Raw genomic sequence first — 57671 nt, forward strand, 5'->3', positions numbered from 1 at the left:
TGCCGCTGGCTCCCGTGCACCCGCTGCGCCCCGGACGGGTGGTCGCGGCTCGCACCCCGGCCCCGGCCGGCTGGCAGCAGAGCGCCGTGGTCGGCCTGGACGACGAGGACATCGGCTTCGCCGACATCGACGTCTACGCCCCGAAGCGCGTCGTCAACGGCTGAGGGAGGACCTCCGGCGCTGCCCCCGTGCAGCGCCGGAGGGACCGGACGGTAAGCTCTCCGTCCGAGGGGCTGTGGCGCAGTCCGGTAGCGCACCTCGTTCGCATCGAGGGGGTCAGGGGTTCAATTCCCCTCAGCTCCACCCCGGTCAGGCCGGGCCCATCAGGGCCCGGCCTGACGCGTTTCCGGGCGCCCGGATCAGGACTGGGCCATCGCGGTCGCCGGTGCACCCCGGGTGGGCCGCAGCTGCGCGGCGGCGCTCGCCCGCTGCGAGGTGCTGATGTACCCCTCGGCGACCGCCAGGTCCCCGAGCCGCAGCCAGCCGGCCTCGCGGGTGGCCTGCAGGTCCAGCAGCTCACGCAGCTGCGCCGGGGTCAGGGCGCCCTGGGCGACCAGCGCATCGCCCAGCCGCCGGTTGCCCAGGACCGGCCGCAGCCGGGCGAGCTGCACGGGCAGGGCCTCCGCCACCCGGTTGACCGACACCAACAGCACCGGGGTGAAGCACACCACCGCGGTCAGCCCGGCCCACACGTACAGCGCCGGGTACTCGTGCTCCAGCAGCTGGCCGGTGAGCATCGCGGACACGGCGATCCCCAGCCACAACAGGTGCGGGCGGAAGGTGCGCCAGGTGTCCCCGGTCGCGGCGCTGCCCTTCGCGGTGACCACGTAGGCCAGTGGGCGACCGGCGAGTTGGGCGGCAGCAGCCGCCACGTACACCGGGGCGGTGAAGAGGTCCAGCAGCATGCCGGTGACGCCCCACGAGCGCCGCTCGTGCTCCACCAGGTTGAACCGGCGCAGGCAGGTCGCGAAGACCAGCCCGGCGATCAGGTTGGCGGCGAACAGCGCACCCCACTGGCCCAGCGGCAGGTCGGTCACGGCCACCCCGCCGACCAGGTACAGAACCGAGAGCGAGATCCCGCCGACCCAGGCGATGGCCGTCGTCGGGTAGTGCGTCTGCAGGGCGAAGAAGGACAGCCGCTGCTGCCGGGTGCGCATCTGCGGGAAGAGTCGCCCGGAGTGCTGCCGGGCGATCTGCCAGACGCCGTACGCCCAGCGCTTCTGCTGGCTGAAGAAGTCCGACCAGGTGGCCGGGCCCTCGCCCACGGCGATCACGTCCGGCGTGTAGACGCCCTTCCAGTCCCGGCCCGTCGCCTCGTTGACCGCGGTGTAGACCACCATCGAGGTCAGGTGGTCCTCGATGATGCAGTCCTGGTAGCCGCCGATCTGGGCGAACGCGGCCGGCCGGTACAGGTGGTTGGTGCCGATCAGCAGAGGCGCGTCGTGCCCGTTGCCGCCACGCTGGATGATCCCGTGGAAGAGGTAGGCGAGCTCGGCCGAGCCGCGGGCCACGAAGGACTCGGTCAGGTTGCCGTACACCTGGGGCGCCACCACGAAGGCGACGTCGGGGTCGGCGAAGTAGCCGAGGGTGCGCTCGAGGAAGTTCGGGAACGGGATGTGGTCGGGGTCCATCTGGGCCACGACGTCGTAGTCCTGCTCGTTGCCGGCTCGCCAGCTGTTGTGGTTGCCGTGCTTGGTGCGGGCCCGGAAGGGCCCGCTGGCCTGGTTCCACTCCGGCACGCCCTTGCGGCTGAAGTGCCGGACGCCCAGCTCCGCGCAGCGCCGCCGCACCTCCGGGTCGTCGCCCTCGTCCAGCAGCCAGACGTCCAGCTGTCCGTCGTGCCGGATCCGGGTCATCGCCCGCAGGGTCGCCATCACCAGTTCCAGCGGCTCCTTGCCGGGCACGATCGTGGTCAGCACGGCCACCCGCAGGCCGGGCTCCGGTCGCATGGCCACGGGGTCCTTCGCCCGGCCGGCGTGGTACATGACCGTCCAGGTGCGCAGCCCGGCGATCAGCTGCAGCAGGATCATCGTCAGCAGCCCGGCGACGGCCAGGGTGTTGACGACCGGATCCGCGCGCAGCACCGGGAGGTTCGCCGGCAGCAGCAGGTACCCGGCCATCCCCACGGACAGGACCACGTGTCCCCAGCCGAGTGCCAGCACCCCTCGTCGCTGGGCAGGGGTCAGGACGTCCCGGTACCGCACGCGGTCCGTCCGCGGCTGCAGCGGGCCCGTCACCTCGGTCGCGGTACGGCCGTACAGGCGCCCGGTCTCCCGGCGCTCGGGTCGGACGGCGGGAGCAGTCCCGTTCACCTCGGTCACCTGGGCAGCGTCTGTCCCGGCACGACCCGTGGCGATGGGTGGCCACCCTTCCGGGGTGCGCCTGCCCGCGAGCAGGTCGGTGACGTCCCCCCGACGAGGGAGCGTCGCTGACCGCACGGGCCCCTGACCTCCATCGTGGGTGTGTGGACGTCTCCCCAGCCCCCCGGGTCCTCCCCGTCCGGGCAGGCCGGCACGTCCTGGTGGTCGGCACGGCCGTTGCCGTCGCGGCGCTGGTGGCGTACCTAGTGGTCATGGCCCCCGCCGCGCGACCCGCCCAGCCCGCCACGGCACTCCCCGGGCCGACGTCGTCGCCGTCTTCGGTGTCCCCGGGTCCGACCCCACCGGCCGGCGTCCCGGAGGCGTCACGGACCCCCACGCTCGGCATCTCGGCCGCGTCGATCCAGGAGCTGGACGCCTTCATCGCGGCCACCGGCACACATCCGGAGCTGTTCGACGTCTTCGAGCACTGGTCGGCGGACCGCCCGTTGGACCCGCACCTGGCCGACGCCGTGGCCTCCCGGGGCGCTCGGCTGTCGGTGACCTGGGAGCCCTGGGACCCCACCGGCCCCCGCACCGCCCAGCCCCGCTACAGCCTCGCCGCGATCGCGGCGGGCGACCACGACGACTACATCGACCGCTACGCAGCCTCCGTGCGGGAACACGGGCGGGCGCTGACGATCCGGCTCATGCACGAGATGAACGGCAACTGGTACCCGTGGGGTAGCGGGGTCAACGGCAACCGGGACGGCGACTACGTCCGGGCCTGGCGGCACGTCCAGGGCCGTTTCGCCGCCCTCGGCGTGGACAACGTGGAGTGGCTCTGGGCGCCCAACGCCGTCTACACCGGTGGCGCTCCGCTGGGCCCGCTCTTCCCCGGGGACGACGCCGTCGACGCGGTGGGGCTCAGCAACTACAACTGGGGCGCCCGGACGCACGACGGGCACCGCACCGAGTGGACCGACTTCGGTTCGCTGTTCGACGAGAGCATCGCCGAGGTGCGCGCGCTCACCGGCCGGCCCGTGTGGGTCGCCGAGGTCGGCAGCTCCGGCTCCGGCGGCAGCAAGGCGGCCTGGATCACCGAGATGATGGCCGCCGTCCAGCAGCGGCCGGACGTCACCGGCCTGGTCTGGTTCGACCACGTCGACACCCGTGCCGACGTCGACTGGCGGATCGAGACCGAGCCGGACGCCGCAGCCGCCTGGGGAGCCGGGGCGCGGTCGCGGATGTCGGCCGCCGACCCGACCGGCTGACGTCCAGCGGTCAGAACCAGGAAGGGAGCCACATCCGCTGCAGCCACTCCGCGTGCGACAGCGGCTGGCCGGTGAGTACCGGGTGGAAGAAGGCGAACGTCACCACGACCACCGCGACGTACAGGCAGACGACGGCCAGCCCCACCTGGCGGCGCAGCGCGGAGGCGGCTGGTGGGCCCAGCACGTCCTGCAGCACGAGCACGACGGCCAGCACGAAGAACGGCAGGGCCGGGGCCATGTAGAAGATGAACATCGTCCGGTCCAGGTTGATGAACCAGGTGCCCCAGCCCGCGGCGATGCCGGTCGCGGCGACCACGGCCGCCGGGTCGTGGCGGGCGACGATCCGCCACCCGAGCCACAGCAGCGCCGGGGTGAAGAGCCACCACAGCGTCGGCGTGCCCAGCATGAGCATGTACCGGACGACCTGGTCACCCGCGGCGTCGGTGAGCCCCTGCGGGTTCCACAGCAAGATCGGCCGACCGTCGACCAGCCAGGACCACGGGCTGGACTCCCACGGGTGCGGGCTCGACAGCCCACTGTGGAAGCCCAGCCACTCGCCGTGCATGTGCCACAGCGAGCGCAGCGCGTCCGGCACGAAGCCGAACGAGGTGTCCGGGTTCTCCGCGGCCCAGTGCCGGCCCTGTGCGTTCTCCCCGCGGAACCAGCCGGCGAAGGAGGCCAGGTAGGTCAGCACCGGGACGACGGCGAGCGCCCAGGTCGCCCCGGGCAGACCTCGGCGCAGCGCCGTCCGGGTGGGCCGGGGGACCCCCGCCTCGCGCCAGGCGGCCCGGTCCCAGAACAGCGAGAGCACCGCGAAGAACGCCAGGAACCAGACCCCGCTCCACTTCACCGCACAGGCGCAGCCGAACAGCACCCCGGCGGCGATCCGCCAGCCCCGCGGGCCGAGCCGGAACCCGGCCGCGGTCACCCGGTCGGCGCCGTCCCGGACCCGTTGCCGCACCTGGTCCCGGTCGACCACCAGGCAGGCGACCGCGCTCACGACGAAGACCTGCAGGAAGACGTCCAGCAGCCCGATCCGGCCGAGGGTGAAGGAGAAGCCGTCGACGGCCAGGAGCAGGCCGGCGAGCAGGCCCAGCAGCGTCGAGCCGGTCAGCCGGCGCGCGAGCCGGGTGAGGACGACGACCGCCACCGTCCCGGCCACCGCGCTGGGCACCCGCCAGCCCAGCGGCCCGTACCCGAACAGTTGCTCGCCCGCCGCGATCAGCCACTTGCCCAGCGGCGGGTGGACGATGAACGTGTAGCCGCGGTTGTACTCGTAGCCGAGCTCCAGCATCTCGGCGCCCTCGGGCGGGTAGTACGCCTCGTCGAACACGAGCTCGGTCGGGTAGCCGATGTCCCAGAGCCGGGCCACCAGGGTCACCAGCCCGAGCACGGCGGTGAGCACCGCGGCCAGCACCCGGTCGGTCGGCAGCGGCGGGGTGCCCTGCCGGCGGGGCCGGGGGAGCGGCGGGAAACGGCGGGAAGCAGGTGCCCCGGGAGCTGACTCCGTGCGTTCCGGGACCAGCACCGCCATGCCGGCCAGGGTATGTGGCCGAGCTGGGCGAGCCGGCGTGACAGGCTCGGCCGCATGACCGGACGACTCGTGCTGGGCGGGGCACCGCTGGGACAGCCCGGCGACGTCGGCCCGCGGCTGCGGCAGGCGATGGCCGACGCCGACGTCCTGGCGGTCGAGGACACCCGGCGGCTGCACCGGCTGGCCAAGGACCTCGAGGTGACCCTCACCGGCAAGGTGGTCACCTTCCACGAGACCGTGGAACGGTCGCGGCTGCCCGGGCTGGTGGCGGCGATGACCGAGGGCCGCACCGTGCTGCTGATCACCGACGCGGGCATGCCGTCGGTCTCCGACCCCGGGTACACGCTGGTGCGGGCGGCGATCGAGGCGGGCATCGAGGTGACGTCGGTGCCCGGACCGTCGGCCGTCGTCACGGCGCTGGCCGTCTCCGGGCTGCCCTGCGACCGCTTCACCTTCGAGGGCTTCCTTCCGCGCAAGGGCGGGGAGCGGCGGTCGGCGCTGGCGGCGCTGGCCGCCGAGCCGCGCACGATGGTGTTCTACGAGTCGCCGCACCGGCTGGCCGACGCCCTCACCGACGCGGCCGGGGCGCTCGGCGCCGACCGGCCCGCCGCGGTCTGCCGGGAGCTGACCAAGACCCACGAGGAGGTCCGCCGCGGGTCGCTGGCCTCGCTGGCCGAGTGGGCCGCCGAGGGCGTGCGCGGCGAGATCACCCTGGTGGTCGCCGGCGCGGTCGCCGGCCCGGCCACCCTGACGCCGGCGGAACTGGCCGCCGAGGTCGCTGCGGAGGAGGCCGCCGGCGCCGACCGCAAGGAGGCGATCCGCACCGTGATGACCCGCACCGGCCTGCCGAGACGAGACGTCTACAACGCAGTCCTGTCCGCCAAACGCCCCTGACCTTCACACCGTTGGTCGCGGTTGTGCACCGGATGTCGGTCGTGGGTCCACCGACCGGCAGTCAGCGCACAACGCCGAGCGCGGCGCGATCCGTGCGACCAGTCGACCGGGCTGGTGCAGGTCGGCCGCCGTCACGAAGAGCACGCGCCAGCCGGCCGCCGTCAGCCGGTTGAGCCGTTGCCGGTCGCGGGCGAACTGGCCGGGCTCCGCGTGCCAGGGCCCGTCGTACTCCAGCGCCACCTGCTGCTCTGGCCAGCCGAAGTCCACCCGGGCGACGACGCGGCCGCCGTCCAGCACGCGGAACTGGGCGACCGGTGCCGGGAGACCGCTGTCACCGATCAGCAGGCGCAACCGGGACTCCTGCGGGGACTCGGCGAGTCCGTCGGCCAGTGCCACGGCACGGCGGGCGCGCCGACTGCCCGGTCCGAGGGCGGTGCCGGCCAGCCAGCGCACCTCCTCGAGGTCGGCGCCGGCGAGCACCACCAGCTGATCGACGGCGGCCACGGCCTCGACCAGGGGCAACGCCGAGGCCAGCCGCACCGCGGTCGCCTCGGGTGTCATCAGGTGCACGCCCCGGTGCCGGACAACGGTGCGTGCCTCCAGGTCCGCGCGCCGGACCCGTAGTCCGGGGACCCGCACGGGATGACCGCCCGGCCAGCGGGTGGCTTCCACGTCGTCGTCCGCCGAGGCGAGGGGGACCCCCCACAGCGCGGCCGCGCTCACCCCGGTGATCACGTCGTCCGGCAGCAGCAGACGCCCCGCGGCCATCGCCCGCAGCTCGTGCGTGACCGGGACCTCGCGGTGCACGTAGACGTCGGGGAACAGTCGTCTCCAGCAGTGCCTGCGCAGCTGGGCCGCCGTCAGCGCGCCGTCCCGGACGGCGTCGGACCCACGGAACGGCGTGTGGCGGAGGTCGTCGGGCACGGCGAGCACATCCGCACCCTCCCGTCCCGGCCCCACACGCCGCGGCCGTCGTCCACAGGCTCCGCCGTTGTGCACTCACCGTCGGCCGGGCGGGCCCGAACCGACGACGAGCGCACAACGGCGAGCCGGGCTAGAGCCAGCCGGTGCGCTTGAAGCCGCGGTGCAGGGAGACGCAGGCGGCCACCATCAGGAGCAGCGCGGCGGGGTACGCCCACGGCTCGTCCAGCTCGGGCATGTACTCGAAGTTCATCCCGTACACCCCGGCGATCGCGGTCGGGACGGCGATGATGCCGGCCCATGCCGAGATCTTCCGCATGTCCTCGTTGTCGGCCAGCGAGGTGCGGGCCAGCGACGCCTGCAGGATCGAGGTCAGCAGCTCGTCCAGGCCGGTCACCTGGTCACGCACCCGCAGCGCGTGGTCCTGGACGTCCCGGAAGTAGGAGCGCATCGCCTCGGGCACCAGCTCGTTCGGCCGGTCGACCAGCGTGGCCAGGGGCAGCTCCAGCGGCAGCACCGCCCGGCGCAGCTGCATCAGTTCCCGCTTGAGCTGGTAGATGCGGCCGCTGTCGTCGGTGCGGCTCGGGCTGAACACCGAGGTCTCCACCTCCTCGACGTCCTGCTCCACCTCGCCGGCGACCTCCAGGAAGTCGTCGACGACGTGGTCGGCGATCGCGTAGAGGACGGCGGAGGGCCCGTTGCACAGCAGGTCCGGCTGCCCCTCCAGCTGGGTGCGCAGCTGCCCCAGTTCCCCGTGCGTGCCGTGCCGGACGGTGATCACGTGGTCGCGGCCGATGAAGACCATGATCTCCCCGGTGATCAGCACCTCGCTGCTGGCGGTCAGCTGGTCGTGCTCGACGTAGCTGGCCGTCTTGAGCACCATGAACATCGCCTCGTCGTAGCGCTCCAGCTTGGGCCGCTGGTGGGCGTAGACGGCGTCCTCGACGGCGAGCGGGTGGAGTCCGTAGTGCTCCCCGATCGCGGTGAGCTCGGCCTCGGAGGGCTCGTAGAGCCCCAGCCAGACGAACCCGCCCCGGTCGCGGGCCACCTGCAGCGCCTCGGACGGCGCGACGTCCAGCCGCTCGCCCTGCACGTAGACGGCGCAGTCGACGACCGGGTCGTCGGTGTCCCGCTCGGGCTGCTTCTCCCGGGGCGCGCCCGCCGGGCGTGGGCGCAGCGTCTGCGGGAGCTCGGCCGGCGTCCCGGGGGCGCGCCTGCTGGTCGTGCTGTCGGTGTCGGTCACCGGTCCTCCCTCGGGTCTGTCGGGGTCCAGCATCCCCGGCGCACCACCCGCGGGTCTCACCCCGGCGGGTGAGACCCGCGCCGGTGGCGCTGCGGTCGGCCTCCGGAACGCCCGACCTGATCCGGGACACCCGTTCCGCGGTCAGGAGACCTCCGTGCCCAGCGCCGTCCTCGACGCCCCCCGCGCCACCCCCGCCGTCGCCCCGGCGACCGCGCGCCCGGTGCGGCTGCCGGCGACCGTCGCCGCCGCCGGTGGGCTCTCCGTGCTGGAGGCCCTGGCGCTGCTCGCCTTCGGGCTGACCAGCCTGGAGGGCGTCTTCGGTTCCGGGGTGCGCCCCTCCGGCTGGCTCGTCGCCGTCACCCTGCTGCTGCTCGCCGCGTGGGTCGTGCTGTGCGCCGGCGGTGGGGCCGGTCTCGTCGACGGAGCCGGCCGGCTGCTGCTGGTCGCCGTCGCCGTCGGGGAGATCGCCCTGCTGGTCGTGCTCTGCGCGGTGGGGCTGGTCGGTGCGAACGGGGTCCTGCTGGTGGCGATCGGGCCGATCGGCGGCCTGCCGGTGCCCGCGCTGGCGCTGCTGGGCCTCGCCGTCCCCACCGGGAAGCTGCTGCTGGCCAGCGCGCCGTCCGCGCTCGCCTGGGTCGCTGCCGGAGGGCGCCCCCGGCCGGCCCGCCGAGCACCCGTGGTCGAGCACCGCGTGCTGCGGGGCGTCACCGTGGCCGGCATCGGGCTGGCGCTGGCCGCTGTCGCGCTGGTGGGCGTCCCCGCCGGCGACGTCCCCACACCCAGCACGGTCGCGGTCACCGACGCCCCCTGAGGACGCGCCGGTCAACCCGGTCGACGCCGGTCACTACCCTCAGCCCGTGACAGATCGGCACATCCTCACCGCCGTCGCCTGGCCCTACGCCAACGGCCCGCGGCACATCGGGCACGTCTCCGGGTTCGGCGTCCCCTCCGACGTCTTCAGCCGGTTCCACCGGATGTCCGGCGACCAGGTGCTGATGGTGAGCGGCACCGACGAGCACGGGACGCCGATCACGGTCGCCGCGGACGCGGAGGGCATCACCCCGCGGCAGATCGCCGACCGGAACAACCGGGTCATCGTCGACGACCTGGCCAGCCTCGGGCTCAGCTACGACCTCTTCACCCGGACGACGACGGCCAACCACCGCGCGGTGAGCCAGGAGATCTTCCTCGGGCTGCTGAAGAACGGCTACGTCTTCCCGCAGACCACGCTGGGCGCGATCAGCCCGTCGACCGGCCGCACGCTGCCCGACCGCTACATCGAGGGCACCTGCCCGATCTGCGGCTACGACGGCGCCCGCGGCGACCAGTGCGACAACTGCGGCAACCAGCTGGACCCGATCGACCTGGTGAACCCGGTCAGCCGGATCAACGGCGAGACGCCGAAGTTCGTCGAGGAGGAGCACTACTTCCTGGACCTGCCGGCGTTCACCCGGGCGCTGGGCGACTGGCTGGGCACCCGGGGGAACTGGCGCCCCAACGTCCTGAACTTCAGCGTCAACCTGCTCGAGGACCTCAAGCCGCGCAGCTACACCCGGGACATCGACTGGGGCGTGCCGGTGCCGCTGGACGGCTGGCGGGACCGGCCGGACAAGCGCATCTACGTCTGGTTCGACGCCGTGGTGGGCTACCTGTCGGCGTCCATCGAGTGGGCCCGCCGGTCCGGTGACCCGGAGGCCTGGCGGCAGTGGTGGCAGGCGCCGGACTCCGACGCCTACTACTTCATGGGCAAGGACAACATCGTCTTCCACTCCGAAATCTGGCCGGCCCAGCTGCTCGGCTACAACGGGGCGGGCGACAAGGGCGGGACGCCGGGCTCCTACGGCCGGCTCAACCTGCCCACCGAGGTGGTCTCCAGCGAGTTCCTGACCATGGAGGGGCGGAAGTTCTCCTCCTCGCGCAACGTGGTCATCTACGTCCGCGACTTCCTCGCCCGCTACGACGCCGACGCGCTGCGCTACTTCATCGCCGTGGCCGGCCCGGAGAACCAGGACACCGACTTCACCTGGGCGGAGTTCCTGCGTCGCAACAACGACGAGCTGGTCGCCGGGTGGGGCAACCTGGTCAACCGCTCGGTGTCGATGGCCGCCAAGAACGTGGGCGCCGTCCCGACCCCGGGTGAGCTGACCGACGCCGACCGGGCGCTGCTGGCCACCACCTCCGGGGCCTTCGCCCCGATCGGTGAGCTGCTGTCGCGCAACCGGCAGAAGGCGGCGGCGACCGAGGCGATGCGGGTCGTCGGTGAGGCGAACAAGTACCTGTCGGACCAGGCGCCGTGGAAGCTCAAGGAGGACCCGGCCCGCCGGGACACCGTGCTGCACACCGCGCTGCAGGCGATCAAGGACTGCAACGCCCTGCTGACGCCGTTCCTGCCGCACTCCTCGCAGCAGGTGCACGAGCTGCTGGGCGGCACCGGCGTGTGGTCGGTCGCCCCGCAGGTGGTCGAGACCGAGGACCTGGACGACGGCTCGCCGTACCCGATCATCACCGGGCCCTACGACCAGGGGCAGGCCGTCTGGGCGTCCACGCCGCTGCCGCCGCCGGGCACCCCGCTCGCCCCGCCGAAGCCGGTGTTCACCAAGCTCGACTCCTCGATCGTGGAGGAGGAGCTGCGTCGCCTGGAGGAGGGCGGCCAGAGCGGGTCGGACGGCGAGGCGTGACCTCCCGGACCACCACAATGGCCATCCCGGTGGCGGCGTGAGCCGGTCGGCTGGGGCCAGAATCGCGATCTTGGCCCCAGAGGGAGGCCGGGGGTGAGCCGGTCGGCGTCCTCGCGGGCGAACCGGCGGGGTGAGCCGCCGCCGTCCCCGGAGCCGCTGCCGTCCCCGGCGGTCGACAGCCACACGCACTTCGACATCGCCGTGGGCGGCGAGGACCGGGAGCCCACCGACGCGGAGGTCGACGAGGCGATCGCGGCCGCCGTGGCCGTCGGCGTCCCGCGGCTGGTGCAGGTCGGGGTGGACGTCGGGTCGTCGCGCTGGTCGGCCGCGCTCGCGGCCCGGCACCCGAACGTGCTGGCGGCGGTGGCGCTGCACCCCAACGAGGCAGGGGCCGGGGCGGCGACCGAGACGGCGCTGGCCGAGATCGACCGGCTCGCCGCGCTGCCCCAGGTGCGGGCGGTGGGGGAGACCGGCCTGGACCGCTACCGCACCGGCCCCGAGGGCTGGGCCGCCCAGGAGGCCTCCTTCCGGGCGCACATCGACATCGCCAAGCGGCACGGGATCGCCCTGGTCATCCACGACCGCGACGCCCACGACGAGGTGCTCCGGGTGCTGGACGACGAGGGTGCGCCCGAGCACACCGTCTTCCACTGCTTCTCCGGGGACGCCGGGTTCGCCCGGGCCTGCCTCGAGCGCGGCCACGTGCTGTCCTTCGCCGGCACGGTCACCTTCTCCAGCGCCGGCGCCCTGCGCGAGGCGGCGGCGCTCACCCCGCTGGACCAGCTGCTGGTCGAGACCGACGCCCCGTTCCTGACCCCGGCCCCGCTGCGCGGGCGCCCGAACTCCGCCCGGCTGGTACCGCACACGGTCCGGGCGCTCGCGGAGGTCACCGGGGTGCCGCTGGACCAGCTGTGCGGCGCCCTCACCGCCACCGCGGAGCGCGTCTTCGGCCCTTGGGACGACTGAGGCGGGTGGGCCGCCCCCCGGCCAGCTGAACCGGGGCACACTGGGGGAGTGGGCCGCCTCATCGCCGTCGTGCTCTTCATCGCCTTGATGGTCCCGGCCGCCATGCTGGCCCGGGGCTGGTCACTCGCGTCCGGTCGCCGGGCCGTCGCCTCCGCCGGTGTCGAGTTCGTCCCGGTGACGCCGGAGGCGACCGCGCAGCTCGCCCGCCAGGCCACCCATGCCCACCGGGTGCGGCTCCTCGGGCTGCTGCTCGGCCTGGCGCTGGTGGTCAGCACGGTGGTGCTGTTCGCCGAGGCGTCGGTCTTCCTCTGGGTGCCCGCCCTCGCCGTGGGCCTGCTGGCCGGCGTGCTGCTGGCCGAGGCGACCCGGCCGCGGCCGCGCTGGGCGACGGCCAGCCCGGCGCGCCGGCCGCGGCGGTCGGAGCAGATCTCGCTCTGGCTGCTGTGGACCATGCGCGCCGCGGTCGCCGGGGTGGTGCTCACCGCCCTGCTCCAGGTCGACGACCTGGCGTCGCCGGTCGTGGCGACGGCGACGGCGGTGCCGCTGGCCGGATGGCTGCTGGCCGAGGCCGCCCTGCTGCGGGTGTGGCTGCGCCCGCTCCCCGCCGAGGGCGCCGACGTGCCGGTCGACGAGGCGCAGCGCACCTGGACCGCGCACCTGTCGGTCGCCGCGGCCAGCGTGCTCGCCCTGCTCCCGCTGGGGGCGCTGCTGCTCCGCGCCGCGATCGACCTCGGCGACCAGGTGACCTCCGACGGCGCCGGGCTGCTGCCGGTGGCCCTCGTCGCGGGCGGGTTCTCCGCGATCATCGCCGGACTGGTGGTGGCCGGCTTCCTGGTGACCTGGTTGCGCCCCGTGCGGCAGGCCTCGCCCGCGCTGGCCTGAGGCGTTCCGGGCGCACGGCCGGCTGTGGCCTTGCGCACGGCGTCGACCCGGGTGGCTTGGCGCGCTGATGGCGCGTTTCTCACTCACCGTGTCGGCGCGCCTGCGGAGGGCTGAGTCGACATGGTGGTTTCTTGATCCCGCACCGTTCTCTTCCGTCAGGCGTTCGTTATCGTGCCGTGACCGACAAGCCGGGGTGGGGAACACCTGGGCGCTCGTTCCTGCCCGGGTGACCGCTCCCGGACCCGGAGCTCGTCGGGCCGCACGGTGATGGGCGCCGCCCTCCGGGTGAGGTCCGTCGGCTGTCGCCCTCGTTCCCCTGCCCGGGCCCCGTGACCCGTGGATGTGTTGTGCACCGATCGCTGAAGTCGATTCTCTTCGTCCTGGTCCTGCTGGGCCTGGTGGGCGGTTCCGCTGCCTACTTCGCTGCCCAGAAGACGGTGACCCTGACCGTCGACGGCCAGTCGCGCGAGGTGCGCACCTATGCCGGCACGGCCGCTGAGGTGCTGGCGGACGAGGGCCTGGAGCCCGCCTCGCAGGACGTCGTCCTGCCCGACCCCGGCGACGCCATCGGCGACGGCGCCACGATCGTGCTCAACCGCGCCCGCCCGCTGACGCTGACCGTCGACGGGGTGCGCACCGACGTCTACACGACGGCCCTCTCGGTCGACGGCGCGCTGGCCGAGCTCGGGTACCGCACCGACGAGCTGGTGCTCTCCGCCAGCCGCAGCCAGCGCCTGCCGCTGGACGGCATGGACCTCGCCATCACCACCAACAAGGACGTCACGCTGATCGCGGACGGCCAGCAGCGCGTGGTCACCACCACCGCGGCGACCGCCGGTGACCTGCTGGCCGAGCAGGGCATCGCCCTGTCGGCCACCGACCGCACCTCGATCTACCCGCAGCAGCCCCTGCTGGACGCGATGGTCCTGCGGGTCACCCGGGTCGTCGTCACCGACGTGACCGAGGTCCAGCCGCTGGACTACGCGACCGTCGAGACGCCGGACCCGAACGCCTTCCAGGGGCAGCGCACGGTCACCCAGCAGGGGGTCGAGGGCGCGCAGACGGTCACCTGGCGGGTCACCGTCACCGATGGGGTCGAGACCGGCCGCGAGCAGCTGGGCGTCGAGGTCAGCACCCCGGCGGTCGACCAGCAGGTGGCCGTCGGCACCAAGGAGAAGCCGGCGGCACCGGCCGCCGTGGTCAGCGCCGACGGCCTGAACTGGGCCGCGCTGGCCGCCTGCGAGTCCGGTGGCCGGCCCACCGCGGTGAGCGGCACCGGCAAGTACCGCGGCATGTACCAGTTCTCCACGAGCACCTGGTCCGCCGTCGGGGGCAGCGGTGACCCGGCCGCCGCGTCGGCCGAGGAGCAGACCATGCGGGCGCAGATGCTGTACGCCCGTTCCGGCGCAGGGCAGTGGCCGCACTGCGGCCCTCGCCTGTTCGGCTGATGCAGGTCGAAGGACCCCGTCGCCCCCCGGCCCTCGCGAGCTCGGGTCGGGACCCTGCGACGGGGCCGGAGCCCCGCCGCGCGCAGGCTCGCGGCGGGCCCCTGCAGCGAGGCCGGTCGTGACGGCCTTGCTCGGTGCGGCCGCGATCCGCGAGCTGGCCCAGCAGCTGGACCTGCGACCGACCAAGACCCTCGGGCAGAACTTCCTGCACGACGCCAACACGATCCGCAAGATCGTCCGGACCGCCGGCCTGCACGAGGACGACGTCGTGTGCGAGGTCGGGCCGGGCCTCGGGTCGCTGACCCTGGGGCTGCTGCCCGCCTGCGCACACGTGACCGCCGTGGAGATCGACCCCCGGCTGGCCGACCAGCTGCCGGTGACCGTCGCCCAGCGGGCCCCGGACGTGGCGGGGCGGCTCACCGTGGTGACCGCGGACGCCCTCCGGGTGCAGGAGCTGCCCGGGCCCCCGCCCACGGCCCTGGTGGCCAACCTGCCCTACAACATCGCCGTCCCGGTGCTGCTGCACCTGCTGGAGCTGGTGCCCACCATCCGCACCTCGCTGGTGCTGGTGCAGGCCGAGGTCGCCGACCGGCTCGCCGCCGCACCCGGCACGCCCGCCTACGGGGTGCCCAGCGTCAAGGCCGCCTGGTACGCCGACGTCCGGCGGGCCGGCAACGTCCCGCGGCCGGTCTTCTGGCCGGTGCCCAACGTCGACTCCGGACTGGTCGCGCTGACCCGCCGACCGGCGCCGGACGGCGACCGGGCGGCCACCTTCGCCGTCATCGACGCGGCCTTCGCCACCCGGCGCAAGGGCCTGCGGGCGGCGCTGGCTCGCTGGGCCGGCAGCCCGGCCGCCGCCGAGGCCCGGCTGCGCGCCGCCGGCATCGACCCGACCACGCGGGGGGAGCAGCTGTCGGTCACCGACTTCGCCCGGCTCGCGGCCACCGACCCGGTCACCGCGGAGGGGCGGTAGCGCGTGCCGCGGCCGGGAGGCGAGGTGCACCGGTCGGCGACGGTGGACCGGCGGGCAGGATGACCCGATGAGCAACGCGACCGCAGGCGGCCCCGGCCGGCTCGCCGGCAACGGCGCCATCACGGCGCGGGCGCCGGCGAAGGTCAACGTGCACCTCGGCGTGGGGCCGCTGCGGGCCGACGGCTTCCACGAGCTGGAGACGGTCTTCCTCGCCGTGTCGCTGTTCGACACGGTCACCGTCCGCCGCGCCGAGGGGCTCTCGCTCAGCGTCCGCGGCGAGGGGACGGGGAGCAGTGGAGGCCCGGCGAGCGTGCCCACCGACCAGCGCAACCTGGTCTGGCAGGCCGCCGAGCTGCTCGCTCGGCACGCCGGGGTGGCCGCCGATGCCCACCTGACCGTCGACAAGTCGATCCCGGCCGCGGCCGGGCTGGCCGGCGGCAGCGCCGACGCCGCGGCGACGCTGGTGGCGCTCGACGCACTGTGGGGGACCCGGGCGACTCGCGGCGACCTGGCTGCGCTCGCCGCAGTGCTGGGCAGCGACGTCCCCTTCAGCCTGCTCGGCGGGGTGGCGCTGGGCACCGGGCGCGGCGAGCGGCTGACGCCGGTGCTGGCCCGCCGGCGCTGGGACTGGGTGCTCGGGATCGCCGGGGAGGGGCTGTCGACCCCCACCGTGTACGGCGAGCTGGACGCCCAGCGGGCAGCCGGGACCCTGCCGGACGGCGGGCTGATGGCCGCCACCGGGCCGGTGCTCGCCGCGCTGCACAGCGGTCCGGCGTCGGCGCTGGCGGCCGCGCTGCACAACGACCTCCAGGCGCCGGCGCTCCGGCTGCGCCCGGAGCTGGACCGGGCGATGCGGGTCGCGACCGAGGCCGGGGCCCGGGCGGCGCTGGTCAGCGGCTCCGGCCCGACGGTGGCCGCGTTGGCCGAGGACGAGGACGGCGCCGTCCGGCTGGCCGATGAGCTCGCCGGTGCCGGGGTGTTCCGGACCGTGCGGGCCGTGCACGGCCCGGTCCACGGCGCCCGCCTGGTGGGCTGATCCCCGCCCGACCGGGTCCGTCCGGCCACCGTCCGACGTCCCGGAGGGCGGGCCTGGGTGCCCGCTCCCGACGTCGGCCCTAGGCTCAGGGTGGGCCGCCGCGGTTCTGCCCCGGCGGGCCGGTTGATGGGGGATGGGGTAATCGGCAGCCCGCCGGCCTTTGGAGCCGTGCAGTCTCGGTTCGAGTCCGAGTCCCCCAGCCAGTCAGCGCCGACGCGCGCCGCCAACCGTCGCCATCGCGAGGAGTTCGTTCCGTGACCCTGCAGGACACCCCCACCACGGACGGCGCCGTCGGCGCCGTCGTCGTCCTCGCCGCCGGGCAGGGCACGCGGATGCGCTCGCGCATGCCCAAGGTGCTGCACCCGATCGGTGGCCGCTCGCTGCTGGGGCACGTGCTGGCGGCGGCCGCCCCGCTGCGGGCCGCCCAGACCGTCGTCGTCGTCGGATCCGGGCGGGAGGCGGTGGCCGAGCACCTCAGCGCCGTCGCGCCGGGGGCGCTGCCGGTCGTCCAGGAGGAGCAGCTGGGCTCCGGGCACGCCGCGGCGGTCGCGCTGGACGCGCTCACGGAGGTGACCGGGGCGGTGCTGATCCTCAACGGGGACGCGCCGCTGCTGCGCGAGGAGACGCTGACCGCCCTGGTCCGGGCGCACCAGCAGGCCGGCGACGTGCTCACCGTGCTCACCGCCGAGGTGGCCGACCCGACCGGCCTGGGGCGGATCGTCCGGGACGCCGGCGGCGCGGTGCGGGCGATCGTCGAGGAGCGGGACGCCGACGACACCCAGCGCGCGATCCGGGAGGTCAACGCCGGGGTGTACGTCGGCGACGCCGCCGCCGTCCGGGAGGCGCTGACCAGGGTCGGGGCCGCCAACGACCAGGGCGAGCAGTACCTGACCGACGTCCTCGGCCTGCTGGTGGCCGACGGCGCCCCGGTCGGCGGGCACCGGGCGGCCGACCCCGACGACACCCTGGGCTGCAACGACCAGCGCGAGCTGGCCGCCCGGCGCCGCACGATGAACGACCGGGTCATCGACGACCTCATGCGGGCCGGGGTGGTCGTGGTGGACCCGCAGACCACCTGGGTCGACGTGACCGTGGAGGTGGCGGCGGAGGTCGTCCTGCACCCCGGCACGCAACTGCTCGGCGCGACCACCGTCGGTGCCGGCGCGGTCGTCGGCCCGGACAGCACGTTGGTCGACACCGAGGTGGGGGACGGGGCGTCGGTCGTCCGGTCGCACGTCCAGCTGGCCGAGATCGGCCCGGCGGCGACCGTCGGCCCGTTCAGCTACCTCCGCCCGGGCACCCGGCTGGGCCGCGGGGCAAAGGTGGGCGCCTACGTCGAGACGAAGAACGTCGAGGTCGGCGAGGGGTCCAAGGTGCCCCACCTGTCCTACGTCGGCGACGCGACCATCGGCGAGCACAGCAACATCGGCGCGGCGACGGTGTTCGTCAACTACGACGGCGTCGCCAAGCACCGCACCACGGTGGGTGACCACGTGCGGATCGGCTCGGACACCATGCTCGTGGCGCCGGTCACCGTGGGGGACGGGGCCTACACCGCCGCCGGGTCCGTGATCACCACCGACGTCCCGCCTGGGGCGATGGCCGTCGCCCGGGCACGCCAGCGCAATGTGGGAGGCTGGGTGGCGCGGCGCCGTCCGGGCACGCCCGGCGCAGAGGCCGCAGCAGCGGCTGACGACGCAGCGGCCGCAGCCACCGACACCCGAACCACCGAGTCCGCGGACCGGCCCCCGGCCGCGACGGACGACGACCAGCAGGGGCGATCATGAGCGCGATCAGGCAGACCACCAACAAGAGCCTGATGCTCTTCTCCGGCCGGGCCTACCCCGAGCTGACGATGGAGATCGCCGGGCACCTCGGCGTCACCCCCACCCCCACCTCCTCCTACGAGTTCGCCAACGGTGAGCTCTTCGTGCGGTTCGAGGAGTCGGTGCGCGGCTGCGACGCCTTCGTGGTGCAGAGCCACACCGCACCCATCAACACCTGGCTGATGGAACAGCTGATCATGGTCGACGCGCTGAAGCGCGCCTCGGCCAAGCGGATCACCGTGGTCGCCCCGTTCTTCCCCTACGCCCGGCAGGACAAGAAGCACCGCGGCCGCGAACCGATCTCCGCCCGGCTGGTCGCCGACATGTTCAAGACCGCCGGCGCCGACCGGCTGATGACCGTCGACCTGCACACCGCGCAGATCCAGGGCTTCTTCGACGGCCCGGTCGACCACCTGTTCGCCATGGACCTGCTCATCGACGAGGTCAAGTGCAAGTGGGGCGACCGCGACCTCACCGTCGTCTCGCCCGACTCCGGCCGCGTCCGGGTGTCCGAGCGGTGGAGCGACAAGCTCGGCGGCACCCCGCTGGCCTTCATCCACAAGACCCGCGACGTCACCCGGCCCAACGAGGTCGTCGCCAACCGGGTCGTCGGTGACGTCGAGGGTCGCGTCTGCATCCTGGTCGACGACATGATCGACACCGGCGGCACGATCGCCAAGGCCGCCGAGACGCTGTTCGAGGCCGGCGCCGCCGACGTCATCATCGCCGCCACCCACGGGGTGCTCTCCGGCCCCGCGGTCGACCGCCTGAAGAACAGCCGGGTCAGCGAGGTGATCATCACCAACACGCTCCCCATCGAGGCCGAACGTCGCTTCGACAAGCTGACCGTGCTCTCCATCGCCCCCCTGCTCGGCCGGGCGATCAAGGAGGTCTTCGAGGACGGTTCGGTGACGAGCTTGTTCGGTGGGGCCAGCTAAACCGCGACCCTTCGGGCCGCATCGCGGCCAGGAGCCGTTCCCGACGTGAGTTGAGCCGCTTCCCGCGTCGTCGGCAGGGACCCTCCGGGCCCCGTGCCGGCGTCGCGGACGGACCCACCTGCCGATCCCGGCGGGAGCCTTCGGCCCCGCGCCGGGATCGGCAGACGCCCTTCGGGCGATGGGTCCGGGGTCCCTCCGCTGGTGGCGTTGGCGCGCATGGCCGCGTCCCTGTCTCGTGGCCTCGGGCGCTCAGGTACGCTCGACTGGTTGCCCGGCGAGGGAGCGGTTCTCCGACTCCGTGATCGACGTGCGTCTGCCCTCCAGGGGTGTGCCGCGCTCGTGCGCTGAGCACACAGACCCGATCCACCTGTTGAGGAGCACACCACCGTGGCTGAATTCCGCCTCGCCGCCGAGCCCCGCACCGAGTTCGGCAAGGGCAGTGCCCGCCGGACCCGTCGCGAGGGCCGCGTCCCCGCCGTCCTGTACGGGCACGGCCAGGACGTCGTCCACCTGTCGCTGCCGGCCCGCGAGTTCGCCGCGGCCCTGCGCAACGGCGGCACCAACGTGCTGCTGACCATCGAGATGGACGGCAAGGACCAGCTGGCGCTGACCAAGGCGATCCAGCGGGACCCGATCACCCGCATCCACGAGCACGTCGACCTGCTGCTGGTCCGCCGCGGTGAGAAGACCACCGTCGAGGTCCGCGTCCTGATCGTCGGCGAGCCGGCCCCGGACACGATCAGCAACCACCAGCTGAACAGCGTCCTCGTCGAGGCCGACGCCACCGACCTGCCGGAGACGATCGAGGTCGACATCACCGGCCGCACCGCGGGCAACGGCATCACCGCCAGTGACCTGCCGCTGCCGGCCGGCGCAACGCTGATCACCGACCCGGAGGCGCTGGTCATCGGCTTCCTGGGTGCGCCGTCCGCCGCCGAGCTGGAGGCCGAGCTGGAAGAGGCCGAGGCCGAGGCCGGCATCGAGCGCGACGAGTCCGAGGCCGACGGCGACGTCGTCCCGGAGCCGCAGGACCAGGGCAGCGGCGAGTCGATGGACTCCGCCGAGAAGTCCAGCGACGCCTGACCGGTCCGCTGACCGAGAGCACGACCCGCAGGGGCGCCGGCACCGCCGGCGCCCCTGCGGCGTCTCCCGCGCCCGCCCCCGCACCCCCGGTGTCGGAGGGACCGTTCCTGGTCGTCGGGCTGGGCAACCCCGGCCCCGGCTACGCCGGCAACCGGCACAACGTCGGGGCGATGGTGCTGGCCGAGCTGGCCGCCCGGGCCGGCGTCCGGTTGTCACCCGGCAAGGGGCCCCGCGCCCGGTCGCTGTCCGGTGAGGGCCGGCTCGCCGGCCGGCGAGTCGTGCTGGCGGTGCCCTCGACCTACATGAACGAGTCCGGCGGCCCGGTCCGCGGGCTGCTCGACTACCACCACCTGCCCGCCACCGACCTGGTCGTCGTGCACGACGAGCTCGACCTCGACTTCGAGGTGGTGCGGCTCAAGCGCGGTGGCGGCGAGGGCGGGCACAACGGCCTGCGCTCCATCTCCCGCTCCACCGGCACCCGCGACTACCTGCGGGTCCGGGCGGGGATCGGCCGCCCACCCGGACGGCAGGACCCCGCCGACTACGTCCTCAAGGACTTCTCGGCGACCGAGCGCAAGACGCTCGAGCTGTTCGTCGGTGAGGCCGCCGACGCCATCGAGCTGCTGCTCGAGCGCGGCCTGGAGGCCGCGCAGAACGTCGTCCACCCCCGCAGCTGACCACCGTCGGTACGCACCGTCGCCCGGACGGGTGGTCGCGGCCGTGGTCCCGGTCCCAACGGGTGAAGCACCCCCGTCCGCGTTGCCCCTGCTCGTCACCGCCTGTGATGGTTGCTGAGCGTCACCAGTGTGGCGGCTGGTCCGGGTCCACCCCGGCCACCAGCCACTCCTGCGTGTCGCCAGCGGACTGTGCGTGATCACTGCGGAGAACTGGGGGCCCCATGCTGCTCGAACGTGCGGAACCGACCGACACCGTCGGTCACCCGTCGTCGGCGGCGGTCCCGTCGCTCGTGGCCGTCGAGCGCGTCCCGGACACCACCGCGCGCGCCCGGGGCACCGCCCGCTGGGCCCGGCGGCACCGCGCCGGACTGGTCCTCGGTGAGGCGCTGATCGCGGCGTCCGCGGCGGCCGTGGTCCTCCTCGCCCACGACGGGCCGGTCGTGGGCAGCGTCCTGTTCTGGGCCGGGCTGAGCCTGGTCGTCGCCTGGCCGGCGCTGCTCGCGGTCACCGGCGCGTACGAGGAACGCTGGTTCGGGGTGGGCAGCGACGAGTTCCGTCGCGTCGGCCGCGCCGGCCTGCTGCTGCTGGCCGGGATGGGCTTCGTCAGCTACGCCGCCCAGCTCGACCTCAGCCGCGCGCTGGTGGTCCTCGCCGTCCCGGCGCTCACCGGCGCGACACTGGTCGAGCGGTACGCCGCCCGGCGCGTGCTGCACCGCCAGCGGATGGCCGGGCGCTGCGTCAAGCGCGTCGTGGTCGTCGGCCGCGGCGGCGCGGTCCTGGACCTGGTCGACCGGCTGCACCGCACCCGGCACGCCGGACTGGACGTCGTCGGCGTCTGCGTGACGCCGGACGACCGCAGCCGGGTCGCGCGGGTGACCGACCTGCCGGTGGCGGGCCTGGACGACGTCGTCGAGCTCGCCGGCCGGGTCGGGGCCGACACGATCGCCGTCACCTCCGCCAGCGAGACGGCGTCCCAGTACCTGCGCGCCCTGTCCTGGCAGCTCGAGGGCACCGGGCTGGAGCTCCTCGTGGCCCCCGGGCTCGTCGAGGTGGCCGGGCCGCGCCTGCACATCCGGCCCTTCGACGGGCTGCCCCTCCTCTCGGTGGAGCAGCCCCGGTTCGAGGGCTGGCGCCGGGTGCTGAAGGCGGCCCTCGACCGGTCGGTCGCCGCTGTCGCGCTGCTGCTGCTCGCTCCGGTCCTGGCCGCGCTCGCCCTCGCGGTCCGGCTGTCCGGTCCCGGGCCGGTCCTCTACCGGCAGCAGCGGGTCGGGCTCGGTGGCCAGCACTTCACGATGCTCAAGTTCCGCAGCATGGTCGTCGGCGCCGACCAGCAGGTCGCCGGCCTGTCGGACGGCAACGAGGCCGACGGGCTGCTGTTCAAGATCCGGCAGGACCCGCGGGTGACGCCGGTCGGCCGCTGGATGCGCCGGCTCTCCCTCGACGAGCTGCCCCAGCTGGTCAACGTGCTCACCGGCGGCATGTCGCTCGTCGGTCCGCGTCCGCCGCTGCCCGACGAGGTCGCCCGCTACGACACCTCGGTCAGCCGCCGGTTGCTGGTGAAGCCGGGCCTGACCGGGCTGTGGCAGATCTCCGGCCGCAGCGACCTGCCGTGGGAGGAGGCCGTCCGGCTGGACCTCCGCTACGTGGAGAACTGGTCGCTCGCCCTCGACGTGCAGATCCTCTGGAAGACCGCACGCGCCGTCGTCTCGGCATCCGGCGCCTACTGAGCCGCGGCCGCGCAACGGGCGGCCACGGACGAGCACCGGCGTCCTCCCTCCGGGTGACCGCACTGCTGCGAAGCGCGACGCCACTCCGCGATCGGGGGAGGGTCGAGGGTGGACGGCCGGCACGGCTCGTCCAGCACGCGCAGGTCGGTCGGTCGCCGCTCCCTCGTCCCGAGGCCGGCGCCGACTCCGAGGAACGGAGCCAGAGGCCATGCCACCCAGGAGGTCGGGCGCCCTTCGCATCGCCCTGGTCGGGACGCGTGGCGTGCCGGCGCGGTACGGCGGCTTCGAGACCGCGGTCGAGGAGGTCGGCCGGCGCCTGGTGGAGGCCGGCCACGACGTCGTCGTCTACTGCCGCACCACCACCGGCGGACCCCGGCCGGCGACGCACCTGGGCATGCGGCTGGTGCACCTGCCGGCGCTGCGCCGCCGGTCGCTGGAGACGCTGAGCCACACCGGTCTCTCGGTCGCGCACCTGCTCACCCACCGGGTCGACGCCGCGATCGTGTTCAACGCGGCGAACGCGCCCTGGCTGCCGCTGCTGCGGGCGGCCTGCATCCCGGTGGCCACCCACGTCGACGGCCTGGAGTGGAAGCGCGCCAAGTGGGGTGGGATCGGCAAGCGGTACTACCGCGTCGTCGAGGCGCTGTCGGTCCGCTGGTCCGACGCCCTGATCGCCGACGCGCAGGGCATCGCCGACTACTACCGTGACGAGTTCGCGGCCCCGACCGAGCAGATCGCCTACGGCGCACCGAAGACCGACGGCGCCGCGTTCGACCGGCTGTCGGCCGTGGACCTGACGCCGGGCGGCTACCACCTCGTCGTCGCCCGCTTCGAGCCGGAGAACCACGTCGACGTGATCGTCGACGGCTACCGGCGCAGCGACGCCGAGCTGCCGCTCGTGGTGGTGGGGTCGGCGCCCTACGCCGACGACTACACCCGCCGCGTGCACGCGCTCGCCGACGACCGGGTGCGGTTCCTCGGCGGCGTCTGGGACCAGGAGCTCCTCGACCAGCTGTACGTGCACTGCGCGACGTACCTGCACGGGCACTCCGTGGGCGGGACCAACCCCTCCCTGCTGCGGGCGCTCGGCGCGGGCGCGGCGACGATCGCCTACGACGTCTCCTTCAACCGGGAGGTGCTGGAGTCCAGTGGCCGCTACTTCCGGACGCCGGACGACGTCACCTCCGCACTGCACGAGGCCGAGCGCGAGCCCGAGAAGCTCCGCCGCCGGGGCAAGCGGGCACGGCTGCTCGCCGCCCGCTACGACTGGGACCACGTGGCGTCCCGCTACGAGGAGCTGTGCCGCGCGCTGGCCGCCCGGGAGTTCCCCCGGTCCCGCCCCAGCGGCCGGCGGCTGCGGCTCGGCCCGGCTGCCGGCACCCGGAGCAGCGAGTGGCCACTGGTCCAGCCCGCCTCCGCCCCTGGGGGTGGCAGCGCCCCTGCGCCTCGCCGGGCACCCGGCCGACCGGCCGCGCGGCCCGCGGCGGCCGGGTCGAGCGACGTCCCGTCGGCGCGGACGGCGCAGTCGTGACGACGGTGCCGACCGCGGTGGCCCGTCCGGAGGGCACGGTCGCCGACACGGTCCGCCGGCTGGCCGGCGCGCAGAAGGGCGCGCAGGGCGCCCCCGCCTACTCCCGGTTCGTGAACCGGAGGCTGGGGCGGGTGCTCGCGGCCCTGGCCTTCCACGCCCGGCTCACCCCGAACGCGGTCACCGGGATCAGCGCCGTGTGCACGTTCACCGGCATCGCCGTGCTCGCCCTGCTGCCGCCGTCCTGGCCGATGGGCCTGGCGGTCGCGCTGCTGCTGGCCCTCGGGTACGCCCTCGACTCCGCCGACGGCCAGCTGGCCCGGCTGCGGGGCGGTGGCTCCCCGGCCGGCGAGTGGCTGGACCACATGGTGGACGCGCTCAAGATCGCCAGCCTGCACCTCGCGCTGCTGATCGGCCTCTACCGCTCCGAGACGGTGGACGCCGTGTGGCTGCTGCTGCCCCTGGCGTTCTCCGTGGTCGACGTCGTCCACTTCTTCGTCACCCTGCTGAACGACGCACTGCGTGCCGCCCACGGCGGGACCAGCCGGGCTGCGCGGACGTCCGGGCAGCGACCGAGCGTGCTGCGCTCCCTCCTGGTGCTGCCGACCGACTACGGCCTGCTGTGCCTGGTGTTCGTCCTGCTCGGTGCGCCGCAGGTGTTCCTGGCGGCCTACGGACTGATGTTCCTCGGCACGGCCGGCTACCTCGCCGTCGCGTCGGTCAAGTGGTATCGAGAGATGGGCAGGTTGAGCGCGTGAACACCGACGTCCCCTCCGGCGCCGCACGCTGGTCGCGGCGGCGGACCTGGTCCCTCCTGGGGGCCCTGGTCGTGGTCGTGGCGGTCGCATCGGCGTTCCTGGCGGTCGGTGACCGCAGGGCACCGGGCGACGTGACGTCGCCGGTGGCCGGCAGCACCGCCGCGACGACCGCAGGCCCGGCTCCCGGCGCCACCGATCCGGCGTCCGGCGCCACCGCCCCGGACGCCCGGTCCAGCGACACGGCCGCTCCGGCGCCTCCGGCCGGTGGGCCCCCGACCTCGGCTGCGGACCCGGTGACGATCGCGCAGGAGCTCCCCCCGGACCTGCCGGCGGTCGCACTGGAGGAGCCGGTCCCCGTGGACGGTCTGACCATCGAGGTCGCCTCGATCGAGGGCATCGACGGTCAGGCCACCGGGCCGGGCAACATCGCCGGTCCGGCGGTCCGGGTGACCGTCCGGGTCACCAACGACTCGGCGACGGACATGTCGCTCGGCGCCGCGGTGGTCAACCTGTTCCACGGCCCGGAGGCGACCCCGGCCTCGCCGCTCGAGGACCCCTCGCAGGAGCCCTTCTCCGGGACCCTCCGGCCGGGGGCCAGTGCCGACGGCGTGTACGTCTTCACCCTGGCGACCGGCGACCGGGACTCGGTCACGGTGCAGGTCGGGCACGCTCCCGGTGCCTCCTACGCGGTGTTCACCGGCGCGGCCAGCTGACGTCCCGCCACGTCCTCCGTCCAGCCAGGCCCCTCGACCGCTCCTGCGGTCGAGGGGGCCTGGTGCGTGGTGGAGCCGCACTGGCGCGCACATGCGTGATCCGGCGCTGACACAGCGTGATGGAGAGGCTCTCGTTCACCCGTTGAGCACGCTGCGTCACCGGTACGGGGGATGTCATCCCGCACTTCGTCACGCTTAGTGTCCGAACGTCGGCCGGATGACTGGCCGGGCAAGCGATCGGACGAGCGGGGAAACGATGTCTGCACGGATGGTGGCGTCCAGGGCGATCCTCGCCTCGCTGCTCAGTCTGCTCCTGCTCGCGGGGGCCCTCGGCGGACTGCTCGCCGGCACGGCGCACGCGGACTCGGCGCCGCTGGACCCGACGGACCCGGCCACGCCGGCGACGGTCACCGCTGACCCCCTGCCCACCGTGCAGATCGACGGGGTGGTCTGGTCGCAGGTGGTGGTCGGGAACACCGTCTACGCCGCCGGCAAGTTCACGTCCGTCCGGCCCGCGGGCGCGCCCCGCGGCACCCAGGAGACCGTCCGCAACAACCTGCTCGCCTACGACGTCCGCACCGGTGAGCTGATCACCAGCTTCGCGCCCGACCTGAACGCGCAGGCCCGCGTCGTGGTGGCGTCCCCCGACGGCTCGCGCATCTTCGTGGGCGGTGACTTCACCGCCGCCGACGGCCAGCCGCGGTACCGCTTCGCGGCCTACGACACCGCGACCGGTGCGCTGGACACCACGTTCCGGCCCGGCTTCCCCTCGCAGGTCCGGGCCATCACCGCGACGGACACCACCGTCTACGTGGGCGGCACCTTCGAGTCCGTGGGCTCCGCGGCCCGCACCCGCCTGGCCGCCTTCTCCTACCCCACGGGTGCGCTGCTGCCCTGGGCGCCCGTGGCCAACGGCCAGGTGAACGCCCTCGCCATGGCCCCGAGCGGTCCCGGCGTCGTCGTCGGCGGGTCGTTCGACACGCTGGCCGGCTCCCGGGCCCGAGGGCTCGGCGCGGTGCACGGCACGACCGGTGCCGCGCTCCCCTTCGCCGCCGGCACCGTGGTCGACAACACCGGCAGCACCGCGGCGATCATGAGCCTGTCGGTCGACAGTGACACCGTCTACGCCGCCGGCTACACCTTCGGCCGGGGGAACCTGGAGGGGGTCATCGCCGCCGACGCGGACACCGGCGCAGTGCGGTGGATCAACGACTGCCGCGGCGACACGTACTCCGTGTGGGCCTCGGGCACCGCTTCCTACATCGCCGGTCACCCGCACGCCTGCAGCAACATCGGCGGGTTCCCGGAGTCCGACCCGCAGAGCTTCTACCGGGCCATCGCGTTCAGCAAGGCGGCGACCGGGACCGTCGGCACCGAGACCGGCAACTTCGCCGGGCAGCCGGCCCCGAGCCTGCTCACCTGGTTCCCGGACCTGGCCATGGGCACCTACACCGGGCAGAACCAGGGCCCGTGGAGCGTCGCGGGGAACAGTCAGTACGTCGTCTACGCGGGTGAGTTCCCGACGGTCAACGGGATCGCCCAGCAGGGGCTCGTGCGCTTCGCCGCCCCGGAGATCGCACCGAACCAGGTCGGCCCCCGTGGCAACGAGCAGCTCATCCCCACGGTGACCTCGCTCGGCCCGGGCACCGCCCGCGTCGGCTGGCAGACCACGTGGGACATGGACAACGAGAACCTCACCTACCGGGTGTACCGGGACGGCGACACCAGCACCCCGGTGCGCGAGGTGGTGCAGGCCAGCAAGTTCTGGCTGCGGCCGACCCTGGCCTACACCGACACCGGGCTCAGCGCCGGGACGCACCGGTACCGGATCACCGTCACCGACCCGGCCAGCAACCAGGTGACGACCGCCTGGACGAGCGTCGAGGTCGCCGCAGGCACGACGGTGCGCCGTCCCTACGCCGACACCGTGCTCGCCGACGGCGCCCAGCACCACTGGCCGGTCGGCGAGCCCTCGGGCGCCACCGCCTACGACCACGCCAGTGCTATGGACGCGACACTGGGCAGCGGGGTGACGCTCGCGCAGGTGGGTGCGATCAAGAACGATGCCGACACCGCTGCGCGCTTCAACGGCACGAGCACCGGACTGCTCGCCACGCAGACCCGGGTCCCCGGCCCGCAGACCTTCAGCATCGAGACCTGGTTCCAGACCACGTCCAGGAGCGGCGGCAAGCTCGTCGGCTTCGGCAACAGGAACACCGGGAGCAGCACCAGCTACGACCGGCACGTCTTCCTGGACGGCTCCGGACGGGTGTACTTCGGGGTGTACCCGGGTGCCCAGCGGACCGTCAACAGCAGGGCGGGGTACAACGACGGTCAGTGGCACCACGTGGTCGCGACGCTGAGCAAGGCCGGGATGGCCGTGTACGTCGACGGCGAGCTGGCCGCCTCCCGTGGCGACGTCACCTCCGCGCAGAGCTACAGCGGCTACTGGCGGGCCGGTGGGGACAGCACCTGGAACAACACGGCGCAGTACCTGAACGGCCGGCTCGACGAGGTCGCCGTCTACCCGACGGCGCTGACCGCGGACCGGGTCCGGAACCACTTCACGCTGGGGTCCACCGGGGAGACCACGAACGTCGCCCCGACGGCGTCCTTCACCAACACCACGGCGGACCTGACCGCGACCTTCGACGCGTCGGGCTCGACGGACCCCGACGGCACCATCGCGTCCTACACGTGGGACCTCGGCGAGGGCGTCAGCGTGACCGGGGCGACGGTGACCCACACGTACGCGGCGGCCGGCACCTACCCCGTCACCCTCACGGTGACCGACGACGACGGGGCGACCGCCCAGCGCGCCGGCTCGGTGACGGTCACCGCTCCGGTGCCCAACACGCCGCCGTCGGGGGCCTTCACCTCGCAGGTGTCCGGGCTCGAGGTGTCGCTGGACGCGTCGTCGTCCCGGGACGACGACGGCACGGTCGTCGGCTGGGACTGGGACTTCGGGGACGGCTCCATCGGCGCCGGTGCCACGGCCTCGCACACCTACGCCGAGGCCGGCAGCTACCCGGTGACGCTCACGGTGACCGACGACGACGGCGCCACGGCGAGCGCCGAGGAGACGGTCACGGTGGCTGCACCGGTGCCCCCGACGGTCCACGCGCGTGATGCCTTCGAGCGTTCGGCGGCGACCGGGCTGGGGACGGCCGACCTCGGTGGGGCCTGGTCGGTCCCGGCGGCGTCCTCGTCGGTGTCGGCGGGAACGGGTCACCTGACGGTCAAGTCCGCCGGGTCCTCGACCTGGGCGACGCTGGACGCGGTGTCCCAGACCGACGTGGCGATGCAGATGTCGCTGGCGCTGGACTCGATGCCCACCGGTGGCGGGACCTACGTCTACCTGCTGTCCCGGCACGTGGGGAACAGCGACTACCGGGCGATGGTGCGGTTCGTCAACGACGGCCGGGTGCAGCTGTCGGTGGCCCGGGCGGTGAACGGTGCGGACACCTCGCTGCGCACCGTGACGCTGCCGGGGATCACCTACACGCCGGGCACCGTGCTGCAGGTGCGCTTCGGCACCAGCGGGACCGGCAGCACCACGCTGCAGGCCAAGGGCTGGGTCGACGGGACCCCGGAGCCGGCGGACTGGCAGGTCACCGCGACCGACGGCACCGAGGCCCTGCAGCGGCCGGGGTCGGTCGGGGTGGCGGCCTACGTCTCCGGTTCGGCCACGGCCACCCCGGTCGTGCTCGACCTCGACGACGTGTGGGTGGGCAACGCGGGCACGGTGCCGTCGCCGGACGGTGCGCAGCCGGTGAACGCCGAGCCGACGGCCGTCTTCGACGCCGCGCCCACCGACCTCACGGTCGCCGTGGACGGTTCGCGCTCGACCGACGCCGACGGCACGGTCGTCCGCTGGGACTGGGCGTTCGGGGACGGAGCGACCGGCTCGGGATCGACCGCCGGGCACACCTACGTCGCAGCCGGCACCTACCAGGTCACCCTGACGATCACCGATGACGCGGGTGCCACCCACTCGGTGACGCAGCCGGTGACGGTCACGGCACCGGTGACCCAGGAGCCGGCCCCGCAGCCCGAGCCCGAGCCGCAGCCGGAGCCCGAGCCGCAGCCCGAGCCCGAGCCGCAGCCCGAGCCCGAGCCGGAGCCGGAGCTCGGCGCGCCGTTCGCTCTCGACACCTTCCAGCGGGCCTCGACCGCCGGGCTGGGCGAGGCCGACGCGGGTGGTTCATGGTCGGTCCCGGCGGCGTCGTCGTCGGTCTCCGAGGGCGTCGGCCGGTTGGTGGTGACGACCCCCGGGTCGTCGACCTGGGCGACGATGAACGCGGTGTCGGAGACCGACACGGCCGTGGAGGTGTCCCTCTCGCTGGACACGACGGCGACCGGCGGCGGTACCTACGCCTACGTGCTCTCCCGGCACGTCGGCAACAGCAACTACCGGGCGATGGTCCGCTACGCCCCCGACGGCCGGGTCCAGTTGTCGCTGCAGCGAGCGGTGTCCGGGGCCGAGACCACGCTGCGCGCGATGACGCTGCCGGGCGTGACGTACAGCCCGGGGACGGTGCTGCACGTCCGCTTCGACACGAGCGGGGTGGGCACCACCACGCTGAAGGCGATGGCGTGGACCGAGGGCTCGCCCGAGCCGACGGACTGGCAGGTCACCGCGACCGACACCACCGAGGCCCTGCAGCGCGCCGGCGGCATCGGGGTGGCGGCCTACGTGTCCGGCTCGGCCACGAAGGTCCCGGTCACCCTGGACGTCGACGACGTCTGGGCCGGTGCAGCCGGCACCCGGCCCCAGGGCTGACTCGGCCCCGCTGCACCGCCCACGGCCGGCGGTCACCCCTTGGGGTGGCCGCCGGCCGTGGCCGTCCGCCGGGCGGTCTCCCGGTGGCACGCTGGTCCGGTGCGCCGCCGCCATGCCTCCCCGCCGTCCGGAGACGCGTCGTGGCCGGCAGGCACGGCGGGCCACCGAGGGCGAGGACCGGCGTGAGCGCGGTCGCCGCACCGACGCCACGAACAGCGGAACGGGCGCCCTCGGCGGAGCAGAACACCCGGGCGGTCTGGCGCGGGGTCTTCCGCAGCGGCGGCGTGCGGATGCTGGTGCTGCCGGTCTCGGCGGTGCTCGGCATCCTGGTGACCCGGCTGGTCATCGACAACTACGGCTTGGCGGCCTTCGCCCAGTACGGCCTGCTGGTAGGCATCGGCACCCTGCTGCCCTTCGCCGACCTCGGCATGGCCGCCGCTGTGGTCAACGCCGTCGCCGCGTCCCCCGACGTCCGCGCCGACGACCACCTCCGGCGGGTCGTGGTCACCGCCGTCCGCATCCTGCTCTGCTCGGCCGCGGTGCTCACCGCCGTGGCGGTCGGCATCACCGCGGCGGGCCTCTGGCCGGTCCTGCTCGGCTCGGGGCTGCTGCCGGGCTCGGGTCCGCTGGTGGCCATGGCCTGCGTCGTGCTGATCGCCGTGGGACTGCCCGTGGGCATCGGCCAGCGGGTGCTGGCCGGGCTCGGCCGCAACCACGTGGCGATCGCCGTCCTCGGCCTGCAGACCCCCCTGGTGCTCGGGACGCTGGTCCTCTTCCTCGCCACCGGGGTGCCGGGCGGCTCGCTGATCGCCGCGGTGCCGTTCGCCGTCACCCTCGCCCTGTCCGTGGTCTGCACGGTCATCGCGGCGAGGCAGCTGCGGCCGACGTTGGGCCGCGCCCTGCGCGACGTGTTCCGGCTGCGCTCTGTCCGTGGTGCCCGGGTCTTCGACTTCGCCTGGCCGATGCTGGTCCAGATGATCGCCCTGCCGCTGGCGATGCAGACCGACCGGCTCGTGCTGAGCCACCTCGTCGGTCCGGGTGAGCTGGGGGAGTACAACCTCGCATCGCAGATGTTCACGCCGATCTGGGCGGTCGTGAACGCGGCCGGCTTCACGCTCTGGCCGGTCTTCGCGCGGGCGCGCGCTCGCGGGGCGGAGAGCTCCCCGTTGCCGATGGCCGCCGCCTTCGGCGCCCTGGCGGCAGTCATGACCCTGGTCGTGGCGGTGGCCTCGCCGTGGCTCGCCGACCTGGCCTCCGGCGGGGTGATCACCCTGGGGCCGGCGCTGGTGATCGCCTTCGGCGTGCTGATGGTGCTGCAGGCCGTCAAGTACCCGATGGGCATGTTCCTGACCGACGCGCCGGGTCTGCGCTACCAGGCCTACATGATCGTCGCGATGCTCCCGGTGAACCTCGGGCTGTCCTGGGTCTTCGCCTCCTGGTGGGGGGCGGTCGGGCCGGTGGTCGGGTCGGTCGTCGGCGTGCTGCTGTTCCAGGTGCTGGGCACGCTGGTGTACGTCCGCCGTCGGCTGGCCGCTGCCCAGGCGGAGCCCGCGCCGTACGTGGCGGGCGCCCGATGACCGGCTCCCCGGGTGCGGCCGGCGTGCTGGGCGTCGTCGTCGTGAACTACGCCTCGGCCGCCCTCATCGACGCCAACCTGGGTGCCCTGGACCTGACCGGTCGGCCGGTCCGCGTCGTCATCGTGGACAACCACTCCTCGGCCGCTGAGGCCGAGGCCGTGCTGGCGCTCACCACCCGGCACGGGTGGGAGCTGGTCGCGCTGCCGGACAACCGCGGCTTCGGTCCGGCGTGCAACGCCGGCGCCGCAGCGGCACGCCGACTGGGCTGCAGCACCTTCCTCTTCCTCAACCCCGATGCCGTGGTCACACTGCCGGTGCTGGAGGAACTCCGGGTGCACAGTCTCCGTGAGCCGATGGCCCTGATCAGCCCGCGGCTCCAGGACTCGACCGGCGCGGTGGTGTTCCGCGGTTCGTGGTGGCACGAGGCCGATGGCCGCATCCGGGGCGCCGCCCGCGGGGTGGACTGGCAGCCCGATGCCCCGCCGGTGCCCGGTGCGCGTCCCTGGCTCACGGCCGCCTGCCTGATCGTGCACGCAGACCTGTTCGAGCGGGTGGGGGGCTTCGCCGAGGGCTACTTCCTGTACTGGGAGGACGTCGACCTCAGCCACCGCTGCCTGGAGGCGGGCGCTTCGCTGGTGCTCCGGGAGGACCTGGTGGCCGTGCACGATGAGGGCGGCACGCAGGACGGACAGCGAGGGCGGGGGAAGTCGCCGGCCTACTACCGCTGGAACTGCCGGAACCGGTTGCTGTTCGCGGTGCGCAACCTCGGTCGCGCCGCCGTGCTCCGCTGGCTGCTGGCGACACCGCGGGTCAGCTGGGAGATTCTGCTGCGCGGCGGCCGGCGCCAGCTGGTCGAGTCCCCGCGGCCGGCGACGGCAGCGCTGCGCGGGGCGCTGGCCGGGGTGGGCCTGGCTGCCGTGGCCCTCCTCGGGCCGGCCCCGGCCGCGCGTCGCGCCCGCCGGCTGCCGGTCCTGGTGGTGACCCCGGGAGCGGAGCTCTACGGGGCAGACCGCGTCCTCCTGGAGTCGGTGATCGGCCTGCTGGCGGTCGGCCGGGCGGTGACCGTGGTCGTGCCCGGCGACGGTCCGCTGGTCCGGCAGCTCACCGACCGGGGCGCCCAGGTGGTGACCTGTCGGATACCGGTGCTGCGCAAGGACGCCCTGCGACCGGCAGGCGCCTGGCGGCTCGGTCGGGACGCCGTGGCCGGGCTGTGGCCGGCGGTGCGGCTGATCCGGGCTGCGGACCGGGTCTACGTCAACACGCTGACCCTGCCCTCCTGGATCGTCCTTGCCCGGCTGCTGCGCCGTCGGGTGACCTGTCACGTGCACGAGGCCGAGCGTTCGGTGCCGTCGCCGCTGCGGCGGTTGCTGAGCCTGCCGGTGACGTTCGCCGATCAGGTCGTGGTCAACAGCGACGTGACCCGGCGGGTGCTGGAGGAGGTCGTGCCGTGGGTGCGGGGCCGCGCGGTCGTCGTGCACAACGGCGTCCCCGGGCCGGCTGAGCCATCGCCGCCGCGGACCACCCTGGTCGGCCCGGTGCGCCTGCTGTTCATCGGCCGGCTGTCACCGCGCAAGGGACCTCAAGTGGCGGTCGCGGCCGTGGAACTGCTGCGGGCCAGAGGCGTGGACGCCTGCCTGGACCTGGTCGGCTCCGTGTTCCCCGGCTACGAGTGGTTCGAGGAGGAGCTCCGCGCCACGGTCGAGCGGACCGGGCTCGGCGACCGGGTGCACCTCCGGGGCTTCGCCGCCGACGTCTGGCCCCAGCTCGCCGCTGCCGACGTCGTGCTCGTGCCCTCGGTGCTCGACGAGTCCTTCGGCAACACGGCCGCGGAGGCCGTGCTCGCCGCGCGTCCGCTGGTCGTCAGCGCGCAGGACGGCCTCCGGGAAGCCGTCGCCGGCTTCACCTCGGTGCAGGTCGTGACGCCCGACGACCCGGCCGCACTGGCCGACGCGGTGCAGGGCGTGGTCGCGGAGTGGGACGGGTGGGCCGGCCGCGCGGTCGCCGACTCCGCCGCTGCCCGACTGCGCTTCGCCCCCGAGCGCTACCGCCGCCAGATCGCAGCCCAGCTCGGGCAGGCCGGGCGCCGGCGATGAGCACGGCGGCTCCGCGCACCGTCACCATCGGGGTGCTGACGTTCCGTCGGCCGGCCGACCTGGCCGCGCTGCTCCCGATGCTCGCCGAGCAGGCCGCCCGGGCCGCGGCGACGGGCCACCGGGCCGAGGTCCTCGTCGTCGACAACGACCCCGCGGGCAGTGGGCGTGCGGTGGTCGCCGCGGCCGGCTGCCCCGTGGTGCGCTACGTGCTCGAGCCCGAGCCCGGCATCGCCGCCGCCCGGAACCGGGTGCTGGCCGAGGCGCACGACCAGGACGTGCTGGTCTTCATCGACGACGACGAACGCCCGCGGGACGACTGGCTGGACCAGCTGCTGCGCACGCACCGGCGCACCGGGGCTGCCGCGGTCGCCGGCGCAGTGGTGTCGGACTTCAGCGGGCCGGTGGACCCCTGGCTCGTCGAGGGCGGCTTCTTCGTCCGCCGGCGCCTCCCGACCGGGACCCCGATCGACGTGGCGGCCACCAACAACCTGCTGCTCGACCTCCGGCAGCTCCGACCCACGGGTCTGCGGTTCGGCGTGGCCTTCGGCGCCAGCGGCGGAGAGGACACGCTCTTCACCCGCGGCATCGCCCAGCGTGGCCTGGCCATGGTCTGGTGCGACGAGGCCGTGGTGACCGACGTCGTCCCGGGGGACCGGGCCACCCGCAGCTGGGTGCTGCGCCGGGCGTTCAGCTCCGGCAACTCGGTCAGCCGGGTGCACCTGGCGCTGGCCGGGTCCGCGGCCGCTCGGCTGCGGGTCCGACTGAGCTGCACCGTCCGGGGCCTGCCGCGGCTGACGGCCGGCCTGGGCCGGTGGGCGCTGGGTGCGGTGACCGGATCGGTCCGGCACCGCGCCCGCGGCCTGCGCACCGCGGCCCGCGGCGCCGGGATGGTGGCCGGGGCGGCCGGGCACGTCTACCAGGAGTACGGCCGGCCGCGGCCGGTCTGACCGCTGTTCAGCGGCGGGACCGGGCGGCCCGGGCGGTGCGGTAGGCGTCCAGGTGGGCACGGCCGGCGGCCGACCACTCCCGCGCGCCGAGGTCGGGGCGCGCTGCTGCACCACCTGCCCGCCGGGCGGTGACGGCGGCGACCAGGTCCTCCCCGGTCAGCGGACCGTCGTAGCGGAACACCCAGCCGGGGCCGACCTCATCGGCGAGCAGGCGGTTGACCTCGTTGTCCGGGACCAGGACCGGGCGGTCGAGGGAGAGGGCGGCCAGCGCACCACCGGAGTTGTGCATCTCCCGATAGGGCAGCACGACGAGCTCGGCCCGGCCGATCTCCCGGACCAGCTCCGCGTCGTCGAGGAACTCCAGGTGGAGCGAGACCCGGGGATCGGCGGCCGCAGCCTCGTGCAGCTCGTCGGCCAGCTCGTCGGACGAGGGCCGGCCGGCCACCCGCAGCGTCCACCCCGGTTGCCCGGTGGCGGTCTCCACGAACGCGTCGAGCAGGCCGGTGACGCCCTTGTAGCGGCGCACCAGGCCGACGAAGGCGAGGTGGCCGGGCTCCGGCGCCGGCTCCGGGTGGCGGAGGAACCAGTCCCGGTAGTGGCCGTGGACGATGGTGACCGAACTGGCCCCCGGGGGGGCCGGCGTGGTCGCGTTGAGCTTGATCCACAGCGTCGTCCAGCACTCGGCCAGCCGCAGCAGCACCACCTCCCGACGCGAGATCCCCTCCGGCAGGTGGAGGTTGTGCAGGGTGCGGACCAGCGGGGTGCGGAGCAGTCGCAGCCGCAGGAGCAGGAGCACGAACAGCAGTTGGCGCACGGCCTTCTTCAGTGGTGAGTGGCCCGACACCAGGATCTCGGGCCAGTGCACGTGGAAGACGTCGTACCGGGACAGGAGCGCACGTCGCCAGCTGAAGGTGCGCAGCCGGGCGCCGGGCTGGGCGGTGATGCTGGCGGCGAGGAGGACCAGGTACGGGTTGGTCGTCGGCCGTGGGGTCGGGAAGGACTGCAGCACGACCAGGGGACGGGTCACGCGTGGGGCTCCTCTTGTCTGCTGGGCTGCCCGAGCGGGTGCAGCCCAGGGCGATAGTGTCCCGGATCGTGAGACGGGCCCGGTACGACTGCGTCCGGCTGTACGACAGCATCCGGACGGCGCACCTGGAACGGGCGCACGAACAGGTGCCGGCGACCATCGTGTTCCGCACCCGTCGCTACGACTTCGACGCCGCGCTTGCGCAGGGCCTCGACCTGGTGCCCGGTGGCGCGCTGTCCATGGCGGTCACGCTGGCGCGCTCGCGGGTGTCGGTCCTCGAGGTCAACGAGCCGCTCATGCAGTCGGGGCTGGCTCGCTCGGCGCTGGCGGTCCTCACGGTGCGTGCGGCGGCGGCGGTGCGACGTCGACCGGTGCGGGTGGTCAGCTACGCGATCGAGAACCGGGATCCCTTCACCGGCCCGCCCCCTGGCGGACGGCTGCGCAGCCGGGTGCGGCGCTCGGCGGAGGTGCGCGCGTCCCGGTTCGTGGCCGGTCGACTGGACCGGCTGGCCTTCGGCACCGCCGACGCGCAGACGCTGTACGAGTCCGTCCTGGGGCACCGGCTGGCCGGCACGACGACGCGGCTCGTGCCGGCGCTCCCGGCGCCGTGCGGCTGCACCGCGGCGGACCGGGAGCCCGACGGGGTGCTGTTCCTCGGTGCCCTCGACGAGCGCAAGGGCGTACCGCTGCTGCTGGCGGCCTGGCCGCACGTCCTCCGCGCGCACCCATCGGCGCGGCTCACCGTCGTCGGCAAGGGCCCGCTGGAGCCGGCGGTCCGGGAGCTGGCGGGAGCCGACGACCGGGTCCGGCTGGTCGTGGACCCACCGCGTCCCGAGGTGCACGCCGTCCTGCGCCGGGCGGCGGTGCTGGTGCTGCTCTCCCAGCCGCGGCCGACCTGGCGTGAGCAGGTGGGCCTGCCGCTGGTGGAGGCCCTGGCCCACGGGGTCGCCGTGGTCGCCACCGAGGAGACCGGTCTGCGCAACTGGCTGTCCGAACACGGGCACACCGTGCTGCCCCCCGGGGCCTCGCCCGCCGAGGTCGCTGCGGCGGTCGCCGGGGCGCTGGTGACCAGGCGCTCCACGGCCTCCGTGCTGGCCGACCTGCCGGCCGTGGACGGCCGGCTCGCCGCCGACCGCTGGCTCACCGGCGACTGAGCGACCGGCCCGACCGTGCGGGTGTCCGGTGGGTCGGGGCACGGATCAGCCCACCAGGTCGGTGAGGTGGCGGCACATCGTCGTGGTGGTGAACCCGGCCAGCACGTGCCGGCGCGCCGCCCGACCCATCTCGGCGGCCCGCTCCCGGTCTTCCAGCAGTTCGAGCACGGCAGCGGCCATCTGCTCGGGGCGCTGCGGCGGCACCAGGAGGCCGGTCACGCCGTCACGTACGTAGTCCGCCATCCCCGGCGTGGCGCAGGCGACGACCGGGCGGCCGACCGACATCCCCTCCAGGGCGACGGTCATGCCCGACGCGTGCAGGTTGGGTCGCGTGGCCACGGCGACCAGGCTGGCCGAGGCGTACAGGTCGCGGGCCTGGGCGTGCGGGATGAAGTCGACCTTCCGGACGCCGGCCGGCGGGGTCAGCGTGCTGCGGGACTGCACGATGCACTCCACGTCCGGCCGGCTGCGACGGACGAGCTCCAGCGCGGCGAACAGGGTGGCCGGGTCCCGGTCCCGGTCACCGCCCACGCTGACCACGCGGGGCACGGCGGGAGGCGGGGCGTCCGAGCGGTAGAACTGCTCGTCGATCCCGAACGGGAGGAAGTGCACCGGTGGGCCGTCGGCTCCGATCCAGTCGCGCACCGCGTCGACCTGCGGGCGGCTGAGGCACCAGAGCCCGTTCAGCGCGCGCAGCACCCGGCGCTGCCGGGCCAGGACGGCGGAGGCCGGGTCGCACGCGAGCTGGTCGGTGGCCCAGATGACCCCGCTGAACAGCCGGCGGCCGGGGCGCCCGGCCAGCAGGTGCGCGGCGGTCACCTCGTCCCAGCTCAGGGCCACGTCGGCGGCCCCCCGGCGACGGGTCGCCGGCAGGCCCAGCCGGAGCAGCCCGCGCTGCCAGCGGGAGGGTCCGGGCAGGTCGAGCGCCTCGGCGTCCCGGTCGCCGCTGCGCAGGTGCTCCAGCCCGTAGGGCCAGTCGCCGGGGACGGGGCTCTCCCGGTCCCGCTCCGCCCAGCGGGCGACACCGCGGCCCTCGGGGAAGGCGACCACGAGTCGCCCGGTGCTGGTCACGCGCGTGCCGCCGCGAGGACGGGCCGCGGCGTGGCGGCGGCACCGGCCGGTCCACGGGACGGCGGCCGGGCGCGGTCGACGGCGGGCAGGAGGAGGAGTCCCACGGTCAGTGCCACCTCGGGGATGTTGGAGGGGAGCGGGCCGAAGGCCAGGTCCCACAGGCTGAGCAGGGCCAGGAAGCACAGCAGCGCCGGTGCCCGGCGGCGGCTGAGGGCGACGGTGAGGCCGGCGACGACCGCGACCCCCAGGGCGAGCCCGAGGAGGAGGCCGGGGACGCCGAGGTTGGTCCACAGGTCGGCGAGGATGGAGTGCAGCTCGAATCGGCCGGCCAGGAGGTAGTTCTCGATGTAGTTGTCGGCGCTGGGGACGTGCGCCACGGCGAACCCCTCCTTGACGGTGAGCACGTCCCCGCCGGTCGGGACGACGCCCAGCCCGAAGCCGAGCGGCTCGTCGCGCATCAGCGCCCAGGTGCCGGTCCACTCCGGTCGCCCACCGATCAGCAGCGAGCCGCTCTCCTGCACCTGGGTGACCGAGCGGGCCTGCACCTCGGCGCCGAGCGCGCCCGAGGTGAGCAGCCGCGTGGCCACCTGGTAGCCGCCCACGCCCAGGACGGTCAGCGCGACTGCGGTGAGCACCGGACGGCCCGCGCGTCCGGGTGCGCCCGGCGGCCGGTCGGTGTGCAGCTGCCAGGCCACCAGCGCCATCGCGGCCGCGCAGAAGGCGAAGGCGCTGCGGGCGTCGTGGGTGATGTCGACAGCGGCCAGCACGATGAGCCCGGCCAGGCCGAGTGCGTGCCGCCCGGAGGCGAGGGCCAGGGAGAGCACCAGGATGGTCAGCGGGAGGGCGAGCTCGAACTTCCAGGCGTTGGGGGACTCGGCCGCGCGGGCGAGCCCGGAGGCGAGCATGCCGCTGCCGAACGCGACGCCCAGCCAGGGCAGTGGGAGGACCGTCCGGGCCCAGGCGACGAGGCCGATCGTGCCGGCGGCGCCGAGGACCATCGTCGAGCTGATCAGCGCCTCGCGGCCGTCGATCGCGTGGTCGAGGGACGACCGGGCGGCCAGCAGGGCACCGGAGGCAACGGCGACCAGCGTGAGCCCGCCCAGCGCGGTGGCTCCCCGGTACTGCCGCAGCGCCGGGAGCCAGACCGGCAGCAGCAGCAGGGTGACCAGGAAGCTCATCGTGATCCCGGTGGGCAGCGCGGGATCGAGTCCGCACAGCGCCAGCGCGCCCACGGCGGTCGCCCGGGCGAACGCCGTCCCGGTCGACGGCCCGCCGCCACCGGCGCGCCAGACCGGCCCGGGGCGCAGCACGTCCCAGAGCCGGCCGAGGTGCCCGGGTGTGCGGCCGGGCAGCTCGTCGAGGACGACGCCGAGCAGCCGGGCCGGGGAGCGGTCGACCCGGTCGGCGACCTCGTCGAACCGGTCGCGGGAGGTCCGGCGGACGTCGAGCAGGACGACGACGGCGTCCGCCGCGGTTGCCCCGGCCAGATCGTCCGGACCGTCGGCGGCAACGGCCGGCACCCCTGCCGCCACGAGTTCAGCGACCAGCCCTCGAGCAGCGGAGTGCACCGGACCGGGTCGTGCGGTGCCGGCGACCAGCAACCGGGCGCCGGGGGGCAGCGGGGCGGACACCAGCCAGCCGAGGCGCTCGACCTCGCGCTGCCGCCGCGCCGCCGACGCGGCGGAGGGACGGCGCCTGCGGTGACCGAGCCGGCCCAGCACGGGCACCGGGCCCAGGTCGCCCGGTCCGCGGACCGGGCGACGGGCGAGCGAGCCGAGGCCGATGGCCAGGGTGGCGGCCGTGCTGCCGGCCAGCAGGCCGAGGGCGGCGCGGTACCTGGTGTCCGGGGAGGAGGCGAACCGCGGCTCGACGGCCGGCGTGACGGTGGTGAGGGAGAGCGTGCCCGCGGGACCGCTCCCGCCGGTCAGCTCGCTCGCCGCCGCCTGGAGTGAGGCCCCGACGGCCGCGGTGACCCGGCGAGCGGTCCCGGGGTCGCCGGCGGAGACCGTGACCGTGAGGGTCGCCGCCTCCTCGGGGACGGTCACCGAGACGTCCCGGGCGAGCGCTCCCGGCGTCGTCGGCAGGTCGAGCTCTGCGATCACCGGCTGCAGGACGACGGCGGAGCCGGCGAGCTGGACCAGGGAGGGCAGCACCTCCTGGCGGACCAGGGAGCCCGTCGCGAGGTCACCGCTGTCGACGGCCCGGGTCACTCCCACGAAGAGCACCGTCCGGGCCTCGAACCGCGGGGCAGCGGTCATCGCCACGGCGACGGACAGCAGGGCGCCGACCAGTCCTGCGGCAGCCACCCAGTGCCAGCGCCGCAGCACGGCAGCGAGGTGGTCGCTGGGGTCCACGGGGCGGTCTCCTCGATCGGGTTGCGCCCATCGTGCCTGCTCAGCGGCCAGAGACCGCCCCTGCGCGGGCAGATCGGGGGCAGCCGTGACCCGTTCGGGTGGGGGCACCCGCCGGCCGGCCACCGGAGGCCGACAGGTCGGTGAGACTGGCTGCACGGGGCGCCGCTGCCTCGGGGCGGGACCGATCGCCGTCCGGGTGCGGACGTCGGGTCGGCCCGGACACCACCGAGAGAGGACGGCGATGGGGCTCCGCGCGAACATCGACACCGCACGCAGGCGCTGGCGCTGGGTGGTCGGACTGTCGCTCGCCGGGGTCCTGGTCGCGGCAGCTCTGGTGTCCACCTCGGCGCCCACCTACCGGGCCAGCGCCAGCGTCTTCTTCTCCCTGGACTTCGGCGGCTCGGCCAGCGATCTGGTGCAGGGCTCCACCTATGCGCAGAACCAGGTCACCTCCTTCGCCGCCCTCGCGACGACACCGGCCGTGCTGCAGTCGGTCGTCGACGAGCTGGACCCGGGCAGCACCGCCACGGCCCTGGCGACCCGCGTCTCGGCGCAGGCCCCGACCGACACGGTGCTGGTCGAGGTCACGGCGACCGACGGGTCCGCGGCCGGCGCTGCGCGGATCGCCAACGCCGTCGCCGAGTCCCTCGGCCGCCAGGTGGAGGCGCTGGCCCCCACCGGCGCGGACGGCGAACCGAACATCGAGGCGACGACCGTGACGCCCGCCGAGGCCCCGGCCTCCGCAGCCACCCCGCGGGTGGTCCTCACCCTCGTGGCCGGGCTGCTGGTCGGACTGCTGCTCGGCATCGGCTGTGCCTTCGCCCGTGAGACGCTCGACAACCGGGTGCGGGACGTCGCCGCGCTGGCCCGGGTGACCCCGCTGCCGGTGCTCGGGCTGATCGGCCGGCGTCGCGCCGGGGACGGTCGGCCGGTCGTCGTCGAGGCCGCTCCGCTGGACCCGCAGGCGGAGTTCTACCGGCAGCTGCGCACCAACCTGGGCTTCCTCGAGGTGTCCGCCGAGCGGGAGCCCGGTGACCGGCGGCTCTCGGTGATCGCGGTGACCTCCTCGGTGCCCGGCGAGGGCAAGTCCACCGTGACCGCCAACCTCGCAGCGGCGCTCGCCGAAGGCGGGGCCCGGGTGCTCCTCGTCGACGCCGACCTCCGCCGTCCGACCCAGGCGGCCATGCTGGGCCTGGAAGGCGCAGCCGGCCTGACCACCGTGCTGCGGGGCGGGGCCGAGCTGGCGGACGTCGTCCAGGACTGGGGCAGCTCGGGGCTGCAGGTGCTGGCCTCCGGGGCCTGCCCGCCGAACCCCGGTGAGCTGCTCAGCTCCCCGGCGATGGGCCGGTTCCTGACCCAGCAGCGGGCGGCCTGGGACTTCGTCGTCATCGACACACCGCCGCTGCTGCCCGTGGCAGACGCGGCGATCCTGTCGCGGCTGGTCGACGGCACCCTCGTGGTCGCCAATGCCCGGCTGGTGCGCCGACACCAGCTGGCAGAGGCACTGACCGGACTGGCCCAGGTCGGTGCGCACCAGCTCGGGATCGTGCTGAACATGGTGGACCGCGAGGACTCCGCCTACGACTACCGGACCGATCGGCTGCCGGGCCAGGCCCGCCGGCGGCCCTGGCGGCGCCGTCCCCGGGCCGTCCCGCCGACCGCCGCGGCCCGGCACGCGCCGCCCACCCGAGTCCTGGCGCGCGACGAGGTGCCGGCGCCGCGCGGGGCGCCGAGCCGCAGCGCCCGATGACCGCCCCGCCCCGGCCGTGGGCCGTGCTGGTGGTCTGCACCGGCAACATCTGCCGTTCCCCGGCGGCGGAGGCGCTGCTCACCGCTGCCTGGCGGGACACCCCGGGGGTGGCCGCCTCCAGCGCGGGACTGCACGCCCGGGTGGGGGAGCCGATGGCGGCGCCGATGGCCGAGCTGCTCGACGTCCCGTTGCCCGGCTCCCGCGCCCGCCAGCTCACCCCCTCGATGGTCCGGCAGTCGGACCTGGTGCTCACCATGACCCGCGATCAGCGGGCCCGGGTGGTCACGGCGGAGCCCTCGGCGGTACGCCGCACCTTCACGCTGCGTGAGTTCGTCGAGCTCGCGGAGCTGGCGGTGGTCGACCTGGACCCCGCGCTGGACGGTGCGGACGTGCAGCGGCGGACGGCGCTCGTCCGGGCGGCGCCGCGGTTCCGGGGTCGGCGCACCGCCGACCCGGAGGACGACATCGCCGACCCCTACGGGCGCGACAGGAAGGCTTACGAGACGGCGATGTCCGAGGTCGACGAGGCGATCGGCCGGTTGGTGAGGGCCTTCGGCGGCTGAGTCGGAGCCGTGCCCGGCGACGGGTCGACGGCCGTGGGCCGGGCGTCCTGCAGACCGTCAGGACGCCGCTGCGCGATCGGGGGAAGCTCGCTCCCCGACCGGGTGAACCACCCTGGCGATCGTCACTCTCCGCGCTCGCCGCGCCGTAGCGTCGTCCTCGCCATCACCTAGGGGGAACACAGTGACTGTCATCGGCTACGCACCGGGTGCCTACGACCTCTTCCACATCGGGCACCTCAACATCCTCAAGCACGCTGCGGCGCACTGCGACCGGCTCATCGCCGGCGTCGTCTCCGACGAGATGCTGGTGCTGACCAAGGGCCGCGCCCCGGTGGTCCCGCTCACCGAGCGCATGGAGATCGTGCGCAACCTGAGCATGGTCGACGGGGTGCACGCCGAGGTGCTCCCCGAGAAGCTGGACACCTGGCGCGAGGTCGGCTTCGACGTGATCTTCAAGGGCGACGACTGGCGTGGCACCGAGAAGGGACGCCGGCTGGAGTCGGACTTCGCCGCGGTCGGTGTGGAGGTGCGCTACTTCCCTTACACGGCGCACACCTCCAGCACGATCCTCCGCCGCGCCCTGTCTGTGATCGAGGGTCAGAGCCGGCAGGCGGAACGCGACACGTCGCCGGTCCGCCGGGTCGGCGTCGGCCGATGACCGCGGCCGACCGCCTGCGCGCCGGCGCACCGCCTGCCTCGGCGCGCCTCCCGCTGCCCCCCGTGCTGATGTACCACTCGATCAGCCCGTCGACCGAGCCCGACCCGTTCCGGCTGCGGGTGCACCCCGACCACCTGGACCAGCACCTGCGGCTGCTGCGCCGGCTCGGGTTGCGTGGGGTGCCGCTCGCGACCCTGGTCGAGGCGCACGCGGGGGGAGAGTCCGCCGGGCTGGTGGGCCTCACCTTCGACGACGGCTACCGGGACTTCGTCGAGCACGCCGCGCCGGTCCTCGTGCGCCACGACGTGGCCGGGACCGTCTACGTCGTCGCCGGTCGGCTGGGCGGCACCAACGACTGGGACACCGGCCCGCAGTTCCCGCTGCTGGATGCCGCCGACGTCCGCACGGTCGCCGCAGCCGGGCACGAGATCGGCAGCCACACGCTCGGCCACGTCCGGCTCGGCACTGCTGACGCCCGCACGCTCCACGAGGAGACCGTGGGCAGCAAGCGGGTGCTCGAAGACCTGGTCCAGGCCGAGGTCACCGGGTTCTGCTACCCCTACGGCAGCGCGGGTCCGGCCGCTGCGGAGGCCGTTCGCGCGGCGGGCTACGACCACGCCTGCGTCATCGGTGACTACTCCTCCCTGGACAGGTTCACGATCCCGCGCTGCTACATCGGGCCCGGGCACCGCGGCGGGCACCTGCTGGCCAAGCTGGTCCGGCACCACGTGCGCACGTGGAACGGCATGCGCAGCTCCTGAGCCCGGGAGAGGCGTCGGTGTCCGGTCGCCCGTCCCGGGACGCGCGGCGCCCCGAGCACGCGGACTAACCTGGGAGCAGGGCCCCCGTGCGCACCCGGCGCGCTGGGTGCGGCCCCCCGGAACCAGGAGTGACCCCCGTGAGCTTGCGCGGCGTGCTCGACGTCGTCCTGTCCGACGCCGGCGTTGCCTCGGTGGTGGGCAGGGCGGGCACGGCCGACCTGGCCGTCACCGCCCCGCCGTCGGTCCAGCCGCTGGTGGCCGCCGCGCTGGCGGCCCGGGCGCCCGGCGCGGACGTGCCGGTGCTGGTGGTCACCGCGGGGGAGCGGGACGCCGACGCGCTGGCGGCGGTGCTGCGCTGCTTCCTCCCCGACCGGCGGGTGGAGGTGTTCCCGGCCTGGGAGACGCTGCCGCACGAGCGGCTCAGCCCCCGCGCGGACACCGTCGGCCGCCGGCTGGCCGTGCTGCGCGACCTGACCCACCCCGGGGAGAACGGCACGGTCGACGTGCTGGTCGCCCCGGTGCGCAGCGTGCTGCAGCCGCTGGCCCCCGGGCTGGGCGACCTGGTGCCGGTGGAGCTGGCGCCGGGGCAGAGCGCCGAGCTCGAGGCGGTCTCGCAGGCGCTGGCGGAGGCGGCCTACACCCGGGTGGAGCTGGTCGAGAAGCGCGGGGAGTTCGCCGTCCGCGGCGGCCTGCTCGACGTCTTCCCGCCCACCGAGCCGCACCCGGTCCGGGTCGAGTTCTGGGGCGACGAGGTCGACGAGCTGCGGTACTTCTCCGCCGCCGACCAGCGTTCGCTGGACGAGCGGCCCGACCGGCTGTGGGCCCCGCCGTGCCGTGAGCTGCTGCTCACCGCCGACGTCCGGGCCCGCGCCGTCCAGCTGGGGGTCGACCACCCGGAGCTGGCCGAGGTGGCCGGCAAGCTGGCCGAGGGCATCGCCGTGGAGGGCATGGAGTCGCTGATCCCGGCGCTCATCGGTGGTCACCAGATGCAGCTGCTGACCGACCTGGTGGCCCCGGGCACGCACGTGCTGGTCTGCGACCCCGAGCGGGTGCGCAGCCGGTCCGCGGACCTGGTGCGCACCGCCGAGGAGTTCCTCGCCGCCTCCTGGCAGACCGCGGCCGAGGCCGGCCAGGCGCCGATCGACCTGGGCGCCTCCTCCTTCCGCGACCTCGCCGACGTGCAGGACGCCGCCCGGGGCCGGGGCCTGCCCTGGTGGACGACGGGCGCCTTCACGCTCCAGCCCGACGACGACGAGCAGCACGTCACCCTGGACGCCACCGGGGTCGAGCGCTTCCACGGCGACCAGGCGCGCGCCTTCGACCAGCTGCGCAGCTGGGGCCGCGACGGCTGGCGGGTCGCGCTGACCTTCGCCGGCCCCGGACCGGCGCAGCGCGCGGCCGACCAGCTCACCGAGGCCGACCTGGGCGCCCGGCTGGTGCCCGGCATCGAGACCGCGCCCGCCGTGGGGCCGACGCTGATCACCCAGGGCAACCTGGAGGCCGGCTTCACCTTCCCGGCCGTGGGCCTGGCGCTGGTCACCGAGGGCGACCTCACCGGCCAGCGCGGCACCTCGATGAAGGACGCCACCAAGATGCCGGCCCGCCGGCGCAACGCCGTCGACCTGGTGCAGCTGCAGCCGGGCGACCTGGTGGTGCACGAGCAGCACGGCGTCGGCCGCTACGTGGAGATGGTCAGCCGCACCGTGCACGGCGGGCAGCGTGACTACCTGATCGTCGAGTACGCGCCGGGCAAGCGGAACCAGCCGCCGGACCGGCTGTTCGTGCCCACCGACTCCCTGGACCAGCTGACCCGCTACGTCGGCGGCGAGGCGCCCGCGCTGTCCAAGCTCGGCGGCGCGGACTGGCAGAAGACGAAGAACCAGGCCCGCAAGGCGGTCAAGCAGATCGCCGCGGAGCTCATCCGGCTGTACTCGGCCCGGATGGCGAGCAAGGGCCACGCCTTCGGGCCGGACACCGTCTGGCAGCGCGAGCTGGAGGACGCCTTCCCGTTCCAGGAGACGCCCGACCAGCTGGCCGCGATCGACGAGGTCAAGGCGGACATGTCCCAGCCGGTGCCGATGGACCGGATCATCTGCGGCGACGTCGGCTACGGGAAGACCGAGATCGCGGTGCGGGCGGCGTTCAAGGCGGTGCAGGACGGCAAGCAGGTCGGCATCCTGGTGCCGACGACGCTGCTGGCCAACCAGCACTTCAAGACCTTCTCCGAGCGGTTCGCGCAGTTCCCGGTGACCGTGGCGGTGCTGTCCCGGTTCCAGTCGAAGACCGAGTCCGACGAGGTGCTGCGCAAGCTGGCCGACGGCGAGATCGACGTCCTGGTCGGCACCCACCGGCTGCTGCAGCCCACCACCCGGTTCAAGGACCTGGGGCTGGTCATCGTCGACGAGGAGCAGCGCTTCGGCGTCGAGCACAAGGAGTACCTGAAGAGCGTGCGGACGGCGGTCGACGTGCTGTCGATGTCGGCCACCCCGATCCCGCGCACCCTGGAGATGAGCCTCACCGGCATCCGCGAGATGTCCACGATCCTCACGCCGCCGGAGGAGCGGCACCCGGTGCTGACCTACGTCGGCGCCTGGGAGGACAAGCAGATGGCCGCGGCGATCCGCCGCGAGCTGCTCCGCGACGGCCAGGTCTTCGTGATCCACAACCGGGTGCAGTCGATCGACAAGGCGGCGGCGAAGATCCGCAACCTGGTGCCCGAGGCCCGGGTGGCGGTCGGCCACGGCCAGATGAAGGAGCACGAGCTCGAGCGGATCATGGTCGGCTTCTGGGAGAAGGAGTACGACGTCCTGGTCGCGACCACGATCGTCGAGTCCGGGCTGGACATCCCCAACGCCAACACCCTGATCGTCGACCGGGCCGACACCTTCGGCCTGTCCCAGCTGCACCAGATCCGCGGCCGGGTCGGCCGTGGCCGGGAGCGGGCCTACGCCTACTTCACCTACGACCCGTCCCGGCCGCTCACCGAGACCTCGGTCGACCGGCTGACCACCATCGCGCACAACACGGACCTCGGGGCCGGCATGGCGGTGGCGATGAAGGACCTGGAGATCCGCGGCTCGGGCAACCTGCTCGGCGGGGAGCAGTCCGGGCACATCGCCGGGGTGGGCTTCGACCTCTACGTGCGGCTGGTCGGCGAGGCGGTCAGCGACTACCGGGCCCAGGCGACCGGGGAGTCCCCGGCCGTGGAGCCGGCCGAGGTCCGGGTCGACCTGCCGGTCGACGCGCACCTGCCGCACGACTACGTGCCCGGCGAGCGGCTGCGGATGGAGGCCTACCGCAAGGTCGCGAGCGTCCAGGACGACGACCAGGCGCAGGCCGTGCTCGACGAGCTCACCGACCGCTACGGCGCGGCCCCGGCCCCGGTGCTCAACCTGCTGGCGGTGGCCCGCTTCCGTGCGGCCATGCGCCACCTCGGGGTCACCGAGGTGTCGATGCAGGGGCGCAACGTCCGGGTCGGGCCGGTGGAGCTGCGCGAGTCCCAGGTGATGAAGCTGTCCCGCCTGGCCGAGGGGGCCACCTACAAGGAGGCGGTGCGCACCGTGTCGATCAAGGTGCCGGTGGGCCCGGACCGGCGGACGCCGCTGCGGGACGTCGCCCTGCTGGAGAAGCTGCACGCGCTGCTGACCTCGGTCCTCGAGCAGCCCGTCGCCGTCGCCTCCTGACCTCCCCGCGCACCGTCAGCGGTGATCAGGTCACCTGATCACCGGCTGTCCCCCCGCACCAGCGTTGGTGCGGGAGGACGGTCTTCGATCAGGCGACCTGATCCACGCTGGACGCGGCGGGGTGCGGCGTGGGTCACACCGGGTGTGGCACGCTCGCGCCGTGCCGCGCCGCAGACTCCTCGCCGTCCTGCTCGTGGGTGCCGCCGGCGTGGGGAGCCTGGCCGGGTGCCGCACCGACCCGGACGTCGCCGCCTACGTCGGTGACGAGCAGGTGACCGTCGCCGAGCTGGACGAGGCGGTCGACACCCGGCTCGCCGACCCCGACATCGCCGCGTACGCCGCCGGTGACGAGGTGGGCTACACCCGCCAGGTGCTGAGCCTGCGGGTGGGCGAGGAGCTCCACGACGAGGTGGCCCGGCGCTGGGGTGTCGAGGTGCCCGACGCCGACGTGCGGGTGCGGATCGTCGAGCTGCTCGGTGGCGCCGACCCGGAGGTGGTCTTCGCCCAGGTGGCCCAGCAGCAGGGCGCCAGTGAGGCCGACGTGGTGGAGAACGTCCGCCAGCAGCTGGTCCGCCAGCGCGCCGCGGTCGCCGCCGGGCTGGTCGAGCCCTCCGAGGCGGCGCTGCGCGAGCGCTACGAGCAGGTGGCCCCCGGCCTCGCGCAGGTCGAGCTCGGCCTGGTGACGGTGCTCGACCAGGCCACCGCCGACGCCGTGCTGGCCCAGCTGACCGCCGACCCGGCCGGCTACCCGGCCGTCGCCGCCCAGTACGCCGGGCCGAACACGCTGCCGCAGATCGAGCCCCGGGCACCGGCGGACCTGCCGGCGGTGCTGGCCGAGCCGATCGCGGCCACGCCCCCCGGACAGGGCTTCACCCTGGCGCTGCCGGAGGCCGGCGGGGTGGTGGTCGGCTTCGTCCGCGACGTCGCCGTCCCGACGTTCGAGCAGCTGCGCCCGCAGCTGGCCGACCAGGCTGCCGCCGAGGCGGCGGAGGCCGGCGCCGCACTGGTGGCCCGGGTGCGGGACGACCTCGACCTGGTGGTCAACCCCCGCTTCGGCACCCTGGAGGGCGGGCAGGTGGTCGCCGCGGACGACGGGGTGGTGCGGCTCCTCGAGGACGCCGGCGAGGACGCCGCGGGGCTTGCCGGAGACTGACCGGGTGCCCGTCGCGCTCCTCGTCACCGTCAGCCCCCGCCTGCCCGGACTGCTCGCCGCCGCCGGCTGGCGGGCGGTCACCGCCGCCCCCGCCGTGCTCGCGCTGCCCGGCGCCGCCGCCACCGCCGCGGCGCTGCGGACGGAGGGGATCGAGGTGACCGACGTCGCCGACCCGGCCGCGGCCGCCGCGGCGGGCCCCGGCGCCGTCCTGCTGGCCGCCCCCGAGGAGGCCGCCGGCTGGGAGGGCGTCCCGCGGATCGAGGGTGCGCCGGAGCCGCCCGGCGCGCGGCTGCTGGACGTCGTCGGCGTGATGGACCGGCTGCGCTCGCCCGGCGGCTGCCCCTGGGACGCCGAGCAGACCCACGCCACGCTCCGCGGCTACCTGCTGGAGGAGGCGCACGAGGCCTACGACGCGATCGTCGACGACGACCCCGTGGCGATGCGCGAGGAACTGGGCGACGTGCTGCTCCAGGTCGCCTTCCACGCCCGGGTCGCCGCCGAGGCGGAGCCCGGCCGGCGGTTCGACGTCGACGACGTGGCCGGTGACCTGGTCGACAAGCTGGTCCGCCGGCACCCGCACGTGTTCGCCGACGCCGGGCCGCGCGACGTCGCCGCCGTGGAGCGTGGCTGGGACGAGATCAAGGCGACCGAGAAGCAGCGCCGCTCGCCGACCGAGGGGGTGTCCCGCTCGCAGCCGGCCGGCTCGTGGGGCGCGGCCCTGGCCGGGCGGGCCGCGCGGGCCGGGCTGCCCACCCCACCGGCCGCCGAGCTGACCGCCGCCGACCCGGCCGAGCTGGGGGAGCAGCTGCTCGGACTGGTCGTCGCCGCCCGGCAGCGCGGGTGGGACGCCGAGGACGCGCTGCGCACCGCCGTCCGCCGCTACGCCGACGAGCTCGACGTCGCCGCGCACGCCCGCGCCGACGGCTGACGTGCCCCGTCCGGGTCATCGCCCGACGCCGGTGCCCGTCCCGGCCCCTAGCGTGGACGGCGACCGGCCGAGGAGGTGCCCGGTCGCCCGCCCCGCCGACGAAGGAGCTCCCGCCGCGTGCCGATGACACCCCTGCACCCGTTCGCCGCCGCCGACGTCGTCACCGCGGCGCTGCCCCGGAGCACCTGGCTGCTGCTGCTGGTGGTCGCCGGTGCCGCGCTGGTGGCCTGGCTGGTCGCCGTCGCCATCGGCGCGCTGGTGCGCCGCTTCGCCGGGCCGTCGCCGGTCGCGGCGGACCTGTCCCGGCGGGGACGCCGGCCGCTGCGGGTGCTCCTCGTGCTGCTCGCGGTCACGCTCGTGCTGGACGCCGCGCCCGGGGTGGGCGACTGGCGCGACGTCGTCGTCCGGGTCCTGGGGCTGGTCCTGATCGGGGTGGTGGCCTGGCTCATCGCGGTCGCCGCGTTCGTCGTCGAGGACCTGGCGCTGGCCCGCTACGACGTCGACGTCGACGACAACCGGCACGCCCGGCGGGTGCGCACCCAGGTCACGCTGATCCGCCGGCTGACCGTGGCGGTGATCGCGGTGCTGGCGATCGCCGGCATGCTGCTGACCTTCCCCGCGGCCCGGGCGGCCGGCACCAGCATCCTGGCCAGCGCCGGGGTGCTGTCGGTGGTGGCCGGGCTCGCCGCCCAGACCTCGCTGGCCAACGTGTTCGCCGGGATGCAGCTGGCGTTCACCGACGCCATCCGGGTCGACGACGTCGTCGTGGTCGAGGACGAGTGGGGCCGGATCGAGGAGATCACGCTGACCTACGTCGTGGTGCACGTCTGGGACGACCGGCGGCTGGTGCTGCCCTCCACCCACTTCACCACGACGCCCTTCCAGAACTGGACCCGCAAGGAGTCCGCCGTCCTGGGGTCGGTCGAGCTGGACGTGGACTGGACGGTGCCCCTGGAGGAGATGCGCGCCGAGCTCGACCGGCTCGTGGTGGGCAACGAGCTGTGGGACGAGCGGGTCGTGGTGCTCCAGGTGACCGATGCCGTCGGCGCCGTGGTGCGGGTCCGGGTGCTGGTCAGCGCCAAGGACGGCCCCACCCTGTTCGACCTGCGCTGCCACGTGCGCGAGGGCCTGGTGGTGTGGCTGCAGCGCGAGCACCCCACCGCGCTGCCGAAGGTGCGCAACGAGGGCGTCGCCGGCCCGGACGTCGCGCCGCCGCGCCGACCGGCCGCGGTCGACGACGGCGTCCGGCCGACCGGTGCGCAGGCCGGCCTGTTCACCGGGAGCGAGCAGGCGCGGGAACGCTCCCGGGCCTTCACCGGGCCCAGCGAGGCGGAGCTGGCCGAGCGGGCCCGGCTCGACGAGGAGTCCCGGGAGCAGCCACTCGCCTGACGTTCAGCCCTGGCGGGTGGCCTGCGGGTCCGAGCCCAGCAGCTGGGGCACCCAGAACAGCACCGCCGCCGACAGCGCGGTCGCCACGACGAAGCCCGCCAGGCCGCTGCTGTCGACGTAGGCCCACAGCAGGCCCAGCACCGGGGCGAGGAAGGGCACGACGCCGTCCGCCCGCGCCTGCCGGGCCATCCCCACCTCCACGGCGTCGGGGACGACGGGCGCCTGCCGCATCTCCCCGCGCGGCTCCTGGCTGCGCAGCCGACCCGAGGGCCACACCTCCGCACCGTCGAGCACCGGCAGCACCAACCGGCCGCGGGCCGGGTCCCCGCGCACCTCGACCCGGGTGGCCGGGGGCAGCCGGTCCAGCTCCGGTGCCCAGTGGACGGGCAGCCAGCGCCGCCCGGCCGGCGTCTCCAGCTCCAGCCAGCTGCGCACCAGCAGACCGAGGTTCACCACGACGTGGGTGGCGGTCACCGCGGTGACGGGCCGCGACCGCAGCCGCGGCCGGGTGAGCAGGCGGGCGAGGGTCAGCGCGGCGACGGCGAGCAGCACCACGACCACGGCGACCAGGCCGAAGACGACGTCCCCGACCGCGGCGTGCGCGGCGTCCCCGTCGGTGTGCACCCGGACCCGGTCGTCCGCGGGGGCAGCCGAGGGGTACTGCACCGTCAGCTCGGCGCCGACCGGCGCGTCGAGCGGCTGGTCCAGCTCCACGGTGCCGGTCCGCTCCCGGCCGGAGTCGTCGCGGAAGGCGACGTCCAGCCCACGGCCCTCGGGCGCGGTCCCGGCCGCGGTGACCGTCGCGGTGGCGGTGCGGTCGGCGGCGGCCAGCGGTGCCTGCACGTCGGACAGCCGCAGCGCCAGCGCGACCAGCACGACGACCCCGACCAGCAGCACCGGGGCCAGCCCGAGGAGGAGCTGCCGGACGGCGCGCCGGTGCCGACGGGGCGGGGTCGGGGGAGTCATCGCCGGCCATCGTCCCAGGCGTCCGCCGACGGTCTGCCCGGCTGCTCCCGGCGCGGGTGTGCCGCACCGCCCCGGGAGCTGGCTAGGCTGCAGCCCGTGGCCAGCATCGATGCAGTAGGCGCGCGGGAGATCCTCGACTCGCGCGGAAACCCCACCGTCGAGGTCGAGGTGGCACTCGACGACGGGACGATCACCCGGGCAGCCGTGCCCAGCGGCGCCTCGACCGGCGCCTTCGAGGCGGTGGAGCTCCGGGACGGCGGGACCCGCTACGGCGGCAAGGGCGTGACCCAGGCCGTCGACGGCGTCCTGGACGTGATCGGCCCGGAGCTCGTCGGGTACGACGCCGCCGAGCAGCGGATGGTCGACCAGCGGCTGATCGACCTCGACGGCACGCCCGACAAGTCCCGGCTCGGCGCCAACGCGATCCTCGGCGTCTCCCTCGCCGTCGCCAAGGCCGCTGCGGAGTCCGCCGGCCTGCCGCTGTTCCGCTACGTCGGCGGCCCCTCGGCGCACCTGCTCCCAGTGCCGATGATGAACATCCTGAACGGTGGCGCCCACGCCGACAGCAACGTCGACGTCCAGGAGTTCATGATCGCCCCGATCGGCGCGGCGACCTTCGCCGAGGCGCTGCAGGTCGGCACCGAGACCTACCACGCCCTCAAGTCGGTGCTGAAGAAGCGCGGCCTGGCCACCGGCCTGGGTGACGAGGGCGGGTTCGCCCCGTCGCTGCCCAGCAACCGGGACGCCCTGGACCTGATCGTCGAGGCCGTGCAGGCCGCCGGCTACACCGTCGGCACCGACATCGCCTTCGCCCTGGACGTCGCCGCGACCGAGTTCCACAGCGACGCCGGCTACGCCTTCGAGGGGAAGACCCTCAGCTCCGACGACCTGATCGAGTACTACCGCGGGCTGGTCGACGCCTACCCGATCGTCTCCATCGAGGACCCGCTCTCCGAGGAGGACTGGGACGGCTGGGTGTCGATGACCGAGGCGCTGGGCGACCGCGTGCAGATCGTCGGCGACGACCTCTTCGTCACCAACCCGACCCGGCTCGCCGAAGGCATCGCCCGGGGTGCGGCGAACGCGCTGCTGGTGAAGGTGAACCAGATCGGCACGCTCACCGAGACCCTGGACGCGGTCAACATGGCCCACCGGGGCGGCTACCGGTCGATGATGAGCCACCGCTCGGGCGAGACCGAGGACACCACGATCGCCGACCTCGCCGTCGCCACCGACTGCGGGCAGATCAAGACCGGTGCTCCGGCCCGCAGCGAGCGCGTGGCCAAGTACAACCAGCTGCTCCGGATCGAGGAGGAGCTGGACGACGCCGCGCGCTACGCCGGCGCCGCCGCGTTCCCGCGCCTGGCTGCCCGCAGCTGAGCCCGGGCACCACGTGAGCACCGCCCGCACCCGCCGCGCCCGGCCCGGTGGCACCCGCCGCCGGTCCTCGTCGCGGCCGGTGCGGGCCGGTGCCCGCGGTGCGGCCGACAACCGGCCGGGTCGCCGCACCACCCGGCGACCGGCGCGCAGCACCACCCCTCGGCGCGGCCCGCGGTTCACCGGCCGGGCCGTGCTGCTGGGGGCACTGGTGCTGCTGCTGGCGCTGACGCTGGCCGGGCCGCTGCGCCAGTACGTGGCCGGGCGGCAGGAGCTCGCCGAGCTGGCCGCCGAGCAGCAGGCGCTCGACCAGCGCGCCGCCGACCTGCAGGCCCAGCTGGACCGCCAGGCCGACCCGGCCTACATCGCCCAGCAGGCCCGGGAGCGGCTCACCATGGTGCTGCCCGGCGACCGGCTGGTCGTCGTCGGGGACGCCGGCGACCCCGGGGACACCGCCCAGGACCCGGCCGGCAGCACCGCGCGGAACGCGCCCGTGCCCTGGTACGAGGGGCTGCTCGGCTCGGTCGCCGCAGCCGACGGCGACCCCTCGGAGACCGATCCGGGCCCTCCCGCAGACTAGGGACGTGCACAGTCCCGACCCCGCGCCGGTCTCGCCGCCGGTCACCGACGCCGAGCGCGCCGTCATCGCCCGTCAGCTGGGCCGGCCGCCGCGCGCGCTGGTCGGCGTCGCGCACCGCTGCCCCTGCGGCCAGCCCGACGTCGTGGAGACCGCGCCCCGGCTGGAGGACGGCACCCCGTTCCCCACGCTCTACTACCTGACCTGCCCGCGGGCGACCGCGGCCGCCAGCCGGCTGGAGTCGGCCGGCCGGATGCGGGACTGGCAGGCGGAGCTGGCCACCGACCCGGAGCTCGCGGCCGGCTACCGGGCGGCGCACGAGTCCTTCCTGGCCACCCGCGACTCCCGGGACGTGCTGCCCACCCGGGCCAGCGCCGGCGGCATGCCCGACCGGGTCAAGTGCCTGCACGCCCTGGCCGGCCATGCCCTGGCCGCCGGGCCCGGGGTGAACCCGGTCGGCGACCGTGCGGTCGCGGAGATGGGGGAGTGGTGGGCGGCCGGACCGTGCGCCCAGCCGTCACCCCAGGACCCCGAGGACGTCCGATGACCCGGGTCGCCGCGATCGACTGCGGCACCAACTCGATCCGGCTGCTGGTCGCCGACGTGCCCGTCGAGGGCGCGCACACCGACCTGCTCCGCCGGATGGAGGTCGTACGGCTCGGCCAGGGGGTGGACGCGACCGGCCGGTTGGCGCCCGAGGCGATCGAGCGCACCCGCCGGGTGCTCGCCGAGTACGCCGCCCAGGCCCGTGAGCTGGGTGCCGAGCGGGTGCGGATGGTGGCCACCAGCGCCAGCCGGGACGCCGCCAACCGCGACGAGTTCGAGGCCATGGTGACCGCGACCCTGGGCCAGCTGCCCGACGTGGTGACCGGGGTGGAGGAGGCCGAGCTCTCCTTCCTCGGCGCCACCGCCTCGCTGGCCGCCGCAGCACGGGTGCACGGTGCCGCGGCACCGCGGCCGCCGTACCTGGTCGTCGACATCGGGGGCGGTTCGACGGAGTTCGTGCTCGGGGACGCCGGCGGGGTGCGGGCCGCCCGGTCGGTGGACGTGGGCTGTGTCCGGCTCACCGAGCGGCACCTGCGCAGCGACCCGCCGCCCCCGGACGAGGTGCAGGCCGCCGAGGCCGACGTGCGGGCGGCCCTGGAGCTGGTCGCCGCCGAGGTGCCGGTCGGCGAGACCGCGACCCTCGTCGGGCTGGCCGGTTCGGTGACCACGGTGGCCGCCCTGGCGCTCGGCCTCCCCGCCTACGACCCGGTCGCCATCCACGGGTCGCGGATCCCGGTGGGCGCCGTCCGCTCGGTGTCGGCCGGTCTGCTGACCGCGACCCGGGCGCGGCGGGCGGCCTCCCCGGTGATGCACCCGGGCCGGGTCGACGTGATCGGTGCCGGCGCCCTGGTGCTGCGGGTGGTCATGGACGCGTTCGACCTCGACGAGGTGGTCGTCAGCGAGCACGACATCCTCGACGGCATCGCCCTCCGCCTCGCGCGGTCCTGACGCCGCCTGCGGCGTCAGGACCGTACGGCCCCCTTGCAGGGTCCCGCCGCGAGCTTGCGAGCGGTGGGGGCAAGGGGGTCCTTCTTCAGGCGGCGCTGTCGGCGTTGACGCCCGGCGGCAGGCTGCCGGTGATTTTCTCGTAGACGGTGGCGGCACCGGCGGCGGCGACCAGCCGGCCGGCGGCGTACAGCGCGCCGGAGACCGCGGCCCAGGCCAGCGCGTCGGGCCAGCTGACGCCGGGTGCGGCCGGGTTCTTCGGCGGCGGGTAGCCGCACACCTTCTCCCATGTCGTGTCGGCGAGCTTCTTGACCACGATCCCGGCCGGGATGGCCATCGCAGGGCCGAGCAGCTTGTACAGCAACGGGGTCTTCACCTTCTGCTTCTTCGCCACCCCCCCGATCATGCCGTGGGGGCGGCTCCGGCGCCCTTCGCGGCCTCGTGCTGTGCTGTCGGGGTGGCACGCGACGCCGACGGCTTCCCCGTCACCCGCAGTCCGGCCGGCGTCGTCCGCGCCGCCGCCGGCAGCCGCGAGCTGACGGTGCTGGACGAGCGGGTCTCCGGCTGCCGGGCCTGCCCGCGGTTGGTGACCTGGCGCGAGGAGGTGGCCCGGGTGAAGCGGGCCTCCTTCCGCTCGGAGGAGTACTGGGGACGGCCGGTGCCGGGGCTGGGACCCGTCGATGCGCGGATCGGCGTCGTCGGCCTGGCCCCCGCCGCGCACGGCGGGAACCGCACCGGCCGGGTGTTCACCGGCGACCGCAGCGGCGACTGGATCTTCGCCGCGCTGTGGCGGGCCGGCCTGGCCAACCAGCCGACCTCGGTGGCCAAGGACGACGGGCTGGAGCTCACCGACGTCCGGGTGTGCGCCGCGGTGCGGTGCGCGCCACCGGCCAATGCGCCGACGCCGGAGGAGCGGGACACCTGCTCGCCGTGGCTGGCCCGGGAGCTGGCGCTGCTGCCCCGGCTGCGGGTGATCGTGGTGCTCGGCGGGTTCGGCTGGACGGCGCTGTGGCCGGTGCTGGTCGGCGCCGGGGTGCCGCTGCCCCGGCCGCGGCCGGCGTTCGGGCACGGCGTTGAGGTGTCGCTGGCCGGCCCGAACGGCCCGCTGACGCTGCTCGGCAGCTACCACGTCAGCCAGCAGAACACGTTCACCGGCCGGCTCACCGAGCCGATGCTGGACGCGGTGCTGGCCAGGGCGAAGGAGCTCGCCGCCGCAGACTGAGGTCGGCGACGGGGGTCCGCCGGTGCGCGTGCGGGCCTACGGTGAGGCCATGGCCCAGCGACCGGTGATCCTGATCGTGGGCGGCGGCTACGTCGGCCTCTACACCGCCCTGCGCTTGCAGAAGAAGCTGCGTCGCGGGCGGGCGGAGATCATCGTGGTCGACCCGCAACCGCACATGACGTACCAGCCGTTCCTCCCCGAGGCGGCGGCCGGCTCGGTGGAACCCCGGCACGTCGTCGTCCCGCTGCGGCGCACGCTGGACCAGTGCCGCGTCGTCACCGGAGCGGTGGCCGGGCTCAGCCACGCCGACCGGACCGCGACGGTGACGCCGGCCGAGGGCGACTCCTTCGAGCTGCGCTACGACGTGTTGGTGATGGCCGCCGGTTCGGTGGCCCGCACCCTGCCCATCCCCGGTCTCGCCGAGCACGGCATCGGCTTCAAGAACGTCGGCGAGGCCATCTACCTGCGCAACCACGTGCTGGCCCGGCTGGACGCCGCGAGCTCCACCGACGACCCGCAGGTGCGCCGGCGGGCGCTGACCTTCACGTTCGTCGGCGGGGGCTACGCCGGGATCGAGGCGTTCGCCGAGCTGGAGGACATGGCCCGCTACGCCCTGGAGCGTTACTACCCCCGGCTCTCCCCGGCGGACATGCGCTGGGTCCTGGTGGAGGCGACCGGCCGGATCCTGCCCGAGGTCGATGCGGACATGGGTGCCTGGACCGTGCAGCAGCTGCAGGCGCGCGGGATGGAG

The 57671-nt window shown here is 74.8% G+C and carries 45 protein-coding genes and 2 tRNA genes (1 of these 47 running past the window's edge); 38 read left to right on the forward strand and 9 right to left on the reverse strand.

What is annotated here, in order from left to right:
- Window positions 1-229: 229 nt before the first annotated feature.
- A tRNA-Ala gene (locus tag IN07_RS22535) sits at window positions 230-303 on the forward strand.
- Window positions 304-359: 56 nt separating this feature from the next.
- Here IN07_RS22535 and IN07_RS22540 read toward each other — a convergent pair.
- Complete coding sequence (locus IN07_RS22540) at window positions 360-2321, reverse strand: glycosyltransferase family 2 protein (protein WP_231558539.1); 1962 nt, start codon at window positions 2319-2321, stop codon at window positions 360-362.
- A gap of 143 nt (window positions 2322-2464) precedes the next feature.
- On the opposite strand from IN07_RS22540, the gene IN07_RS22545 reads away from it, so the two are divergent.
- Complete coding sequence (locus IN07_RS22545; RefSeq protein ID WP_081975634.1) at window positions 2465-3571, forward strand: glycoside hydrolase family 26 protein; 1107 nt, start codon at window positions 2465-2467, stop codon at window positions 3569-3571.
- A gap of 10 nt (window positions 3572-3581) precedes the next feature.
- Here IN07_RS22545 and IN07_RS22550 read toward each other — a convergent pair whose 3' ends face one another.
- A complete protein-coding gene (locus IN07_RS22550; RefSeq protein ID WP_036340992.1) occupies window positions 3582-5105 on the reverse strand; it encodes a dolichyl-phosphate-mannose--protein mannosyltransferase in 1524 nt (507 codons plus the stop codon).
- A gap of 54 nt (window positions 5106-5159) precedes the next feature.
- Here IN07_RS22550 and rsmI point away from each other — a divergent pair, with 54 nt between their 5' ends.
- Window positions 5160-5999, forward strand: a complete 840-nt coding sequence (gene rsmI, locus IN07_RS22555; protein ID WP_036340995.1) for a 16S rRNA (cytidine(1402)-2'-O)-methyltransferase — start codon at window positions 5160-5162, stop codon at window positions 5997-5999.
- A gap of 3 nt (window positions 6000-6002) precedes the next feature.
- Here rsmI and IN07_RS22560 read toward each other — a convergent pair whose 3' ends face one another.
- Window positions 6003-6923 carry an endonuclease domain-containing protein gene (locus IN07_RS22560; RefSeq protein WP_081975635.1) on the reverse strand — a complete coding sequence of 307 codons (921 nt, stop codon included), beginning with the start codon at window positions 6921-6923 and terminating at the stop codon, window positions 6003-6005.
- Between the two features lie 130 nt (window positions 6924-7053).
- A complete protein-coding gene (locus IN07_RS22565) occupies window positions 7054-8163 on the reverse strand; it encodes a magnesium and cobalt transport protein CorA (RefSeq protein WP_036340999.1) in 1110 nt (369 codons plus the stop codon).
- Window positions 8164-8317: 154 nt separating this feature from the next.
- On the opposite strand from IN07_RS22565, the gene IN07_RS22570 reads away from it, so the two are divergent.
- The 20 genes from IN07_RS22570 to IN07_RS22665 all read left to right on the forward strand — a co-directional run bounded on the left by IN07_RS22570 (window position 8318) and on the right by IN07_RS22665 (window position 34796).
- Window positions 8318-8974, forward strand: a complete 657-nt coding sequence (locus tag IN07_RS22570; RefSeq protein ID WP_036341002.1) for a hypothetical protein — start codon at window positions 8318-8320, stop codon at window positions 8972-8974.
- Window positions 8975-9020: 46 nt separating this feature from the next.
- Entirely contained in the window at window positions 9021-10841 is a 1821-nt protein-coding gene (gene metG / locus IN07_RS22575; protein WP_036341005.1) for a methionine--tRNA ligase, read from the forward strand.
- Window positions 10842-10934: 93 nt separating this feature from the next.
- Complete coding sequence (locus IN07_RS22580) at window positions 10935-11807, forward strand: TatD family hydrolase (protein ID WP_036341008.1); 873 nt, start codon at window positions 10935-10937, stop codon at window positions 11805-11807.
- 48 nt (window positions 11808-11855) lie between these two features.
- Complete coding sequence (locus IN07_RS22585) at window positions 11856-12689, forward strand: hypothetical protein (RefSeq protein ID WP_052091653.1); 834 nt, start codon at window positions 11856-11858, stop codon at window positions 12687-12689.
- Between the two features lie 347 nt (window positions 12690-13036).
- Window positions 13037-14137, forward strand: a complete 1101-nt coding sequence (locus tag IN07_RS22590) for a resuscitation-promoting factor (protein WP_036341011.1) — start codon at window positions 13037-13039, stop codon at window positions 14135-14137.
- Between the two features lie 118 nt (window positions 14138-14255).
- Window positions 14256-15110 (forward strand): 16S rRNA (adenine(1518)-N(6)/adenine(1519)-N(6))-dimethyltransferase RsmA, encoded by an 855-nt coding sequence (gene rsmA, locus IN07_RS22595; RefSeq protein ID WP_036341014.1) that lies wholly within the window; start codon window positions 14256-14258, stop codon window positions 15108-15110.
- A gap of 67 nt (window positions 15111-15177) precedes the next feature.
- Window positions 15178-16146, forward strand: a complete 969-nt coding sequence (locus IN07_RS22600) for a 4-(cytidine 5'-diphospho)-2-C-methyl-D-erythritol kinase (protein ID WP_052091654.1) — start codon at window positions 15178-15180, stop codon at window positions 16144-16146.
- Between the two features lie 127 nt (window positions 16147-16273).
- Window positions 16274-16349, forward strand: a tRNA-Gln gene (locus IN07_RS22605).
- A gap of 51 nt (window positions 16350-16400) precedes the next feature.
- Window positions 16401-17933, forward strand: coding sequence for a bifunctional UDP-N-acetylglucosamine diphosphorylase/glucosamine-1-phosphate N-acetyltransferase GlmU (gene glmU / locus IN07_RS22610; protein ID WP_036341017.1), 1533 nt, complete (start codon window positions 16401-16403; stop codon window positions 17931-17933).
- Window positions 17930-18910 carry a ribose-phosphate diphosphokinase gene (locus IN07_RS22615; RefSeq protein WP_036341020.1) on the forward strand — a complete coding sequence of 327 codons (981 nt, stop codon included), beginning with the start codon at window positions 17930-17932 and terminating at the stop codon, window positions 18908-18910. The genes glmU and IN07_RS22615 overlap by 4 nt, the downstream gene beginning before the upstream one ends.
- A gap of 387 nt (window positions 18911-19297) precedes the next feature.
- Window positions 19298-19993 carry a 50S ribosomal protein L25/general stress protein Ctc gene (locus tag IN07_RS22620; RefSeq protein ID WP_036341023.1) on the forward strand — a complete coding sequence of 232 codons (696 nt, stop codon included), beginning with the start codon at window positions 19298-19300 and terminating at the stop codon, window positions 19991-19993.
- A gap of 89 nt (window positions 19994-20082) precedes the next feature.
- On the forward strand, window positions 20083-20670 hold the full coding sequence (pth, locus tag IN07_RS22625) for an aminoacyl-tRNA hydrolase (RefSeq protein ID WP_036341026.1): 588 nt from the start codon (window positions 20083-20085) through the stop codon (window positions 20668-20670).
- A gap of 221 nt (window positions 20671-20891) precedes the next feature.
- Window positions 20892-22397 (forward strand): sugar transferase, encoded by a 1506-nt coding sequence (locus IN07_RS22630; protein WP_036341029.1) that lies wholly within the window; start codon window positions 20892-20894, stop codon window positions 22395-22397.
- A gap of 208 nt (window positions 22398-22605) precedes the next feature.
- Window positions 22606-23928, forward strand: a complete 1323-nt coding sequence (locus IN07_RS22635) for a DUF1972 domain-containing protein (RefSeq protein WP_052091655.1) — start codon at window positions 22606-22608, stop codon at window positions 23926-23928.
- Complete coding sequence (locus IN07_RS22640) at window positions 23925-24683, forward strand: CDP-alcohol phosphatidyltransferase family protein (protein ID WP_197058610.1); 759 nt, start codon at window positions 23925-23927, stop codon at window positions 24681-24683. Before IN07_RS22635 ends, IN07_RS22640 begins: the two co-directional genes overlap by 4 nt.
- The gene (locus tag IN07_RS24300; protein WP_052091656.1) at window positions 24680-25396 is read left to right on the forward strand and encodes a hypothetical protein; all 717 of its coding nucleotides are present in this window, start codon (window positions 24680-24682) and stop codon (window positions 25394-25396) included. Before IN07_RS22640 ends, IN07_RS24300 begins: the two co-directional genes overlap by 4 nt.
- Before the next feature lie 256 nt (window positions 25397-25652).
- Window positions 25653-30179, forward strand: a complete 4527-nt coding sequence (locus IN07_RS22650) for a PKD domain-containing protein (RefSeq protein WP_081975637.1) — start codon at window positions 25653-25655, stop codon at window positions 30177-30179.
- 182 nt (window positions 30180-30361) lie between these two features.
- Entirely contained in the window at window positions 30362-31756 is a 1395-nt protein-coding gene (locus IN07_RS22655; RefSeq protein ID WP_052091657.1) for an oligosaccharide flippase family protein, read from the forward strand.
- Window positions 31753-33849 carry a glycosyltransferase gene (locus IN07_RS25515; protein ID WP_156119349.1) on the forward strand — a complete coding sequence of 699 codons (2097 nt, stop codon included), beginning with the start codon at window positions 31753-31755 and terminating at the stop codon, window positions 33847-33849. Before IN07_RS22655 ends, IN07_RS25515 begins: the two co-directional genes overlap by 4 nt.
- Complete coding sequence (locus IN07_RS22665) at window positions 33846-34796, forward strand: glycosyltransferase family 2 protein (RefSeq protein WP_036341032.1); 951 nt, start codon at window positions 33846-33848, stop codon at window positions 34794-34796. The genes IN07_RS25515 and IN07_RS22665 overlap by 4 nt, the downstream gene beginning before the upstream one ends.
- A 7-nt stretch (window positions 34797-34803) precedes the next feature.
- On the opposite strand, the gene IN07_RS22670 is transcribed toward IN07_RS22665, so the two are convergent.
- Window positions 34804-35823 (reverse strand): glycosyltransferase, encoded by a 1020-nt coding sequence (locus tag IN07_RS22670; RefSeq protein ID WP_036341035.1) that lies wholly within the window; start codon window positions 35821-35823, stop codon window positions 34804-34806.
- Between the two features lie 68 nt (window positions 35824-35891).
- Here IN07_RS22670 and IN07_RS22675 point away from each other — a divergent pair, with 68 nt between their 5' ends.
- Complete coding sequence (locus IN07_RS22675) at window positions 35892-36977, forward strand: glycosyltransferase family 4 protein (RefSeq protein WP_197058611.1); 1086 nt, start codon at window positions 35892-35894, stop codon at window positions 36975-36977.
- Window positions 36978-37022: 45 nt separating this feature from the next.
- On the opposite strand, the gene IN07_RS22680 is transcribed toward IN07_RS22675, so the two are convergent.
- Entirely contained in the window at window positions 37023-38048 is a 1026-nt protein-coding gene (locus IN07_RS22680; RefSeq protein WP_036341038.1) for a glycosyltransferase family 4 protein, read from the reverse strand.
- Window positions 38045-40402 (reverse strand): YveK family protein, encoded by a 2358-nt coding sequence (locus IN07_RS24305; protein WP_052091658.1) that lies wholly within the window; start codon window positions 40400-40402, stop codon window positions 38045-38047. Before IN07_RS24305 ends, IN07_RS22680 begins: the two co-directional genes overlap by 4 nt.
- Before the next feature lie 241 nt (window positions 40403-40643).
- Between IN07_RS24305 and IN07_RS22690 the strand changes: the two genes are divergently transcribed.
- The 8 genes from IN07_RS22690 (at window position 40644) to IN07_RS22725 (ending at window position 51287) form a co-directional block, all read left to right on the forward strand.
- Entirely contained in the window at window positions 40644-42152 is a 1509-nt protein-coding gene (locus IN07_RS22690; RefSeq protein WP_052091659.1) for a polysaccharide biosynthesis tyrosine autokinase, read from the forward strand.
- Entirely contained in the window at window positions 42149-42715 is a 567-nt protein-coding gene (locus tag IN07_RS22695; RefSeq protein ID WP_036341041.1) for an arsenate reductase/protein-tyrosine-phosphatase family protein, read from the forward strand. Before IN07_RS22690 ends, IN07_RS22695 begins: the two co-directional genes overlap by 4 nt.
- Before the next feature lie 181 nt (window positions 42716-42896).
- Entirely contained in the window at window positions 42897-43373 is a 477-nt protein-coding gene (locus IN07_RS22700; protein WP_036341044.1) for an adenylyltransferase/cytidyltransferase family protein, read from the forward strand.
- Window positions 43370-44134: a polysaccharide deacetylase family protein gene (locus IN07_RS22705; protein ID WP_052091660.1), complete on the forward strand. Its 765-nt coding sequence runs from the start codon at window positions 43370-43372 to the stop codon at window positions 44132-44134. The genes IN07_RS22700 and IN07_RS22705 overlap by 4 nt, the downstream gene beginning before the upstream one ends.
- Window positions 44135-44271: 137 nt before the next feature.
- Window positions 44272-47817, forward strand: coding sequence for a transcription-repair coupling factor (mfd, locus tag IN07_RS22710; protein WP_081975639.1), 3546 nt, complete (start codon window positions 44272-44274; stop codon window positions 47815-47817).
- Window positions 47818-47977: 160 nt separating this feature from the next.
- Window positions 47978-48970: a SurA N-terminal domain-containing protein gene (locus IN07_RS26055; RefSeq protein ID WP_197058612.1), complete on the forward strand. Its 993-nt coding sequence runs from the start codon at window positions 47978-47980 to the stop codon at window positions 48968-48970.
- 4 nt (window positions 48971-48974) lie between these two features.
- Window positions 48975-49898: a MazG family protein gene (locus tag IN07_RS22720; RefSeq protein WP_052091661.1), complete on the forward strand. Its 924-nt coding sequence runs from the start codon at window positions 48975-48977 to the stop codon at window positions 49896-49898.
- 123 nt (window positions 49899-50021) lie between these two features.
- Window positions 50022-51287: a mechanosensitive ion channel family protein gene (locus IN07_RS22725; RefSeq protein WP_036341175.1), complete on the forward strand. Its 1266-nt coding sequence runs from the start codon at window positions 50022-50024 to the stop codon at window positions 51285-51287.
- 3 nt (window positions 51288-51290) lie between these two features.
- Here IN07_RS22725 and IN07_RS22730 read toward each other — a convergent pair whose 3' ends face one another.
- Window positions 51291-52253: a hypothetical protein gene (locus IN07_RS22730; RefSeq protein ID WP_052091662.1), complete on the reverse strand. Its 963-nt coding sequence runs from the start codon at window positions 52251-52253 to the stop codon at window positions 51291-51293.
- Window positions 52254-52349: 96 nt separating this feature from the next.
- On the opposite strand from IN07_RS22730, the gene eno reads away from it, so the two are divergent.
- From eno to IN07_RS22750, 4 genes are read left to right on the forward strand one after another with little or no spacing between them, the layout of a single operon-like run.
- Window positions 52350-53633: a phosphopyruvate hydratase gene (gene eno, locus IN07_RS22735; RefSeq protein ID WP_036341053.1), complete on the forward strand. Its 1284-nt coding sequence runs from the start codon at window positions 52350-52352 to the stop codon at window positions 53631-53633.
- Window positions 53634-53646: 13 nt separating this feature from the next.
- Window positions 53647-54210, forward strand: coding sequence for an FtsB family cell division protein (locus IN07_RS22740; protein ID WP_036341056.1), 564 nt, complete (start codon window positions 53647-53649; stop codon window positions 54208-54210).
- A 4-nt stretch (window positions 54211-54214) separates the two neighbouring features.
- Window positions 54215-54754 (forward strand): DUF501 domain-containing protein, encoded by a 540-nt coding sequence (locus IN07_RS22745; protein WP_036341059.1) that lies wholly within the window; start codon window positions 54215-54217, stop codon window positions 54752-54754.
- Window positions 54751-55701 carry a Ppx/GppA phosphatase family protein gene (locus tag IN07_RS22750; protein WP_036341062.1) on the forward strand — a complete coding sequence of 317 codons (951 nt, stop codon included), beginning with the start codon at window positions 54751-54753 and terminating at the stop codon, window positions 55699-55701. Before IN07_RS22745 ends, IN07_RS22750 begins: the two co-directional genes overlap by 4 nt.
- Before the next feature lie 85 nt (window positions 55702-55786).
- Here the strand turns inward: IN07_RS22750 and IN07_RS22755 are convergent, their stop codons facing one another.
- Window positions 55787-56092 (reverse strand): DUF4235 domain-containing protein, encoded by a 306-nt coding sequence (locus tag IN07_RS22755; protein ID WP_036341181.1) that lies wholly within the window; start codon window positions 56090-56092, stop codon window positions 55787-55789.
- A 63-nt stretch (window positions 56093-56155) separates the two neighbouring features.
- Here IN07_RS22755 and IN07_RS22760 point away from each other — a divergent pair, with 63 nt between their 5' ends.
- Both IN07_RS22760 and IN07_RS22765 read left to right on the forward strand, forming a co-directional pair.
- On the forward strand, window positions 56156-56920 hold the full coding sequence (locus IN07_RS22760; protein WP_036341065.1) for a uracil-DNA glycosylase: 765 nt from the start codon (window positions 56156-56158) through the stop codon (window positions 56918-56920).
- 49 nt (window positions 56921-56969) lie between these two features.
- A protein-coding gene (locus IN07_RS22765) for an NAD(P)/FAD-dependent oxidoreductase (RefSeq protein WP_036341184.1) crosses the window boundary here: on the forward strand, window positions 56970-57671 show its 5' end (the start). It continues 714 nt past the right edge of the window; 702 of the gene's 1416 nt are visible here — the first part of the coding sequence; the start codon lies at window positions 56970-56972; its stop codon lies beyond the right edge, outside the window.

The sequence above is a fragment of the Modestobacter caceresii genome (genome assembly GCF_000761485.1).
Lineage (GTDB): Bacteria > Actinomycetota > Actinomycetes > Mycobacteriales > Geodermatophilaceae > Modestobacter > Modestobacter caceresii.

Bases quoted from the DNA above. Each gene is read 5' to 3' on its own strand.
- IN07_RS22725 (WP_036341175.1), top strand. From the start codon at position 50,022: ATGACACCCCTGCACCCGTTCGCCGCCGCCGACGTCGTCACCGCGGCG.
- IN07_RS22600 (WP_052091654.1), top strand. From the start codon at position 15,178: ATGAGCAACGCGACCGCAGGCGGCCCCGGCCGGCTCGCCGGCAACGGC.
- IN07_RS22630 (WP_036341029.1), top strand. From the start codon at position 20,892: ATGCTGCTCGAACGTGCGGAACCGACCGACACCGTCGGTCACCCGTCG.
- IN07_RS22750 (WP_036341062.1), top strand. From the start codon at position 54,751: ATGACCCGGGTCGCCGCGATCGACTGCGGCACCAACTCGATCCGGCTG.
- rsmI (WP_036340995.1), top strand. From the start codon at position 5,160: ATGACCGGACGACTCGTGCTGGGCGGGGCACCGCTGGGACAGCCCGGC.
- IN07_RS22665 (WP_036341032.1), top strand. From the start codon at position 33,846: ATGAGCACGGCGGCTCCGCGCACCGTCACCATCGGGGTGCTGACGTTC.
- IN07_RS22695 (WP_036341041.1), top strand. From the start codon at position 42,149: ATGACCGCCCCGCCCCGGCCGTGGGCCGTGCTGGTGGTCTGCACCGGC.
- IN07_RS22690 (WP_052091659.1), top strand. From the start codon at position 40,644: ATGGGGCTCCGCGCGAACATCGACACCGCACGCAGGCGCTGGCGCTGG.
- IN07_RS22705 (WP_052091660.1), top strand. From the start codon at position 43,370: ATGACCGCGGCCGACCGCCTGCGCGCCGGCGCACCGCCTGCCTCGGCG.
- IN07_RS22650 (WP_081975637.1), top strand. From the start codon at position 25,653: ATGTCTGCACGGATGGTGGCGTCCAGGGCGATCCTCGCCTCGCTGCTC.
- IN07_RS22615 (WP_036341020.1), top strand. From the start codon at position 17,930: ATGAGCGCGATCAGGCAGACCACCAACAAGAGCCTGATGCTCTTCTCC.
- IN07_RS22550 (WP_036340992.1), bottom strand. From the start codon at position 5,105: ATGGCGGTGCTGGTCCCGGAACGCACGGAGTCAGCTCCCGGGGCACCT.
- IN07_RS22730 (WP_052091662.1), bottom strand. From the start codon at position 52,253: ATGACTCCCCCGACCCCGCCCCGTCGGCACCGGCGCGCCGTCCGGCAG.
- IN07_RS25515 (WP_156119349.1), top strand. From the start codon at position 31,753: ATGACCGGCTCCCCGGGTGCGGCCGGCGTGCTGGGCGTCGTCGTCGTG.
- IN07_RS22635 (WP_052091655.1), top strand. From the start codon at position 22,606: ATGCCACCCAGGAGGTCGGGCGCCCTTCGCATCGCCCTGGTCGGGACG.